We start from the raw sequence: 57,671 nt of genomic DNA, 5'->3' as shown, positions 1-57,671 counted from the left end.
AATAATCATAGGGTGAATCCGGCTCATATGCCACCTGGAATTCCTTGCCGTCCTTTGGTGCCACATCCAGGCTGGTAATGTTCTCCGCAGTGATGGATGGAAGGGTTTCAACCGTAAGCATTTCCGACCTTTTATATCCGAAATAGCTGTGATAGGAGGCACCGACAACATAAACCGCATTATTTCCCTTTACTGTGGCGTAATATTCTCCGCCTAAGGGGGTTTCATTTCCTACGGTTATGGTCACTTCCTTGCCATCGGTCGTAGTAGCAGTGGCAGTAACAGCCGGCTTATCCAGACCAAAGGCGGTCAGGTCATCAATGTCTTTTGTCAGGGTATTGGTAGGGGCTATATCAGTAAAGAGGCTCTGCATATTGCCAGCATAGGTCTGGTTAACCGGGAAGCCAGGGTCTTCCTTGTCTTCCCACACCCCTTTGCTGTTTAAGCTTAAGGTCATTTCATACTCCTGGTTCTTAAAGTAAATTGTCTTAATGGTATCCTTATCCAGAGTTACAATTGCTTTATTAGTTTCTGCTGTGTCATTTTTTGAATCTTTTTTGTCACTATTATACTTAGTCATCCAGAAATATACACCTAGCAAAAGAATCATAACAATGAGCAGCAGCAGTAATCCAATGTTTTTTTTACGCTTACTGCCAGCCATTATTTCTTCCTCCTTCTAAGTACCACATATCCGCCGGAAGCAAGAACAAGCACCGGCAATACAACTACGATGAGTATTGACCACAGGTTTGCTTTTGCTGCCGTTACATTCAGATACTGGGGCTCTGTGCTAACAGTTCTTACAGCCAGCGTATCCTTCTTGTCCGTTACAAAGTTTACGGTATTTAAGAACAAATCCAGGTTTCCGAAGGAATTAACAGAAACCGTGCCTTCATCAATCAATAAGGAAGAGCCGTATACTACCAGCTTGGCTTCCGTATCATTATATTTCTCAGTGATTGCTTCGCCAAGGTTAAAAGGACCGTCAATATCGCCTTTTTCCTTTGAGGCATTACTTGAGCTGACATCTGTCTTTGAGTATGCCTCATCGGAGGTAGTAAGTAGCGGTGTGGTCTCAATGGTGCTTCTTGCCGAATCAAGAGTCTTAAGACCGGAAGACTGGGGTGCTATAATATAAGAACCCGCCGCTTTTAAGGATGAGGTAATGTCATGGGATTCAATGCTTGGTATCAGGTCTGTGACATATTGACCCATATAATGGTCTCTGCTGCCTTCCACAACGAATCCAGGTACCACGCTTACTCCATAGTAATTTAAAAGGCTGCTGAAATTATCCAGGCTGCCTGCCAGATAATTTGTATAAATGATGGCATGACCGCCCTTTGAAAGGTAATTCTTTACCATAGTTACCTCATCGGCTGAGAAATCCTTCTGGGGTGTATTGATCAGCAGAACGGAACAGTCATCCGGCACCTTTTCCGTTGTAAGGGTATTGAGTGACTTAGAGGTTACATTAATCTTGCCAAGAGCTGAGGTTAAGGTGCTGGAAAGCTCTGTTTCTCCATGTCCTGTCACAGTATACATAATAGGCAGGTTATCTGTAGTTACATACTGGAGGGCTGAAGTGACCTGGCCTTCCACATCAATTCCTGTCTGATAGGTCTGGTAGGTCTGGTAATCCATCTGGGTAACCACCATACTGCTGGAATCCACATATTTTACTCTGTTATTGGAATTATTGACTACCAGCACACTGTTATTGGTAACCTTGTCATCTACGTATTTCTTTGCAAAGTTTGGATATAGAACAGGGTCCTTATATTCCACCTTAATATGTTTGGAAATTTCGGGATAATTCTCAATAATCTGCTTTGTGGTCTTATTTTCCTGTCCCGTCTGTACAAGATAGTAGATCGTAATATCATCCTTCATTTTCTTCGCATAATCCTTTGTAACACTGGTCAGGGAATATTTGCTGTCCTTGGTGACATCCACCTTAAGGTCTAATTGTGAGATGATAACATTTAATATGATTACGATTACAATGACAACAGCAGATACTACTGTTGCATAAGCTCCTCCCCTGAATTTTCTGGAAGAGAAGGAGGCCTTGATTTTATCGGCAACCCCCGGTGCTTTGCTGCCTGCCGCTGCATTATTGGTTTCTGCCGCATTATTATCTGCCGCTAATTTCTGCTCTGTAACATTATCTTCAACATTGGTATTGTTTTCTTTTTGCTCACTCATTTACTCCATCTCCCTTCCTTAGTTCCATCTATGTTTCTTAATTGCCTGGACAGTCAAGAACAGGAAAATAAACACGATGCTTATATAGTAAACAATAGAGGTTAAATCCAATAATCCGCTTGAAAAATTATCATACCTTGCAATGACAGAGAACCATCCTAAGACCTTGGTAAGAAGTCCATCATACAAAGCAGGCTTCATAACATAAATAATGGTCAGGGCTGCCTCTCCGATTACACCTGCCGTCAGTGCAACGGTTATGTTGTGCATCATACTGTATAAAAGCCAGCATATCAGCAGAACTACGATAAAGAATACAATATAGCAGGAACGGTTATCCGTAGGCAGGAAATTCACAAGACTGTCCATAAGAACTGTAATCAGCATAACCACAAAGGTTACAACCGCGGATACCATCTGGCTTTCTGTCAGGGAAGATATGAACAGCCCGATTGAAATATAAGCCGCACCCAGAAGAGTAAAGCCTAAAATGGCACTGTATGCACTCTTTAAGGGTACGCTGCCGAACTGCATTAAAATCAGCGGATAAAAACAAATTATTAACATGGAAATTAAAAATACAGTAAGTACTGCAAAATATTTTCCGGATATTATTTTTCCGATGGAGACCGGTGAGGTAAATAATAACTGGTCGGTCTTTTGCTTCTTGTCCTCTGCCATTAATCTCATGGTTAAAATCGGCACTAACAGAACAAAGATAAATGATAAACCTGATAGTGCATTTTCAAAATTAGCTGAGCGGTTAATTAAATTGAACACCGCATAGTAAATACCTACGATAACCAGGAAAAATGCTATAAATACATATCCTGTCATAGATGTAAAATAGGACTTTAGTTCTTTTTTGAAAATAGCCAGCATCCTAATTCTCCTCCTTCTGTTCCGGTTCCTGATTCATTGCTTCCGCCGTTTCTGCAGGAATACCATCCTCATCCTTTTTTTTGTTCTTGCGTAAAAGCCTGTTGGAGTTTTTGGAAGCATGAGGTTTTGGGCTGTCCTGTGTTAATTCAAGGAAGATATTCTCCAAGGACATCTTTGTAGAATGCATATCATAGATAGGACATTTTGCATCGCTTAAAGCATAGAATACAGCCTCTCTGATATCATTTTCCTCGTTGCTGTAAGCGGAAAGCTTTACAATGCCGCCCTTTGCATTTTTATCAAATTCAAGTTTTGTAATCTCAGGTATGGTCTCAAGAGCCTTTTTGATGGCTTCCTGCTCACCCTTTACTTCCAGATGAAGCCCCTTGGAGCCTCCGATATGCTGGGAGAGGTTATCCGGTGTATCGGATACAATCAGTCTTCCCTTATTGATAATCATAACCTGGTCACAGATTGCACTGACCTCGGACAGGATGTGGGAGCTCAGGATAATGGTATGGTTCTTGCTGAGTTCCTTTATCAGGTCTCTGATTTCAATAATCTGCATGGGATCAAGGCCTACTGTGGGCTCATCCAGGATAATGACCTCCGGAAAACCAACAATTGCCTGGGCCAGACCCACTCTTTGCTTATATCCCTTTGACAGCTGCTTGATCAGACGCTCGGAAACTTCCGTAATCTTTGTCATCCTCATAATTCTGTCAATCATTTTTCTCTTTTCGTTCTTCTTCACAAATTTAATATCTGCTACGAAGTTTAAGTACTCCCTTACTGTCATGTCCTGATATAAGGGCGGAAGCTCCGGGAGATAACCGATACATTTCTTGGCTTCCTCCGGTTCATCGAAAATATCATGGCCGTTTATCATAACGGTTCCTTCCGTAGCTGATATATACCCTGTGAGAATATTCATTGTAGTAGATTTTCCTGCACCGTTAGGTCCAAGGAATCCCAGTATCTGCCCTTTTTCCAGGGTAAAGCTTAAGTCATCTACCGCAAGATGTTCCCCATACTTTTTCACCAGATGTTTGACTTCAATCAACCTTTTCTCCTCCTTATTATATAAATACATATTTTCTTTCCATACCTTGCCTGCATTACTGCTTTTCCCAATACAGACCAACAAGGATATGTTACTATTAGTTTGCGAAAAATTTGTGAACTTTTTCATATTTTCATGGAAAATTTTTAATATTAACCGTACATCACGGTTTTCACCATAAAAAACTATTGTAGACTATGTGATTTATAATAAAAAAAGAAAAAAGACTGTGCACCTCCTACAATTTACAGTCTCTTTTCTTTATACAAGTTACAGCCTCTTTTTTGTGCTTCTCAATAATTCACACAAGACACCTTTTCTTTACTGCCAGGCTTACCAGTTAGTATAATAATCTCCAAAATTATTATCAATATATGTATTTCCATTTACACTATATAAAACTTCATATTTAACATCTGTACCGGTAGGAATATTTTGGGGAATATTCCATTCATCAATATTTTCATTCTCCGCTTTATAGAATTTAGCATCAACATCCTGATAGGAATTCCAATTATTTGTTGTATAACGAATCTTTACCGTTTTTTGATAAGCTAAATTCTTTACATAAATGATGGTAGGATTATTGTTAATTGTTACTGTCTTTACGAAACTCTTTCCAAGTACAACAAGATTAGGATTTTCCATATGATAATTATTTCCATCATTATTATCCCAATAGGTTTGTCCATTTACTTGGTATTTTATTGCAAATGTAATAGGTGATGTCAGAATATTAAAACTGTAAATATCATATTCTGGGTCATTGGGATCTGCCTTTACATATACTGCAGCAAGATCATTCCAAGTCTGTCCATCTTTTGTATAATGTATTACTACATTTTTATCAGAACCCAGATTTTTAACTGCAACATACCCAAAATATGATTCATAAGAAGCTCTTGAAGGTCCACTAAATTGCGCATAGTATAATTGCACATTCGGCTCTGCTTGAATATTTGCAGCTGCATTGGCATGTGTACTAAAGATATTAGCCATCAATAAACAGCATAACATCATAGCAGAAACTAGTTGTATCATTTTTTTAACGTTTTTCAAAAAGAACACCTCCATGATTTAATTTTATAATTAGTTAAAGGAAGGCACCGGTCGCTTTAAATAATTTCATATAATTTACATTTTTAATATTAGCATCTATAATATTAAAAAACAATCTACAATATTAATATTTTTTTCGAATTTTTTCGAAAAATTTTGTTAAATATTAAAAAGTAACTGAACCAGCTTAATTATCAGCGAACAGTTTCTTATACTATAATCTGATTTTAGGAATTTCCTATAATTTAAAAAGAGAGCATCCATTGAGTAAAAACCGGATACTCTCTAAAAATTATGTGCGGGATTTGTCAGCTTCATAGGCCTCCTGTTATATTCTTGTAGTTATTCTCTAGTGTTTTTTACGATTACTTTTGTTTTGCATCAAGCCAAACACAGCTATCAGCAGCATGCCAAACTGAATCATCAGGAACAGGGAATCGTAGGTGACCATTTACTCACCCCCCTTCTTTCTGTCTTGTCTTTACCGTCTGCGTGTCGTCAAAAACTTGTTTCATGCTTTTCATGAAACTCCCCCTTTCAAAAGAATACCTCAAAGATAGTATTTATTGTTACAGTAACATTATAACATCTTGGATATTTTTTACAATAGCTGATGCCTATTCTACATGTTTTTTGTCTAATCTACCATTAACCTGCTTTAAGCGGGTATATCAAAGTACTTGCCCTTTGATATCCCGCTTATAAGAATAAGATTATATGCTTCCATTAATTTATACAATAACATCCTGCATCGTGTACAGGCCCGGTCCCTTGCCCTGAAGGAACTTAGCCGCCGTTATGGCCCCTTTGGCAAAAATTGCCCTGGAGTACGCAACATGCTTTATCTCAATTACTTCATCAAGGCCGGCAAATATTACTTCATGGTCGCCCACTATGCTGCCGCCTCTGACCGCAGCGATGCCGAATTCCTTCTCGCCCCGTTTCTCTCTTACGTCTGTGCGGTCATATACATAATCATATTCTCCGCCCAATACTTCATTCATGGAATCTGCTAATAGGAGTGCCGTCCCGGAGGGGGCATCCAGCTTCTGGTTATGATGCTTTTCTACTATCTCAATATCAAAGCCGCCTTCACTGAGCACCTTGGCAGCCTCTTTAATCAGCTTAATCATAGTATTGATTCCTAAGGACATATTTGCCGAACGAAGAATGGGGACATTTTCAGCCGCTTTCTTTACCAGCCCCAGGTCCTCTTCTGAAAGGCCTGTGGAACACAATATAACAGGTGTACCGGAATTTGCGCTGTAGTCCAGCATTTCCTTTAATCCATTAGGGGAAGAGAAGTCTATGATTACATCTCCCTTTTCTTTTATCTTAAAAAAAGAATCATAAACGGGATAGGAATTCTCAAAGCGATTGCTTAAGTCTACCCCGGCAATAATTTCCGTTTCTCCATCACTCTTACACAGCTTGGTGATTTCCTGACCCATCCGGCCATTACAGCCGCGCAATATTATACGAACCATTTTAACCTAACTCCTTTTCTTTTACGTACCTTCGGTATTTTTCTCCTGTTCCTATCCAATAAATCTGACACAGCTATTCAGCCTGACAGGATAACAAGATACGTATACTATAATTATATAATAGTTTACCGCTATTTGCCATCCTTAATATCAGATTTTCAGACCAGGCTGATTCCGCAATCCTTCATAGCCTTCCGTAATCTTTCCGTACCGGCTTCTTCCATTTCTGTCAAAGGACTTCTCAGACCGCCGACTTCAAGACCCATCAGATTCAGGGCTTTCTTAACCGGTATGGGATTCACCTCACAAAAGAGCGCTTCAATCAGCGGTACCAGCCTTAGCTGCTCCTCCCGGCTTGCCTTCACATCTCCCTTTAAGAAGTTCGCAACAATGTCATGGGTTTCCCTGGGAAGAATATTGGACAGGACAGAGATTACCCCAATTCCTCCTAAGGAAAGCAAGGGCACTACCTGATCGTCATTTCCGGAATAGAGGTCAATGTCTCCCTGAGTGCGATGCATCAATTCAACCACCTGCGAGATATTTCCACTGGCTTCTTTAATTCCGACCACGTTATCCACATCCTTAAAAATCTGAGCCACAGTTGCAGGCAATAGGTTGCAGCCGGTCCTGCTGGGTACATTATAGAGAATAACAGGCAGGTCCACCGCCTTTGCTATCATGGTAAAATGCTGTATCAGGCCCTTTTGCGTCGCCTTGTTATAATAGGGTGTTACCAGGAGAAGCCCGTCCGCTCCTGCCTTTAAGGCATCCTCCGAGAGCTCAATGGCAGTCTGGGTGCAATTAGAGCCGGTACCTGCTATTACAGGAACTCTTTTTGCTACCTTATCCACCGTATAACGGATACATTCCATATGCTCTTTTTCAGTCAGAGTAGAGGATTCACCTGTAGTACCGCAGATGATGATGCTGTCCGTACCATTTTCAATCTGGTAATCAATCAGTTCGCCTAACTTCCTGTAATTCACGTTCAAATTCTCATCAAAGGGGGTTACGATTGCAACTCCCGCTCCTTTAAATATTGCCATAAAGGCACCTCCTGTTTTTTCGTCCTTTTAGGACCCTTAAGCTAACGCATTTTTCTTTTGGCAAAGAAAAGGGTAAGTGAAATAAAAAAAGCCGGCCCGTGAGCCGACACCAAAGAATCCCGAAAAATTTCTCCCTGTACGGAGAAATAAAGCTATCATTCTTCAGGCAGCACTCCATCAATTTCTTGATGACAGTCACACAGCTCTTAACTGCATGCCCAACAAAGAAAAAGCAAAATTTTTCTTTATTTCGGCATCTTTTCCTTTCCACAGCAATCCTTTATGTTCTGCCATATCCTGCTATGTACTCTTAAAAAATGCGCCTCTACCAAAATCACGTTATTTTTTTGTTTATCAATACCTCTTTATATTAACATTATGCTTTTTTATTGTCAATTACAATTTCATATAGAACGGCAAATGCATAAGGGAAGTTTATGGGAGCGGACGATGACCAAGGGTGTTGTTTTGGAGGTTTGTTACGCGAGAACCCTTATTCCACTAAAACGGCAGAAAACGTGACTGGCAGGTAAATCAGCGCCAAACTCGCTGTGACAGATTTGGCTGTGTCAGGTATCAAGCTCAAACAGTGGCACTGTTTTACCTAGTCACGTTTCCTGCCGCTTAAGTGTCATAAGGAACCTCTTGAGACAAACCTCCAAAACAACCCCCTTGGTCATCTGTTCATATCCATTATTTGGTCTGATGCGTATGCATTGCATTTAATGGAACTGCTTTTCAAATTCATATAACGGAACTACAAATAGCGGAATTGCAAATACATAAAACCAGTTACTGGAAAGAGTTATATTAAACCTTACACCTCTATTCACATAAATGTTATGCTAAAGTACAGATGGTTTCTGGTTCCGTTCATTCATTTTCTATTGAAGGGTTCCATATGACACTTAAATGGCAGCCGTTATGACTAGGTTAAATCGCACCAGTGTCTGAGCGCATAGTATTGATATAACCAGTAAATGTGAAGCGAGTTTGGTGCAATTTAATCTTCCAGGAATAACGGCTGGCATTTTAGTGGAATTGGAACCGTGAACTAGAAAATGAATGAACGGAACCAGAAACCATCGTCCGTTTCCAAAGACTTAAATGCAACAAAGACTAACCTATAACTGTAAAGGTACTTTAGATTTTCTTTAACCTTGACATTGCTTTCATAATTTCGTATTATAATACCAGGTAAAATAAATAGTATAAGTTTTATAGGGTTCCGCAATACAAACCGTATTGGTCAGGTCCGAGATAAAACGCGCAGTTAACTGCGTTCACGGAAGGATAAAAGCCTGGGAGATTGAAAAACATCTCCCAGGCTTTTCTTTTTTGCTCATTTACCTGGTAACCCCTAAACCTGATAAAAGGAGGAGAATTTTTATGAAATGGTTATACTTAATTATTGCCGGTATCTGTGAAGTATGGTGGGCTGTAGGCTTAAAGTACTCCCATGGATTTACAAGGCTTGTACCAAGTGCCCTTACAATAGCCGGAATGGCAGCAAGCTTTTATTTCCTGTCCCTTGCCTTAAAGACCCTGCCTTTGGGAACTGCTTATGCCATATGGACCGGTATCGGCACAATTGGTACCGCAATTCTGGGTATCCTGTTATTTAAGGAACCGGTGGATGTCTTAAGAATAGTGTGCATGGGCTTTATATTGACCGGAATTATAGGCCTGAAGCTGGCCTCCTCCCACTAATTGAATAAGCCATGGACTTTTAGGCTGGATTAACTGATACCTGCCCCCCTTAAAGGTATTTATCAATTAACAGCTCCATAAGTCCATGGCTTTTTTAATTTTATGTTCCAATAACGATTCGGTATCATAAGGTAATTTCAGCTTTCGCCTGTGTATATTCTTAAACTCCAGGTATGCCTTCAATGAACATGACCTTCTGCCACACGAATCCAATTAATCTTCTTAATATTCTTCCAAATATTCCAGCTTGCTTACGGATACCTCATAAGCAATCCGCTTTTCAAAGTCACTTTCATTTAACTTTTTCTGATATTCCCTGCTCTGGATTCTGCCCCATACCTGAATATGGCCTCCAACAGTGAAATTCTCAGCAAATCTGGCATTTCTTCCCCAACAGATGCAGGGTATGTAATCGGATTTTCCGTAAGGTCTGTTTACTGCAAGTAAAATATCGGCAATTTCTCGTCCCAGGGGAGTCTTTCGGTATATAGGCTGCTTGCAGACGAAACCGTCCAGAAAAATGAAATTAGGGCGGATACCTTCCGTATCCTCATCGCTTACTTTGATTTCCCGGGCAAATACGGACAGCACCAACCTGTTCTTGTTGTCCTCATGTCGGTTATAGGAACGGAACTGCCCGTTAACCTCCACATACTTGCCTTTTAAATCTGCCTTTACATCGACTAACCGCTCCGATATCATAATAGGAATAATATCCGCAGAACTACTTAGCCGGCTTACCTGCACCTCCAGCACGTAAAAGCCTTCCCCAAATACATCGTGACTGAATTCAAAATCAGTCATTACCTCGCCTGCAATACTTACTTGATTGTTATCAAATACTTTATCTGTCATTTCGTATGACTCCCTTCTCTTTACTCGTGTTCTGTACAATTTTAAATTGGTATCCCAATTGTATTGTCCTGACCTTCAAGATAAAATTATTCTCCATTACTATATGTATGCAGATTTTATTTCCTTTAGAACAAAAACATTAAAAAATTTCCAAGTTTTTATCTGAATTTTTTTTACAGATAAGCAAAATGCTGAAATTAAAGCCCTCCAAAGAAAGACCTTGTAAATTTTCCGTAGTATGATACAATATTCAAGTTAGAGTGTCCCGTGGGTTTCTTAGAATTTATTGCAGTTTATATAAATCTATATCATTTTATTGAATTCATATTTTAATTATGACAATAAAATGAAAGCCGGCCGCATCAGCCGCTTCTAATATTAAAATATATAGAAACAAATCAGCTATAGTATAGAAATATCCAGTCGCAGCCTGGACATTTAGGAAAGAGGATAATATGCGTATCAAAAGAGAAGATATCAGAAACATTGCAATCATCGCTCACGTAGACCACGGTAAAACAACCCTTGTAGATGAGCTTTTAAAACAAAGCGGCGTATTCCGTTCCAACCAAACGGTACAGGAAAGAGTCATGGACTCCAATGATATTGAAAGAGAACGCGGTATCACTATTCTTTCCAAGAATACTGCAGTATATTATGAAGGTGTTAAAATCAATATTATAGATACCCCCGGACATGCGGATTTCGGCGGTGAGGTAGAACGTGTCCTTAAGATGGTCAACGGCGTAGTCCTGGTAGTGGATGCCTTTGAAGGCCCCATGCCTCAGACAAAGTTCGTATTAAAGAAAGCTCTTGAGCTTGACCTGCCGGTTATCGTCTGCATTAATAAAATTGACCGTCCGGAAGCCAGACCCAAGGAAGTAATTGACGAAGTACTTGAATTATTTATTGAACTGGATGCTTCCGAAGACCAGCTTGACTGTCCTTTCGTTTTTGCATCTGCAAAATCCGGTGTTGCTATATTAGAATTAAATGAATCTCCTGAGAATATGAAACCTCTCTTTGAAACAATAATAGACTATATACCAGCTCCTGAAGGAGACCCGGAGGAAAGCACACAGGTGCTTATCAGTACCATTGATTATAATGAATATGTAGGCCGTATCGGTGTCGGCAAGGTTGACAACGGTGCTATTAAGGTTAATCAGGAGGTAGTCCTGGTCAATGCCCATGATCCCGAAAAGAGCCAAAAGGTTAAGATCAGCAAGCTCTATGAATTCGAAGGCCTTAAAAAGGTTGAAGTAAATGAAGCCTCCATCGGTGCAATTGTTGCCATCTCCGGTATTGCAGACATTCACATCGGTGATACCCTCTGTTCACCTGAAAACCCCAGACCTATTTCCTTTCAGAAGATTTCCGAGCCGACGATTGCCATGCACTTTATCGTAAATGACAGCCCTCTGGCAGGACAGGAAGGTAAATATATAACCTCAAGACATTTAAGGGACCGCTTATTCCGTGAGTTGAATACCGATGTCAGCCTCCGTGTGGAAGAAACAGATACCACAGAGAGCTTTAAGGTATCCGGCAGAGGCGAGCTTCATTTATCCGTCCTGATTGAAAATATGCGAAGAGAAGGCTATGAATTTGCTGTCAGCAAGGCAGAAGTACTTTACCACCATGATGAAAAAGGCCACCAGCTGGAGCCAATGGAACGTGCGATCATTGATGTTCCCGATGAATTTACCGGTACAGTTATTGATAAATTAAGTCAGCGTAAGGGTGAACTGCAGGGAATGTCAAATGGCAACGGCGGTTATGCCCGACTGGAATTTATTATTCCTTCCAGAGGACTTATCGGATACAGAGGCGAATTCTTAACGGACACAAAGGGTAACGGTATTATAAACACCTTATTTGAAGATTACGGTCCCTATAAGGGTGATATCCAGTACAGAAAGCAAGGGTCTTTAATTGCCTATGAATCTGGAGAAGCGATTACTTATGGACTCTTTAACGCCCAGGAACGCGGCACCCTCTTTATCCAACCCGGTGTCAAGGTATATTCCGGTATGGTAATAGGACAGAATGGCAAGGCAGAGGATATTGAAGTAAATGTCTGCAAGAGAAAGCAATTGACCAATACCCGTTCCTCCAGTGCTGATGAATCATTAAAGCTTGTTACGCCTAAGAACTTAAGCCTGGAACAGGCTCTTGAATTTATCGATACGGATGAACTCTTAGAGGTCACTCCACAGAATTTAAGAATACGAAAGAAAATATTAGACCCTACTCTCAGAATGAGGTCAAAACGTAATTCACAAAGTAAATAACCATTGTTACCTGCAAAGGGCAGCCATAACTGACAGGAGAAAAGTTTATGGGAATAGAAATAAAAAAGCTAACGCTTGCCGACTGTCTTAGTCTGGAGTCCTATTCCAACCTAAGACCGGTTTATATTTCGGAACGGCAGCCGGTAAACCAGTTTATATGGGAAGAGTTTTATGATACTCATTATTACCGGAATGATACCTATATGATGTGCGTAATTAAAGCCAAAAGTATGTTGAGTCCAATGATGCCCCTTTGTAAGACAGATGATATTCCTGCCGTTTTTTCAGAAATAAAGGAGCACTGGAACAAGGTTCTGAACCAGCCCCTAAATATGTATTTGATCGACGAGTCCTTTCTTACCATACTTCGTGCCCTGCCGGGCTTTGAAGAAGAATTTACGGTGGAGGACTGCCGGGAGAACTATGATTATGTCTATGATGCCGAAAAATTGAGAACTCTTAGCGGCAAGGCCTATCACAAAAAGAAAAACCACCTGAATTCTTTTCTGAAAAATTATGAAGGCAGATATGAATTCAGAACTCTCGATTGTTCCGATGTGGCTGAAATCGAAAGCTTTCACGACAGATGGCTGGATAACAGAGATTATGAAGATAAGCATAGCAGCATGAGAAGCGAAGAAAACGGCATACACCGCTTATTCAAGTATTGCGGCTTTGTAGACTGTCAGATTGGCGGAGTATATATTGACGGTAAAATGGAGGCCTATTCTATCGGAAGCTACGCTCCCGAAATCAAATGTGCCTTTATTCACATTGAAAAAGCCAATATCAATATTCCCGGCCTGTATAATTATATTAACCAGCAATTTCTTATCCATTCCTTTCCGGAAGCGGAAATTGTCAACAGAGAAGACGACCTGGGTCAGGAAGGTTTAAGAAAAGCCAAATTATCCTATCAGCCCATTCGCCTTGAATCAAAGTATAATATTTACCAGCGCAGTTTATAAAACATTGCCGCCTGGCTTCTTTCGATACATGGAAAACAGGGAACTGCTGCAGATAGCTTTACGGAAAGAGATTAGCCGGCTATCTGCAGCAGCTCCCTGTTTTTTGGCTGTGTCAATAGTTAGGGTGGGATTCTTTGAATCCACCCCAGCTATTAACACAGAGCCGCTTAATTCAGCTTAAATTCCCTTCAAATCAAAAAATCTGCTGTCGGGATACTTATGTATGTCATTAAGTCCCCTGATTCCGTAAAGCGCCAGGATATCCTTGAACTGGCTCTTTATTAAATCCTTTGAAATGATTCTTCTGCCCTCTTTATCCCTGGATACGCGGTAATTGGATTTCTCAAAGGCTGAAAGGGCTTTCAACGTCTTCGGCCCATACCAGCAGAAGGTATCTAAAATCTTATTTATGAGACTTTTTTCATGCTCCGCCAGGCGGTTCAAGGGAACCTCAAATAAATTTACTCCATGCTTTTTCATGCTGTTGTACAAGCTGATATAAGGAGCATTTTCCGTATTTACATAATAATCATCCTCGAATAATTCCCTGTCGAACAGTGCCATGGAAAAACCCTGGGCATAATATAAAAGCCATTGGGTATAACCAGGTGACAGATCTCCTTGGGTGTAATATATCATATACTGGGCTATCAGATTAATTTTTCTCTCTGTCATCTTCTCCAGAACTGCCTGCATAGTCTTACGGTAGGCAACATTGGTCAGGTTATCCTTATTGTCCAGCAGCAGTTCATAATAATATACGGGATCTTCTACTATGTTTTTTAGTTTGTTCGAATACTCCGCAGTTGGGATGTCTCCCTCTATATATCTTATTATTGTGGTCTCGCCCCACCCTAACAATTTTGCCAGAGGTTTCTTGCCTATGCGGAAGTCTTTTAAAATAGTTTGAATTTCCGTAGCAGTTACAATGATATTTTCCTGACTCAGCATTTTGTTCTCACACATAGTTCTATCCCCTTTCGTATAATGATATCCCAAGGTTCCATCTTATCCTTCGTCCTATTAATACTATATATAATGTTGTAATACAGGTCAATAGCTTCTTCCATATTTTTTCCCATTTTACCATATATTTCTACAGTTTTCTGAACTCATTAATGTCATGAATAATGATTTTAAAGCCCTTAATCACTCCGTCAAACATTCCTGCCTTGAATAAATTAATCAGGACCATACCAATGGGAATCCCGATTATCAGGCCAAGCACTCCTGACACCCGGTATCCGATAAACATAAATACCAGTGTGGCAAAGGGGCTGATACCGATACTGTCCCCCACCATCTTAGGCTGAAGCACCTGCTTGACTATGGTGCAGACCAGATAAATAATTACCAGCATTACTGCCTTAAAATAATTTCCCGTTAAAATTTCAATTAAGGCCCACGGCCATATAACAGCTCCGGTACCAAAGAAAGGAAGGAAATCGAGAAACGCGGTCAGCAGGGCTAAAAGGAAGGAATAATTGACCCTTAAAATCTCAAAGCCTGCAAACAGTATTACCGTGAGCACCAGCATTATCTTAAACTGTGCTTTAAAATACCCTCCCACTGCCATTTTAAAGTTGGAAACAATCAAATTATAGCTCTTAATAAAGGAGGCAGGTGTCAAACGGTGCACCGTAGCTGCAAGATTGTCCCTTTCTGCGATAAAGAAATAGGCGGACATAATGGTTACAATGGCATACAGGAGTAAATCCATAAGGTTCTTTGCGTAGTCTCCGGCATCACTGATGTTAAACTTGCTGCTGTCTGCCACGAATTTGGATGCTATGTCCGTTATATTGGTACCAAGCTCATCCAGCTTTACTGTAATGTTATCAGGAAGTATCTCGTATATCTTTGAAAGCTTCTGGGAAATGGTCTGAAACTGTGCCTCCAATCCCTTATAAATATTGGGGAAATCCTGTACCAGGTTGCTGACTTCATTTACCAAAACACTGATTAAGGCATACAATGCTCCCACAACGGCGGCTATTACCAATACAATGATTATGGCAGAGCTGTGCTTTCGCAGTATCTTAACCTTCTTTTCAAGAAATCTGACAAGTGGATTTGCTATGACAGATACGATAAATCCTATTACAAAGGGCATAAAAAAACTTAGCAGCTTCGGTACAATAAAAATAACCGCAAGTACTGCAAGAACGAACAGCAGTACGTTAACAAGAATCTTGATATAAATCAAAAATTTTTTCATTTAGTCAACTCCAATAGTTTAAATATTCTCATTGGCATGAAATTAATAGTTCTATATTGCTATGTACATTTTCTTCTAACACTGATGCATACATATTGCACTTTTCAATTATACTATAGTTTATTATTTATACTATAATTATACCTGTTTTCTTTTATCTGTAAATATTATTTCGCAAATTAAGGCGGTGAATTGGAAAAAACTTCATAACAGGCTCACAGAACAAAGTCCTGATTGAGGAATTTACTCTCTAAAAACTGAGATAAATCGCTAAAGTCCGGCTATTGGGTCAAATGAAATGTTACCGGCTTCCTGGTTACAAAGAACCATGGTTATTATTCCGCATTTTCCCGTAACTATTACTGTTGCAGCAAAAAAGAAGCTTTCTGTCTTCCAACATAAAAAGGAAAACGGAAAGCTTCTTTTATTCATTCATCTTTCAAAGCTATTATTTCTGCTCTTGCTGCTTTAACACCATACTGATATGCTTTTTGTACCGGATAAACTCATCACTTACCAGAAAATCTTCCCCCCTGGGTTTTCTGGCATCCACCGCCAGTTCCTCCGTTATATGCCCGGGCTTTCCCGTCATAATATAAATTCTGTCAGAGAGAAGAATTGCCTCGTCAATGTCATGGGTAATAAAGAGGGTGGACAGCTTAATGTTCTCCATGACCATAAGATACCACTGATGCAGATTGCTTTTTGTTATGGTATCAAGGGCACTGAAGGGTTCATCCAGAAGGGCGACCTGATCGGAAAACAAATAGGTCCTGAGAAGAGCCGCCCTTTGCCTCATTCCTCCTGAAAGCTGCTTCGGATACTTATTTTCAGTGCCGGAAAGCCCAAATTCCTCAAAGTAAGAGGAAGCCGTCTGCCTTGCCTCCTTTTTCTTTTTCCCCTTTATGACCAGGGGCAGGGCTACATTATCAACGATGGTCTTAAAGGGAAGCAGCATATCCTTTTGCAGCATATAGCTAAGCTTGCCTGTCTTACCTGTGATATCCTCATCGTCCATGGCTATGGTGCCGGAATCAGGTACCAGAAGGCCTGAGAGTACATTAAAGAGGGTAGTCTTTCCCACTCCGCTTGCTCCAAGGAGGCTTACGATTTCTCCTTTATGAAGTACGATGGATATATCTTCAATTATCTTATTTCCGCCATAGCTTACACTGATATTATTTGCTGTTAATCTGTCCATGCCTTCCCTTTCCCTTAAGCTTTATTCTGCCAGATAGTCATTGGAAAATCCGGTGCCGGAGGGTATTTCTTTCTCTATCAGCTTATTATCATAAAGCCATTTATAGAAGGAGTCCCATCTGTCCTGATCTATATAGCCCCATCTGGTAACCTCTGCCTTATACTGGTCTGCCAGCCATTTCTGACTTTCCTTTACCATCTTCGGATCCAGCTCCGGTACTGCCTTTACTAAGATATCTGCTGCTTTATCAGGCTCTGCAATGGCATATTCGTAGCCTTTTTTTACTGCATTTAAGAATTTCTTTGCCGTATCGGGATTCTTTTTTAAGAAGCTGTTATTAGCTATGATAACCGGACTGTAATAATCCAGTTCTTTACCGTAATCAGCAAAATTCAAATAATTGGTGTCAAGTCCTGCCACCTTTGTAGCAATGCCGTCCCAGGCATAATATATCCATACCGTGTCAATGTTCGTCTTAAGAGCTGTCACAACATTTGTTACTGTATTGGGTATCAGCTTGATTTTACTAAAATCACCGCCGTCATCTTCCACAATCTTCTTGATAATGGCAAGCTCTATGGGCGAATTCCAGGTAGCGTAGGAATGTCCCTCCATCTTCTTTGGTGAATCAATGCCAAGCTTCTTAAGGGAAACGATACCGGAGGTATTATGCTGGATGATTGCCGCAACAGCCGTTACCGGCATAGGATCATCCGTTGCAAAGGCAGGAGCAAGGGTATCCTGAAAGGATATGCCAAATTCAGCTCCGCCAGCTCCAATAAGTGATGTGGTGCTTCCTTCCGGTGGCTGCATGATTTCAACATCAAGACCCTCGTCCTTAAAATACCCTAAATCCTTTGCAACATAAAGCCCCGTATGATTGGTATTGGGCGTCCAGTCAAGTACGATCCTGACCTTTTCCAGACTTCCGCCCTTATCCTTACTGTCATTTTCCGCTGTTTCTTTACTGCCGTTTCCACAGGCCGTCAGTCCCCCAACTGCCAGTACCAGGCATAAAATAATTGCTATTGCTTTCTTTTTCATGAAACTCCTCCCTATAACTTATCAATATCATCATGCATCCCCCGGCTTGACCAGGATACCGCACTGCAATTTTCAAACTATACCCATGCCTTCCTCGTACACCGCAAGATTGGGCCGAGGATTTCGCAGGCACTAACACCCATGCCTTCCCAACGCGCCGCAAGATTGGGCCGAGGATTTCGCAGGCACATTCTTGTGTGTGAATTATGCTTTTCAATAATTCACACTAACCTCTTATACCCCTCAGTTCTTACCTTTTCTCTTTCCTCTCTGTCCCAGGGTGTTACCCACTTTTGCAGCAGCGTTACACCAAACATCAGTAAGAGGCTGATAAAAGAGATAAAAAATATAACGGCAAACATCTTGTCAAAGGAGTAGGATTTTATAACTCTTGTCATGTACACGCCAAGTCCGCTGAAGCCCCCCAGCCACTCTGCCACCACCGCGCCGATAATGGAGTAGGACACGGATATGCGGAGCCCGGAAAAGAAATGCGGTATGGAGCCCGGAAGCTTAATGTGAATAAAGCTTTGAAGCTTGGTTGCTCCCATGGCCTTTAACAGATTCAAGGCATCCTTGTCCACATTCCGAAAGCCGTCTAAAAGGCCGATGGTTATGGGAAAGAAAGAGGTAATGATAATTAATGTAACTTTAGGTAATATTCCATAACCCAGCCACAAGACCAGAAGCGGCGCTATGGCTACTGTCGGAATGGTCTGAGTTATGACCAGGACCGGATAAATTGCTTTATAAGCAAGCTCAAAACGGTCCATTACCACTGCCACGAAGAATCCAAGCAAGATTCCTGAAAATAATCCGAAAAAGGCTTCTGTCAGCGTCGTCCTGGCATGAAGCATCAAAAGCGGAAAGTCCCCTATAAAGGCCTTTACCACTTCTCCCGGAGATGGCAGCATAAATTTTGGTATTGCTCCGCCGGATGACAATACCTGCCAGATAAGTAAAATAGCAGCTATTGCAAAGACCGGAGAAATTCTATTGATGATGCTTTGTAACTTTTTTATCAATTGTCAATACACCACCCTCCGGTGCAAAGGTTATTTTCACATAGGATGCAACCTTGGGGCAGCCTGCTTTAACAGCGATATACTGGCAGTTCTTTACGATTTCCATAAGTTCCTCATATTCTCCCTCTATCGCTGTCTCACAGGGTCCTACGTAATATTTAAGGCCTGTGCTTTTTATGTAGTCTATTACCTCATCCACTATTCTTATTACTTCCTCATCACTGTCCACATGGGGCAGTACCTGTATTGCTACGCTTGCATTCATAATGCTCCTCCTTTTGGTATGGTTGATAAAAGAAAACCTCCCCGTCACCGGGAAGGTTGTATACTAGGCAAGGACTGCGCCGCAAAATTCTATACATCCCTACGCCGGCATTATCCGGATCAGGTATGAAGCAGCTCTCACTGCCTCAGGGTTTAAAACATTCTGGTAGTTTTCTCTCAGCCTGATTCATCAGGCACCCCTAGTTCATGGCAAGTGTAACATAGGCAGGTTTAATTTGTCAAGATAAAAGGAAAATTTTATTCGGCTAACACATGAAACCAAATATATGGATGCCCGGAGGACCAGGGGAGTGGTTTGGGCTTTGCTGTTCGAGAACCTTTATTCCACTAAAGCGGCAAAAAACGCAGCTGACAGTCAAAACAATGCCAAACTCACTGCGCTCAAACAATGGCTTTGTTTTTCCTAGCTGTGTTTCTTGCCGCTTAAGTGTCATAAAGAACCTCTCAATGCAAACTCCAAACCACTCCCCTGGTCCTCCGGGCATCCATATATTTGGTTTCATGGGATTGTCTTGATAATTTCATCCCCAACTCGCCCCTCCTGTCTCTATTGCACCGGTAAATTCTCCATGCTATAATAACCCTATCGCAGTTCTATTACTGGATTTACTGCTATAGAAAGGATTATAGATGAAAAAGCACAGTTTATACTTAGAATGTTACTCCGGTATCAGCGGTGATATGATGGTAGCTGCCCTGCTGGACCTTGGGGCTGACAGGGAAGTTTTGCTGAATGGCTTGAAAAGCCTTAAAGTTGATGGATATAGAATCGAAATTACCAGAAAGGCAAAGAACAGCATTGATGCCTGTGATTTTAATGTAATACTGGAAGAGGATAACCACGACCATGACATGAATTACCTTTTCGGACATGAAAAGCCTGTAAAGGAATCCGGGAAATCAACGGCAGGTTCTGTTCTCCCCCTTTCACAGGGAACCCCTTCCCTCCGGTTAAACACCTCCTACAAATTAAAGAGGCTCCATGGCAGCCGAAGCCAGGAAGCTGAACATAATCATGGTCATGCCCATGAAGATTTGCATAGTCATAATCATGCAGACGTGCACAACCACAGCCATAATGACTTGCACAGTCACAGCCATGAAGGCTTGCACAGCCACAGTCATGGTTCCAGCGGCAGCCTTCATTTTGGACATCACGAGCACAGAAATTTGCAGGATATCTACATGATTATCGATGGAGCAGCCATCGCTGAAAATGCCAAGAGCATAGCCAAAAGAATATTTTTTATCATTGCCGAAGCCGAATCAAAGGCTCATGGAAAGCCGGTTGAAGAGGTACATTTCCATGAGGTGGGTGCCACGGATTCCATTGTAGACATTACCGCGGCTGCCATTTGCCTGGATAACCTGGATATTAAAGAAGTCTATGTATCCGAGCTTTATGAGGGCAGAGGACAGATTACCTGCCAGCATGGCGTTCTTCCCATCCCGGTTCCGGCAGTAGTAAATATCTCCGCGAAATACGGCTTAAAGCTGCACCTGACACAGGTTAAGGGTGAGCTGGTGACTCCCACAGGCGCCGCCATTGTTGCTGCCATTAAGACAAAGGAACAGCTTCCCGCTGATTTTACAATCAGAGGAATCGGCCTTGGAACAGGAAAAAGAGAATATGAGCAGACCAGCTTTTTAAGAGCTATGTTAATTGAGGAAGCCCTGCCCGCTCTGCCGGATACCATTCCGGATACTGTCTGGGTCTTAGAAGCAAATGTAGATGACTGCTCCGGCGAAGCCCTCTCTGCCGCTATGGATATTTTATTAAAGAAGGGGGCCAGGGATGTATATTATACCCCCATCTTTATGAAAAAAAACAGGCCAGCGTACCTTTTAGGGGTCATATGCTCAGAAGAGGACATCTCTGCTATGGAGGAATTAATCTTTACCCACACCACCACCATAGGCATACGGAAGCAGGAAATGAAGCGTACCACTCTAAAGAGAAGCTTTAAGACCCTAATGACGCCTTATGGGGAAGCTACGGTAAAGGTATGCTCCTTTCAGGATAAGACCTTTTATTATCCTGAAAGTGACAGTATCCGGAGTCTTGCTGATAAATCAGGTCTTGACTACACCACCCTTTACAGCCTGGTTCAGACACTGGCAGGGGAGGCTTCAGCTGTATAGGAAGCTTTCCTCTTATTCCTTGCAGAGCCTGTTAATCTGAGTAGCCATATAGCCGGCTCCAAAACCGTTATCAATATTAACTACTGCTAACCCTTCCGCACAGGAATTCAGCATCGTTAAAAGTGCCGATACCCCTCCAAAGCTTGTTCCATAGCCGACGGAGGTGGGAACGGCAATTACAGGCTTGTCTACAAGGCCTGCAAGAACACCGCCAAGAGCTCCTTCCATTCCGGCAACTGCTACGATACAGTTTGCTTTCTGTATATCCTCAAGCTTGGAAAACAGCCTGTGAATTCCGGCAACGCCTACATCATAGATACGGATTACATTGCTGCCGAAGAATTCTGCCGTTCTGGCTGCTTCCTCTGCTACGAAAAGGTCGGCCGTACCCCCTGTACAAATGGCTACCAGTCCTTTCTTCTCCTGCTTCTCCTTTTCAATTGACAGTATTCTGGATAAGGGGTCATAGGTCACACAATCTATTACCTTTCTTACTTCCTCATACTGCTCCTGGCTTGCCCTGGTACCAAGTACATTGGTATCGTGCATATAAAATCTGCGGTAGATTTCCGTTAAATGCTCCATGCTTTTTCCCTGGCAGAACACTACTTCTCCAAAACCGCTACGAAAATGCCTGTGATGGTCGAGCTTGGCAAAGTCCAGCTCTTCATAGGGAAGATTCTTTAAAACCTCTGCCGCATCCTCCAGCTGCATCTCGCCTGATTTTACCTGTTCTAAAAATTTGTAAACGTCCATAATACACCTCATTTGCTATTATATTTTTTGATACAAACCTGACACTTCAGTAATGTTCCCGTATTGCTATATACGCATCTTAGCTTGCGGCTGCAGTCAGCCATAAACCTGCCAGGTGAAAGAAACCAGTAAGCAGCTCCTTTCACACTTAACAGCTTTTGTAAAAGCTTTCCGATCAATCTGGCACCGTTAATTAATCCAATACTGGAACTTTCAATCATGCCAACTATGGAATAAAGTAACTAAAAAGATTTACATTAGGAGGCTGGCATGAATAAAAAACTTTTTACCCTGATAATCTCGGCACTAATGGCGGCACTGACCTGCATTGCTACTATGATAATTCATATTCCGACACCTGCTTTGGGCTATATCCACTTTGGAGACGGCATGGTTCTTCTCAGCGGTATCCTTCTGGGTCCGGTTTACGGAAGCCTTGCTGCCGGAATCGGTTCCATGCTTGCGGATGTCTTTTCCGGCTACATGGGTTTTGCACCGGCAACCCTTATTATTAAAGCATTGGCAGCCTTTGCCGGCGGCAGTATCTATCATTTGATTATGAAGCATTCCTTCCGTAAAGGCGAAAGAATACTTGGTTCTATTCTTGGCGGACTTGGGGGAGGAGCCATTGTAGTATCGGGCTATTATATCTTCTCAGCCTTCATTCTGGGTATGGGCCCTCTGGCAGCCTTAGTGGATATTCCTTTTAATCTGGTTCAGACTGCTTTTGGAATAATCGGCGCTACCCTGCTGCTGCCCGTAATGGATAAGGTTCCGACGATAAAAGAACGGCTTAATCCACGATATTAATACTATTTTCAAATTAATATCATATCACAATCACAGTAATCTTACAATCTCAGCAGCTATTCAGTTTCATAGTAAACATTTAGTTAATGAAAAGGGGACGAAGACTAGACGATTAGTTTGGAGTTTGCTGTTCGAGAACCTTTATTCCACTAAAGCTGCAAAAAACACAGCTGACAGTCAAAACAGCGCCAAACTCGCTTTCGCTCAAACAATGGCGCTGTTTTTCCTAGCTGTGTTTCTTGCAGCTTAAGTGTCATAAAGAACCTCTCAATGCAAACTCCAAACTAATCGTCTAGTCTTCTGGGTATTAATAATATGGTTTTATGTGTTTGCCTCGCTATCCATTCGCGTCATTATCTGCCTTCCAGTAATGACAGGTCCTTGATTGCCTTAGAGACTGCATTCCCTTATTGCTTTTCTACTCCAATAAGTTTCCCATTTTTATCATAGACCGTGTGTACGACCATTTCTCCGCCGCCTGCGGATTGAAAGGTGAAAACTCCGCCATCCTGTTCTTTATCCACAAAGGTTTTTACCAGCTGGCCCTTATAGTAAACATTGCCACTACTGCTGCCATCCAATTCCCTGTACTCAATTCCATACTCTTTATACCTGGCAAACTTCTGCGCGAATGTTTCTCCGCCTGATGAGTTTCCTGAAGTACTGGTTACTGCTTCTGAAGTTCTTTCCAAATCAGCCAGATTTCTTTTATTAAATTCATCCTGGCTGTATTTTTCAATTCCTGTCAGTTTACCGAAAGGATCTATGCTTCCGTCACCATTATCAGTACTCATGCGTGTGGTATGGACATCCACCGTACCCTCTTTATTCAGATATTCGTAGCGGACAGCTGCCGTACTATCACCTAAATCAGTACCATCCCAAAAATATCTGACAAGTTCCTTTTTATAATACATTTTGCCCTTCTTATCGAAGGAAATTCCATAGGAGCGGTATTGTGCCAATAATTCCTGATCGGTTTGATTTGATAAAGAATCCGAGCTGGTCGAAGAAACTGCCGTACCGGTTTCCGGCTCAAAGGAACCGGCCATTACAGCCCCATTGGGCAATTCAATTTCCTTTGTGTATTGATACCCCTGTTTCATACGCTCAAGCTGCTTTTGCCATATGGCATACAAATCGTCTACATCCTGCTGCGTCCAGGAGCGCCACTGATTCGATTCAGAATCATAGAACTTCTGTCTGCCATCATTAACTAACTTCTGATAAACCTCTTTTTCCTGCTCCATCCACTTTTCAAATTCATCGATTTTCCAGAATTCAAGCTTCTCTGCAACATCCGGATTTTTTTCTTTGTACTCCGCCTCTGTCATCCAGGAAGCTCCGCCATTATCACTGTAAGTATAATTTTTCCCGTCCAAAGTTCCAGCCATAAACACACTATTCTTTGTAGTGTCCGCATTTTTAGCCAGGGAGCCTGTAGTAAAAATAACCGTTATGCCGAGGACCAAACCACAAGCTAACAGTATTCCCCCAAGGGAAGTTTTTTTCATTTTCATAATTGAGGTAATCCTTTCTTCCATCGCATTTTTGCTGAAATTGTTCACAAATGGGGTATGACAGCTTTTCTTTTCCTCCAATCCAATCAGGATCAGGGCATAGACTGATTTCATAGCTTCCCCCACTGTCTTCACAACCGTTTCGTCACAGGAAAGCTCAATATCCCGGTTTGCCATTACATACATAAGCCATACAAAAGGATTGAACCAATGTAAACATAAAGCTGCTGCCATCAAAAGCTTCAGAAGGGTGTCAAAGTACCGTATATGGGTAAACTCATGAATCAGAATATAGCGAAGCTGAGTTTCATCGGCCCAGTCTGTTTTCTTTGGCAGGAGCACAATGGGCCGGAATATTCCATAGGTAAGAGGGGCAGCTATCTTATCCGACTGCCGAATCTGAACGCTTCGCCTTATCTGATGTTCCAGCTGCCAGTGCTTCACGAACTCATTGTCAACAGGAAGTGCCGTCTTATACTCTCTCCTGCACCGAAGATGGGTTATAAGGAAGAATAACGCGCAGGCTAATAACCCAGCCAGCCATAGAATTAAAAAATACGGTATTCTTATCTCTCCCTTTTCCGATAAAGCTGACACTGTATTTACCGCTGCCGTACCACTATAGGTAACAGGTGTACCGTTTAGTGGTAAATTTGTATCATAGGCCCGGCTTTTAAGTATATCTGCGGCTCCATAGATGCTAAATTGTGACGGAATGGAAAAAGGAAGCAGCAGACGGCACAAGACCACTCCCCACAAAATAAGAAAGGTTCTTTTGGGCAGCTTATGCAGCAGCAGTCCCCGGATTATTGCAATGACCAGAATAAGGACCGCACCCGAAAAGCTCATTTTTAACAAACTCATTGCCGCCTCCTCATTCCAGGGTGTTGACAAGCTGTTTCAGCCTTTCTATTTCTTCCGACGATAAATTTTTTCGCCCTATAATAGAAGCAACAAGCAGGTCGGCAGCACCGTCATACATTTTATTGATAAGTTCCGTTGTTTCAAGTTCTCTGGCCTGTTCAATGGTTACAAGGGGATGGCACAGGAAATTCGGTTCCATGCGCTCAATGGCTCCTTTGTCGATACACCTCTTAATTAAGGTATAGGTAGTGGTCTTATTCCATCCGACCTGCTCTTTCAGGATTTCTGCTATTTTCTTGGCTGTGGTATCTCCGTTTTTCCAAAGAACATCCATTATCTTTAGTTCGGAATCAAATAATTTAATCTGCATCGTAAACCTCCTTTTTGATTTTACTCCAGTAGAATGATTATATTTTACTCCAGTAGAACGAATCTGTCAATAGTTTCCTGGCAATGGGACAAGAATCAGGACTAAAAAACAGGAATAGTCAACTCTTCTGTTATACTCTGTCGTTTAAATACGATTTCCAATTATTGTAATTCAATTTTGTACATGTTATAATTGGAAAGATTTAGAAAGTCAGGAACTACGAGGGAGTATTCCTACATAAATCAGGTAAATGATGCACGTAAGCTTAAACTGTTCCTTCTTTTAAATCAGTATCCTTCTCTCAAATGATAAGACTGGCTGTGTTTAACATCATGAAACCTATCAATATTTTAAGAAAGAGGGATGTAAATGAGAAAAAAAGTCACAGCGGTAGCTACAGCTCTTGTGCTGGCAGTAACCTCCACCCTGGTTAATCCTTTTGCTTATCCGGCTGCTGCAAAAGCGGATATTGCTTCTGGTATTTCCATAAACGGAGGCAGTCTCACAGCGGACAGCACAGACAGAGGCAGTAAAAAACCCTGCACGATACCGGGCGGCCTTAAGGGGTATGACAGCGGTACCGGCAGCACTTCAGCCAGAAATAAGCTTGTAACTGTAATTGTAGAATTAGAGGGAGCTCCTCTTTTGGAACAGTTTATTGACAGCAATACCCTAATGCGTTCCAATACCTATAGCAGCTTCGATGAATTCAGTAAATCGGCCCAGGCGGACATGATTACTTCCGAGCTGAAAAAGCAGCAGGATAGAATTATCAGCCAAATCTCCAATAAAAAAACATTTGGTACCTCTCCGGTGTTAAATGCCGCACCAGAGGTTCTGTACCATTATACCAATGTAATGAACGGCTTTGCCATCAGGATTAATTATGGTGCTATTGCATCCATCCGGAAAATAAAAGGTGTGAAAACCGCCTATGAGGCCCCGGTCTATAATAAGATAGATCCCGTTATGGACTCCAGTACCAATACCATAGGAGCCAGCACCCTCTGGGACCTGGATTACAAGGGCCAGAGCACGGCAGTTGCTATAATTGATACCGGGCTTGATGTTACACATCCGGGCTTTCAGACTATGCCGGCAAGCCCCAAATATTCCAATGCCTCCTCCCTTCAGGCAAGGCTTACTACCTCCAGTCTGGAGTCCGGTATTACAGATGCTTCCAAGACCTTTGTCAACACCAAAGTACCCTATGCCTATGATTATGCGGACAAGGACGAAAATGTCATACCAAGCCCTGAATCTGTATTAAAGAATAAAAATGAACACGGCACCCATGTGGCCGGTACTGTGGCAGCGCCGGAAGGAGATTCTGATAATATCACAGGTGTCGCTCCCGAAGCCCAGTTAATGATAATGAAGGTTTTCAGTGACACTATCGGTAATACCGGTGCTTCTACCGAAAATATTCTGGCTGCTATTGAAGACGCTGTTGTACTGGGCGCAGATGTTATCAATATGAGCCTTGGCTCTTCCAGCGGTTTTACCGATGAGGGGGACGCCTCTATTTCAGATGTATATGCCCGTGTAGAAAATGCCGGAATTACTATGGCAGTATCGGCAGGCAACAGCTACAGCAGCACCTATGGGAATGGTTTAAAGGACTTAACGCCAAATGGCCTTGCCCTGTCCTCCAATCCCGATACCTCTGTGGTCGGCTCTCCTTCCACCTATATCACACCCCTTTCCGTTGCCAGCGTAGTCAATACCAGCTACCATGCCTTTTACTTTGAAACGGAAGGGACCAAAATAACCTATGGCGAATCAGCGGAAGGCGACCAGCCCCTATTCTCCTCCCTGTCAGCGGTTTCCGGCGGAGCCATCGGATATGTAACCGTACCCGGTACCGGAAAGAATGAGGATTATGCAGGAATCGATGTAGCCGGAAAAATAGCTCTGGTAAGCCGCGGCGGTCTTTCCTTTAATGATAAGCTTATTTATGCCAGGAACCACGGGGCCATTGCTATTATCATCAGCAACAATACAACCGGCTCCCTCAATATGGCAATCACCGACTATGATATACCTGCTGTCGCCATTACACAGGAGGACGGTAATTTTCTTCGCAGTGCGGCAAAAAAAATAATTAAGATATCAGGAGATACGGGAGTATTCCCTGACAGCCATGGCAATACCCCTTCTGATTTTTCCTCCTGGGGCATTACCCCTGACTTAAAGCTGAAGCCGGAAATTGCAGCTCCCGGTGAGAATATCTATTCCACCCTTCCGGGCGGTAAATATGGCTCTATGAGCGGTACTTCCATGGCTTCTCCCCATATAGCAGGCGCCTATGCCCTCATGAAACAGTATCTGAATGAGAAAACAGAACATTTCCTGACCTCCCCTGAAAAGGCGGTTATCGCTACCGATTTGCTTATGAGTACGGCAGTCCCTTCCCGCACCAGCCAGAACGTTCCCTTTTCTCCCAGAAAGCAGGGCAGTGGTATTGTAAATGTTTATAATGCCGTAAATGCCGGTGCTTATTTGTACACAGAGAAAGAAGACGGAGCAAACGGAAGGCCCAAGCTGAACTTAGGTGATGACGCTTCAAAAGCGGGAGTTTATACAAAATCCTTCCATATCAGAAGCATCACCGGTTCCGCAATCTCCTATGTTCCGAAAGCTGCCGTATTGTCAGAAGCAATGGAAGAGGCGAACGGACTGAAAGTAATTGATGAAACTGCTGCCGATATCAGTGACTATGCAGATGTTTCCTTTACGGTCAACGGCACCTCTGTCGTATCCGGCAGTGCTATCAAATTAGATTCAGAAGCTGATTTGACCGTTGATGTTACCATCACGCTGAAGGATGAAATCAAACAGCACCTGGATGCAGCCTTTGAAAATGGTGCCTTTATCGACGGATATCTTACCCTGGTATCCGATGGTGTGGATTTATCCATTCCCTTTATGGGCTTTTATGGTGACTGGACAAAGGCACCGCTTTTTGATTCCGGCTCTGCAGCCGACCTTAAGGGCTACCAGCAGGACATCCATGCTCTCTATTCCCAGACCCCGGAGGGCTATGCTTATCTGGGTGTGAATCCCTTTGACAGTAACGCCTATTCTTTAATCGGCAAATATACTCCCTATCTGTACGAAGCTTTATATCAGATGTATGCCCCCTGTGCTGATACCGATAAGATAGCCATCTCACCAAACGGAGACGGATATTTTGACAGTCTTGACACCACCGCTTTGAGCCTTCTTCGCAATGCCAGGACCTTGCATTACCAGCTGACCGATGAAAAGGGAAATACCCTTATGTCAGACCAGCTGAATTACCTCACCAAAACCCAGTACATATCCAGTGAAAAGGCAATTGTTCCTACCTATCTGACATTGCTTTATAAAGGCCTGGATGCTAAGGGAGCTCCCCTGCCTAATAACTCTGTTGTTACCTTAACAGTAAACGGAGAATTGGACTACTCCGCCCATGAACAGAATAACGCCGGAAGCCAGCTGGTATTTCCTATTACCATTGACACTGAAAAGCCAGCCCTGACTGCCGCCAGGTCCACGGAGGATTCCCTTCTCCTGTCCGTAAAGGATAACCAGTATGTAGCAGCTGCTATCTTATACAATAAAGCCAATGAGGAAAACCCTCTCGGAGTATTTTTAGTAGATGAAGATACCAAGGGAAAAGAATCCGATATCCGTCTTGACAAAAAAGCGCTTTCTCTAACCGGAGTTCCTTTATCCGACCTTACGGTTACCCTGTATGATTATGCCATGAACAGCAGGAGCTATGACCTTGGCGCTCACGTGGTAACTCCTACCCCAAGCATTACGGATACGCCTGCTCCGTCAGTGACTGTTTCTCCGACTCCAGGTGGAACCGGCACACCCACTCCCTCTGTGACTGCTTCTCCGTCACCAAGCGTTACGAGCTCACCCACTCCGTCGGTATCCGCTTCTCCTTCTCCAAGCGGAACTGCTGCACCGACTCCTGTCGTGACAACCCCGCCCGGACCAACTGCCACGGCCGCACCAACACCAACTGCTACAGCTGCACCAACTGCCACAGTTACACCAACGCCGACTGTGACACCTGCCCCTGACTACTCCAAAGCTGCCAGGGTAACAATAAGCCATAATAAGCTGTATCCCAAAGAAACGGCTGCCATAAGCGTGAAGCTGCCCGGCAAAGTAACCGATAAGGATACCGTTCGCATCTCCTACAGTTCCTCCGACACAGCAGTAGCATCCGTTACCTCCCTGGGAAATGTAAATGCCATAGCACCCGGCACAGCAGCCATTAAGGTAAAAGTTACCGTTAACAATAATTCCTCGACCTACGGTATCAAGCTTACCGTGAAGAAACCTTATATCAGCTTTACAAAGAAGACTTCTGTCTTAAAAGCAGGAAAATCCTTTACTTTTAAAGCAAAAGCCTATGGCATACAAGAGGCAGTGACCTATTCCCTGTCAGACACCAGTATTGCTGTAATCGATGAAAAAAGCGGAAAGCTAAAAGCCCAAAAGCCCGGCATAGTCTATATTACTGCCAAAGCAGATAACTATAGCAGAAGGTATAAATTGACCATTAGATAAATTAGCCTTTAAATAAATAAAGCTGTAATCAAAAAACAGTAATCGTAATCTATGAAAGGGAAGGTGTCATAAAAGTCTCCTGATTCTATGAACATACCGGATATTGAAATCTGAAATTCTTAATTTCATATCCTGTATCTCATAGCTGGGCAAAATGACTTTTAAGGCACCTTCTAATTTTATTCATCGATTCATGTATCATAAGCTAATCTCAGCCTTTATTTATGTATATTTGGGGTATAAAAATGTAAGGTCGTGACTTTCACGGAGCTGAGTGCTTTTTTATACCCCAAATATACATTCAATAACTAGACCTTCTGACACCCAAATCAACTTTTCCTTTTAAAATCCGTACCGTTAAAATCCATACAAAATTCAAAATCCATGCCCAAACCCTTGACATCGAGTTAACTCTATATCTTATAATAAACCTGCAAGCCATTTAAAACCTCTGCATAATAAAAATGCATAACCATTATAAACTATTATTAACGCTGTAACGAAAGGAGCAAACAGAATGAAGAATCTCACAGATACTTATGTACTGAATAATGGAGTAAAAATCCCCTGCATCGGCTTTGGAACCTGGCAGACACCGGAAGGTGAGGTTGCCTATGAATCCGTAAAAGCCGCCTTGGAATGTGGCTACAGGCATATTGATACGGCAGCCATGTATGGAAATGAAGCCAGTGTAGGCCGTGCCGTAAAGGAATCCGGCATAAAAAGGGAAGATATCTTTATTACCAGCAAGCTTGGCAACACCCAGCACGGATACGAGGATACCAAAGAAGCCTTTTTACAGACTCTTGCTAATCTTGGAACAGACTATCTGGATTTATATCTGATACATTGGCCTAACCCAATTAAATACAGGAACTCCTGGCAAGACGCAAATGCAGGAAGCTGGAAGGCTATGGAGGAGTTCTATGAGCAGGGAAAGGTAAGTGCCTTAGGTATCAGCAATTTCCTGCCCCATCATATTGATGCCTTATTGGAAACTGCCAAAATAAAGCCAGCCATAAATCAGATCCGCTTATGCCCCGGTCTGACCCAGGAGGAGGTATCGGCTTACTGCCTAGAGCATGACATCTTGCTGGAAGCCTACAGCCCCCTTGGTACCGGAAAGCTCTTTACCGTTGAGAAAATGCAGGAGCTGGCAGCAAAATACGGCAAAACCATTGCACAGGTGGGCATACGCTGGAGCCTTCAGATGGGTTACCTTCCCCTTCCCAAGTCCGTTACTCCTTCCCGTATCAAGGAGAACACAGAGATCTTTGATTTTACCCTCACCGAAGAGGATGCAGCCGTAATCGCCGGGCTGACCGAGTGCTGCGGCGGTGTGGCCGATCCGGATCTTACGAACTTCTGAATTCTTTGCCGGAACGATTGACAGGTTATTCCTGTTTTCTTATAATGAATTTATGATAACATGATATTCACTTTGAGCTGTTACAGAGTTAATAATGCTATTCTGTAACAGCTCTTTTATTTGAAAAGCTGAATAAGATTACCAAGAACTACATAGAAAGGAAACTATCATGAAAGTAAAATCAAGTACTTACTTACAACAGGTGAAACCTCTCCTGAAGGAACTTTTAGACAGCCTTCTTAAGAAGTATCGCTATGTATCTATTCTGGCATCCGATTCCAAAGCAATGATCTATAGTGTATCCAAGCGCGGAACTGTGGTCTCGGAAGAACCCTTACTTAGTGGAAGAGGCTTTGTAGCAAAGATCTATGACGGTACCAGCTACGGAGAATATTCATTTAACAATATCACAAAAGAGCTGCTGCCTGAAATTCTTCGCAAAATAGAAGACAGCCTTATCCCTTTAAAAAATACCTTGCCGGCAGGAATCGATATTATCTCCTATGATGAACTGAAGGATGAGGCTCTCACCTTTCACGAGAGCACACAATACCAGGAAAGCCTGACCGATATGGGAAGTGAAAAAATCATCTCCCAGCTAACCTCCCTCAGCGAGGAAGGAAGAGATTACAATTCTTCTATCCTTGACTGCTCCTCCGGACTTCGGTTCCAGGAGTACCATAAGCTCTTTCTCTCAAAGGGCAAGGATCTGGAACAGGATGTCTTATGGACAACAGGTACCCTTATGGTCATGGTGTCAAAGGGGGAAGAAATCAAGTATTATTTTAAGGGCTATTCCAACCTTGGCGGCAGTGAGATATTAAAGGACATGAAGGAAGGTCTTAAGGAAACAGCCGATTGTGCACTTGCCCTGCTGGATTCCGAGCCCATCATCCCCGGAGAATATGACTGCATCTGCCCTCCCGAGGTTACCGGTATGATTGTCCATGAAGCCTTTGGCCATGGTGTGGAAATGGATATGTTTGTTAAGAAGCGCGCTCTTGCTGAAAAATATATCGGAGAATATGTGGCCTCCCCTCTTATAACCATGCATGACGGCGGTATTGCCGCAGAGGAAACCGCTACCTATTTCTTTGATGATGAAGGTATTCCTGCCAAGGATACGGTCATCATCGAAAAAGGTATTCTAAAAAGAGGAATAAGCGACAGCCAGAGTGCCATGTACCTTGGCACGGAGCCTACCGGAAACGGAAGAAGGCAAAGCTATGAAAGAAAGGCCTATACCCGTATGACCAACACCTTTTTTGAGGGCGGCCATGACAAGGTAGAAGATATGATTGCTTCCATTCAATACGGATTTCTTTTAGACAATCCAAGCAGCGGTATGGAGGACCCGAAGAACTGGGGCATCCAGTGCATGGTAAACGTTGCGAGAGAAATAAAGGACGGTAAACTGACCGGTAAAATCTTTTCTCCCATTGTACTCACCGGCTATGTTCCCGACCTGCTAAAGTCAATCACTATGGTTTCCGAAGAAAAGGAGCTGGGCGGCGGAGGCTTCTGCGGCAAGGGCTATAAGGAGTGGGTCAAAGTATCCGACGGCGGCCCTTATATTAAAGCTAAGATCCGTTTAGGCTAAGCTGTAATAAAACCAATTACATATAGAAAGGAAGTAACACTGTGCTTGATAAAATAATAAGTGCCTTACAGAAAAACAACATAGGGCATTATCTGATAAAGGAAGAAATAACGGAAAGCGTAGAGCTGTTTTTTATCCGCAGAAGGCTGGACATAAGAAGAGAAAAGAGTGTTCATGACTATTCCCTGACTGTTTACCGTGACTTTGAAAAAGACGGCAAGAAAATGCGCGGCTCCTCCGCTATCGGCATCTATAACGGCATGACCGCGGAAGAGATTGAAGAAGCCATAAAGGAAGCCAATTATGCCGCCTCCTTTGTATGCAATCCCTATTATGAGCTGCCAAAGGGCAGGAAGGAAGACTTCATACCTTCTGCTTCCAAATTAGCCTCCCTGTCTCTTGCGGAAAGTGCCATGTTAATGACGGAAGCTCTCTTTGCAGAGGATAAAGGAGAGGATGTATACTTAAACTCCGCAGAAATGTTCCTGGAGAAATCCAATGTTCATGTGCTGAATTCGGAAGGGATTGATATCAGCTATGATAAATACACTGCCAAGGGTGAATTCGTAGCCCAGTGCCCCGCACCCCAGGACGTGGAGACCTATCAGAGCTTCCATTACACCGAGCCGGATACGAAAGCCTTAAAAGAAAAGGTGAAATACACCCTGGAAACCACAAAGGCAAGAGCCGCTGCCGAGACAGCACCAAAGAGCGGAGAATACAAGGTCATTATCTCCGGTCCTTTTGTCAGCACAATATTTGACTACTATCTGGAGCGTTCCTCTGCTTCCCTTATCTACCCCGGATATTCCAATTTCACCAAGGGCAGTAAGGTACAGGGAGAAAAAGTGACCGGTGACCTCCTTACCATGGAGCTGATTGCCAATGAGCCTTACAGTGCCGAGGGCATCAAGCTGATAGACCGCCCCCTGGTAACTGCCGGGGAATTAGAGACGATTCACGGAAACAGCCGCTTTTCCTACTATCTGAATACAGAGCCTACGGGTATCTACTCCCAGATAAAGGTCCAGGGCGGAAGCAAAAGCTTTGGAGAAATGAAGAGCGGAAAATACCTGCATGTAGTGAATTTCTCCGATTTCCAGATGGACAGCTTTTCAGGCCACTTCGGCGGTGAAATCCGTCTTGCCTTCCTTTGCGACGGAGAAACGGTTACTCCCGTAACCGGAGGCTCCATTAATGGCAGCATTTTAGATACACAGGGAAATCTGACTTTATCAAAAGAGCTTCAAAAGGAAGAAGGCTATGAAGGCCCTTTCGCTATCGCTTTTGAAAAAGTGAATGTAGCCGGTATATAAATAAACTATAATTAAGAACCTGAAAGAGAGTATATATTTATTTCTTCTCTCAATCAGGTTCTTATTCATTGATATCTTGTTAAATTTCTTCTTTACTATTCATTCAGGGGGATACAGATGGAATCAACAGTTAAAATAGGTATTATCGGTGATTATGATGGGCGGCCGTCCCATTTAGCAACAGAGGAAGCTTTAAAACACAGTGCCAGAAAGTTTAATATAACCATGGAATATGAATGGCTGCCTACAGCCACCTTTGATGACAGCCAGCAGGCCCTGGAGAAATTTAACGGACTATGGTGTTCTCCCGGAAGTCCATACAAAAGTATGAACGGAGCCATTAACGCCATCCGGTTTGCCAGGGAAAATAATTACCCTTTCCTCGGGACCTGCGGCGGCTTCCAGCACGCAGTAATTGAATACGGCAGGAATGTACTGCAAATTGATACTTTAAAAGATATTCATTATAATCCCTATGAAAATACCGATTACATTACGGCACTGTCCTGCTCCCTTATCGGAGAAACAAGGCGCATTACTATCGATGAAACGTCAAAATTATATGGTATATATGGCAGTTCTGAAATTGTAGAAAAATATAATTGCAGCTTTGGACTGAACAAGGACTTTGAATATTTATTGCACAAAAATGGGTTTCGGGTCGTGGGAACTGATGAAAACAGGGAAGCACGCTTAATGACTATAGAAAATAACACCTTTTTTGTTGCTTCCCTGTTCCAGCCCCAATTAAGCTCAACTTATGAAATTCCGCATCCGCTGATAAATGAATACTTAGATTCAGCAAGGAATTTTAATAATTCCCGGAATTAATTCTCAATATTAGTTACAGTATTAGTTTCAGCATTAAAGGAAGAGAGTTCTGATATCTTTCAACTCTCTTCCTTCAATATTCGTCTGCGCAATATACTTTTTTGTGTCAATTCTTATTACATAATATTCTTTTAGAGCTTGATCATACTACATAAGCTCCCATCATATTTCTCACAGCTTCGGAATCTTCTTCACCTTAAGGACCTTTCTGTCATAGGTCATCAGGCCGTTAATTTCCTCCTCCACATCGGACAGCTGTGTAAAGACTGCTGCTGAAAGTCCCATCTCGATAAGAGCGGGCATTTCTTTCTTGTACAGCTTAAACACTGCCTTCTCCAGGTCTTCTCTTTTGCGGTAAATCTTATAGCCATAGATATTCTTAGAAAACATGTGTCCCGTGGCAGGACAGGCAAAGCCTGCAAATTCCGACAGGACGACGGCCCTCTTTTCCGTGACAATGTGCAGCTTTCTGAAATAATTGTGGATACTCTTAAAATCTCCGCCCTTTTGGTCAAACCATCCGCTGGCCTGGTCTATCAGTCTGGTATTGTCCATGGTCTTTATCAGGCGGACGGCTTCTTCCGAATCAAACTGCCCCCAGCCTTCATTAAAGGGGACCCATACAACTATACTTGGAGAATTATACAAATGCTCTATGGTTCCGCTCAGGTCTTCCTTCCACTCCTGCCTGCCCTTCTCATTTCTTCTTGAAAAGAAGGGATACCAGTTGTCCTTTATCCGCTCCGCCACTCTTGGGAAGAAATTCGGCAGATATCCAAGGAACAGCATATTATAGCTGGTACCTCCGTTTACCATATCCTGCCACACCAGCATGCCAAGCCTGTCACAATGGTAATACCACCGTAAGGGTTCCACCTTTATATGCTTTCTCAGCATATTAAAGCCCAGCTTCTTCATTGTCAGGATATCGTATATCATTGCCTCATCACTTGGCGCAGTATAGAGCCCATCCGGCCAGTAGCCCTGATCTAATACCCCGTTATGAAAATATACTTTGCCATTCAGAAAGATTCTTGGAACTCCTTTTTCATCCTTTTTTACTTCGACCTTTCTCATGGCAAAATAGCTCTCTACCCTGTCTTCGCCAACTCCAACCGTAAGCCCGTAAAGGTGGGGATTTTCAGGGCTCCAGGGAATGAAATCAGGCATTGGAATAAGGAGCTTATTTCCGCTGTCTTCGTTACTCAGGATAAGCCGCTCCTGATCTGTAACCTGTATCCAGACGGGCACCTCCGGTCCCTCCTTCTGATTGTTCATGGTTATCTCCAGCTGAACCATGGACTCCTCATACAAGGGAGTAATTCTAATATTTTCAATATAATAATCCGGCACCCATTCCATCCAGACACTCTGCCAAATGCCGCTTTGGGCTGTGTAAAACATGCCCCCTCTTAAAAGCTTTTGCTTTCCCCTGCTATGATAGGAAGTATCGCTGGAATCCCGCACCATAACAAGAATTTCATTCTTCCCCTTTACCAGCAGGTCCGTAATGTCCAATGAAAAAGGCAGATAACCGCCCATATGGCTTCCAGCCTTTTTTCTGTTAACAAAAACTCTTGCATACTGGTCAACTGCTCCAAAGTGAAGAATCAGCCGGCTGTCTGCCTTTATTTCCTTCACTCTGATTCTTCTTTCATACCACAGATAATCCTTTGGCATTACCTGCCTTTCCACACCTGACAAGGCGCTCTCCGGCGAAAAAGGAACCAGTATTCTGCCATCATAATGATTTGGAAGCTTCCGCTCCTTTGTAATTGCATAATTCCATAGGCCGTTTAAAGGAATATAGCTGTCTCTTTTTAACTGAGGCCTGGGATACTCCGTCAGAACCTTATTCTCCTTAAGCTCCTCTCCCCATTTTGTATAAAGCTGGTTCGTGGAAGCCTTTTTGCTCTTAATTAAAAACATCTTAAAATAATCATTTATCATTATTTAACCCTCTCAACAGCAAGCTTAGAACACAGGTTAAGAAATATTATCCATAACTATGTTAAATACAGTATACTACTTAAAAGCCCTCCTGTATATTCCCATGTACCTTTTGTCCTTCATTTTCTGCATCTGTTTTATAGTATACACCTGTTAAAAAGAAATAAACTCCTTTGAGAAAATCACGGCAAATGCATGAGACCAAATAATGGGCAAAATCACGGCAAACGCATGAAGGATAATTATGGAAGCTTCCGATGAGTTTGGCTTACATTTAAAAATTTTCCTGTTCAGGGTTCTAAATTCCACTAAACCGGCAGCGGTTGTTCCTGGCAGCAGAAAGGATACCAAACTCGCTGAAATACGCTCAAACAATGGTATCCTTTCTGCTAGGAACAACTGCTGCCAGTTAAGTGTCATTAAGAACCCTTCAATGGAAAATTCTTAAATGTAAGCCAAACTCATCTGGTTAATTACAATTAATTCCTTCATGTGTTTGCCGTGTTGGCAAAATAGCTTGTTCTTTCCTTTTTCAGCCAACTATGATAATATGTATAAAATAATCTGCCAATGCACAAAAGCGGGAAAGAGGTTAATATGAGAAGAAAAGACAGAGAAATAATTGATATCAATGAGATCCTATCCATTGTAAGAAAATGCGACACCTGCAGAATTGCGCTCTTTGACAAGGAATATCCTTATATTGTGCCCATGAGTTTTGGCTGTAATTATGATACCGGCAAGCTGGAGCTGTATTTTCACTGTGCCCTTGAGGGATTAAAGCTTGACCTTATTAAAAATAATAATCATGCTGCTTTTGAAATGGACTGCTCCCACAAGCTGGTAACGGGAGAGTCGGCCTGTGAATACACCATGGAGTTTGAGAGCGTCTGCGGACAGGGACTTATCGAAATCTTAAAAGCAGAAGAAAAGAGAGATGCCCTGACATTTTTAATGAAGCAGTATTCGGATGCCGATTCCTTTCAATTTCAGGACAGGATTCTGGATAAAATAACTATATTTAAATTAAACGTCCAAAGCATTACCGGAAAAAGATTAATAAAAAAATAATGAAAAAGCATATCAGCTCCATGTCTTTCCTATCATCAACAGCTTCAGGAAAGGCACGGGGCTGATTCAACGTTTCTGTAAATAATACAAAGGCAGCAAGCCTTAGTAAGAAAATGTCCCTTTCAGTATTCATTTGCAGGTGAATACCTTTAGCAAAGCATAAAATTAGCAACACCAATGTTCTTTAGCGTAACCTTAGGTTTACAGCAGGTACGCATTTTCGAATTTTCCACCGGGCAAACCTCAAGAACATAGCAGCCATCATAAGGAACTTCAAATTTAAAGCATCCATAACGGCAAATAGTCTCACAGTAAAGAAGATTCTTATAATCATTGCATACTGAGAAAAGTTTAACTTCCCACTCATGAGGCATCTTGCAGTCGCATCCCCATACACAGCCAAATATAATTCCTGGTGTTATAAGGCAGGGTTTTGGGGTCGGGCATTCCGGGCATTCTACAGGCTCTGGTATCGGTACAGGTACCGGAATCGGCACAGGGAACGGAATGATTTCCGGTTCTGCTACCGGGCATTCCGGACAAGTCGGGCATGTGGGACAGGTAGGACAGGTCGGACAAGTCGGGCATGTGGGACAGGTAGGACAGGTCGGGCAAACCGGGCATGTTATAGCAGGCAAGGGCTGAGGCGGTGGTGTCGGTCTTGGTGCCGGCGGTGTCGGCCTGGGAACCGGTACGGGCTGTATCGGCGGTGTTGGTCTGGGCGCCGGCTGTACTGGCGGTGTCGGCCTGGGGGCTGGCTGTACCGGCGGTGTCGGTACCGGCTGTGGTGCTGGCGGGGGAACCGGCTGCGGCACGGGCTGCGGTATTGGCTGTGGTACTGGCTGAGGCTGTACGGCACCACATACCACACCTCCTACAAAAGGACTCAGATGGAATTCAAAACCACTGTTCGCGCTAACAGCAAAGCTTCCCAGAGCAACACTTCCGGTTACGTGGCCTCCGGTCTGATGCCCGTGAAACATTGCCTGAGGTGCTAAAATACTTCCCCATATATCGGAGGGCTGTTCCATATGGATGTGCTGGGCATCCTCAAATAAATACAACGTACGGTTTGCCTTACTTCTTTCACCCATAACACCATATTGCAGATGTGCATGCTCCCCGGATTTAATGCGTACAATAACAAGGCTGCCCTCGGGTACTTCTGCCCTGAGGCCCTTGTTAATAATACCATTAGGTCTTGCGTCAATATCAAATATATTCTGGACAGGATCATTTCCCCTTAATATCCATTCATGGTAATTATCTATAATCGTTCCGTTAGCAGGCAGTCCTTCAATACATCTCTTAAAGTTTTCCACACTTTCCTTTGCATCTCGGAAGAAACCCGCTACATCTGCTTGAATTCTGCTAGCCGGTATAAAACGAGGTACATCATAGCTGGATATAAGATAATGGTCCCCTTTATCAGAAGGCTCCCAATACCTGCTGCCACCATTTGCCTGGTAGAGATAAGCAAGCTCCTGTTTCTGGTTTGCCATACCGTCTTTTCCAATCATGTAAGTACTTCCTTTGGCAACCTGGAAGCCTCCGTTGCCCACAACATGGCCAACAACCACAAGGGGCCCCACAAAAGTAGTATTTCCTCCTACCATAAAACGAACCAAATCCGGAGAATAGCCTATCTCCACCTTACCGTTTTCACTTTCGAATCCAACACTTAAGCCCCTGGGACTGTAAAAATTTCCTCCGACAGCCATGGCACCTTCTACATCCACGATATTATTGGCATCGCCAAAAATAATCGTATTAAAGCCTGATGCCATACCAAAAGGATTACCTTCTATATCGTACCATCTGATATCATCATAGGGTAGACCAATGCCTGATATGGGCCCATTGTAGTAATACTCATTATTCATAAATTCTCCCGTATATTACCTTGCACTGTATACATATTCTCCATTCATTTTATTCTGCTGCAAGATATATGTTCCAGTCAAAGGACTAATTCCAATAATTAATATAACTCTTTTTAATCAAACCCACCGTCTATCCAGTCATTCATATCCTATAAGACCAGACCCCGGTCATTAGCAAATTTGCATAAGTCTGATTGACACACAGTCCCTTTCATGTGTATAATTTAATCAATAAACAATATTATCTCAATTAATTTTTATAACAAATCCATAATTTTCCATATATAGAAAGGACCTAAGCAATGAGCATCCAAAGCAGATTATTGCAGGCATTTAGTAAGGTTAAAGTACGAAAACAGCTGTTTTTTATCTACTTCTCCACCCTTTTGATTCCGGTTTTTTTCTTATGCCTTTTTCTATTATTCAATGCAAGGCATTTAATTTACACCCATTATGAAAGTGCGGCAAGCTCCGATAATTTAAGGGTAAAGTCCATTATGTTCGATGTCACCACCAATTTTTATAAAATAGCGGATGATATAAGCTATGATAAACAATTATATAAGCTATTGCAGACAAAATATGAAAATGTGGGAGAATTCCGCGCCGCCTATGATAAATACACCCGGATTACAAGCCTAATCTCAAATGATACTTCCATTGATTCCTTATACATTTACACTACAAATGATACCTTAACCGATTACAATAATATCCGCTATGCCAATCCCAAAGTCCGTAAGACAGAATGGTACAAGACTGCGGAAAGAAAGCCCGGAATCTTTTGGAAAACAGCTAAGAGGACTGATAAATATAACAACGATTATTGGGAATTGACTTTATACCGCAGAATTCCTATTGCTGCCGGTAAAGGTAATGCAGTGCTGGCCATAACCATGAGCAATAATTATTTAAAGAACCGTATTGAAAACAATGATTTGTTCTCCATTCTTATGCTGAATGAGGAACCTGTTTTTTACAGCACCAGCAGGGATTTGTCCGGAAAATACCCTGATCTTTCTTTTGACCGTACCTCACGTTATTATAAGTATACAGGTAAAATCAAGTACCAGAAGAAAGACACTATGAGTGCGGTGTCAACTTTAAAGCCTTACATGTCAGAAGATATCCTTTATATTGTCAGTCTGAACTTTCAGGCAATGCCCTATTTAAGAAGCCTCACCGAAACCTATATCATCATCATTGCTTCCGTAATACTCATTCCTTTCATCATACTCTTTGTCTATACCAGGTATTTCAGTGCCAGAGTAGAAATATTAAGAGGAGCAATGCATAAAGCCAGCAATGGAGATTACAATATTATAGATTCCTTCCATGGGGATGATGAAATTTCCGAAACCTTTTCTGATTTGAAGATTATGATAAAAAAAATTCAGGAAAAGGAGGCAGCAATTTATGTATCCCAGCTGACAGAACAAAAAGTTATCAACCGGCAGCAGGAAATGGAGTTTAAAATGCTGGCAAGCCAGATTAATCCCCATTTTTTGTACAATACCTTAGAAAGTATCCGCATGATGGCATTTACTTCCGGCAATAAGGAGGTGGCTACCGCCATTAAACTCCTTGGCAAATCCATGCGTTATGTATTAGAAAATACAGGAACTTCCTCTACAACCTTAAAAAAAGAACTGGATTATATTGAAATTTATTTAGCAATCCAAAAACTCAGATTCAATGACCGGATTCATTATACTTTGAAGGTACAGGAGGGCTTTGATCTGGATAAATATCAGATACTGCCCCTGCTGCTCCAGCCCATTGTAGAGAATGCCTTTATCCACGGTCTGAAAGATATGGAGGAAATGGGTGAGATCACCATTGAAATTCAGGAAAAAGAAAAGGAATTCCTGTTAATTAATATCTCCGATAACGGAATCGGAATGGCGGAAGAAGAGTTGAAGGAATTAAATTACAACATATATAATAAAAAAAATGAAGCTTCAAATATCGGCTTTTATAATATTAATCAAAGGATTAAACTTTGTTATGGAACTTCTTACGGAATGGTAATACACAGCAAAAAAAACGAAGGCACTCTGGTAAGTCTTAAGCTGCCTTTGCAAAATATACTGGAAGAATAAAAAGTGAAAAATAACATTTTAAATGGCATCGAAGGGAAGGAAATAATCACATGAATGTTTTTATAGCTGATGACGAATCCTATGTTTTAGAAGGTTTAAAAATGATCGTTGACTGGAAGGGGTTAGGCTTTACCATCTGCGGTGAAGCCCAGAACGGAGAGGAAGCGTTAAATAAAATTCTGAAATTGCAGCCTGACTTAATCTTACTGGATATCCGTATGCCCAAATTGACCGGTATAGAAATTGTAAAGCTTGCCCGCGAAAAACAGTTTGCCGGTAAGTTTATTATCATCAGCGGTGTATCGGATTTTAAGTATGCCCAGACAGCCATGCGCTATGGTGTTGATTACTATCTGACCAAGCCTATCGATGAGGATGAGCTTACCAATGCGGTTATTTCCGTAAGGGATGATTTAAGAAAAGAAAGAAAAAATACAAATACGATGCTCCATTACAGGGAAAAGGCAAGGGATACTATTATTCAGGACCTTTTGACCGATAATGCGGATTTTTTAAGCTTTAATCCCGCAGATTTTCATTTGAATGCCCCTGTCTATCAGGTAGTGGTCTATGAGAAATATAAGCAGGATGACTTTCATGCCATATGGAGCTTTGCAGAACTTTTACGTGTTACCAATAAGGATAATAATTCCTTTGATAATATCCATTTTCAGGAAAGGGATATTATCTTATTAAAAGGAGAGTTCGCCATCGAGCACTTTAAGTTATTCCTTCGCCACTATGACAAGGGCCCTCAGAAATACTCTCCTCTGGATTCCCTCTTTCTTACATATGGGAAAAAAGTTTATAGTTTGGAAAATGTGCACTCTTCTTATGAGGATGCCTGCAATCTGCTGAACCGCCGTTTTTTCTGCGAGCAGAATCAGCACTTTTTGAGTTATGAGGACTTGCCTGATAATAAAGAATTTACCTACTCTGTTAATTCAGAGGAGTGTAAATTCTATTACCAGCTGTTTACGGATTACATCCAGTCCTTTAACCGCAGAAAAATGGCGGAAGCCTTAAAGGAACTGGAGAAAAAGCTTTATTATTCCAACGATAATATCATGGATATAAAATACTTTTTAGCGGACATTTATCTTCAGGTGAAGCAGATTATCTCCCATGTTTATAATACGGTGGATATCCCCTTTCCCTCCAATTCCGCAGTCATCAACCTGATTGAGAGCAAGTATTATTTATACGAGATAATTTTGTTCTTCTCCGAGCAGTTTGAAATTTTTATGAAGGCCATTGGAAATTCCTCCAGTGAAGGTGTTTTAAATGACATCCTCCACTACATTAACCATAATTACAGAGAGAACTTAAAGCTGGAAGTTATTGCTCCCTTATTCGGCTACAACAGCTCCTATCTTGGAAAAATCTTCACCAAAAAAACAGGGGAAAGCTTTAATTGCTACCTGGATAAGGTACGTATTGAAAAATCCTGCAAGCTGCTCATGGAGGATAAATTAAAGGTCTATGAGATTGCAGAGCAGGTCGGCTATAAAAATGTAGACTATTTCCATAAGAAGTTCAAAAAAATAGTAGGTGTAAGTCCTGCAGAATACCGCAAAAAACAGAATTAAATTCTATTTCACCTGTATTTTTACCACCACCGGATTAGGGCTGTGAACTGTATTTGTCTTTAAATGCAGCCCTTCATAGTCAACCTTCCATTCCGGCACTTCATCACTTCCAAGGACGGATACTTTTTCAATCATGCCATGGAATTCCGGAACATTCTGGTCCTTGGATTCCGCCAGGGATCTAATGGTAACCTCTCCGTTCTCCGGGTAATTTAATACGAAAGCATAAATACTGTCCTTGTTAACGGTAAAGCGTATATCCTCAGCGGTATATTCTTTTGCCTGGTTATCCGTAAACTGTCCTTCTGTTTCTTTGGTTGGACCTTCTCCTGCTTTCCGAAAGACCTTGCTGTCATAGACTGCTTCTCCGTTAATCTTAAGCCACGAACCGATTTCCTTTAAGATTCTGATATCTTCCTCTGCAAAGGTGCCGTCTGCCTTCGGTCCGACATTTAAGAGCATATTACCGTTCTTACTGATGATATCGACCAAATTTAAAATAATATCTTTTGCTGTTTTATACTCCAGGGTGTCTGTATAGCACCAGGAATTTTTTGCAATGGCAGTATCCGTCTGCCAGGGATAAGGTTTTACATCCGCAAACTTTCCTCTTTCTACTTCCAGTATTCCGGTACCAAACATAAACGCATCATGTTTATAGCAAATAGCAACCTTTTCTCCCCATTCTGCTCCTCTGTTGTAGTAATATGCCGCCACTTTTTTCAGATAGGGCTTAAAAGCTTCATGCTGTATCCACCAGTCAAAGTAAAGAATCTTAGGCTTGTATTCATCAATAATCTCACAGGTCCTGATAAGCCAGTCTTCCAAATACTCCGTTGTCGGATAGGGTTTACTGGTAAGGTCCTGGTGATTTCCCTCTTCCCTGGAGGGCCAATAAAAGTCCCCTCTGACTAAAGGTTCCTTAATATCGCTGTCAAATTCCTTACCGTGGCCCAGAAAGAACCAGTGTTCAGCTCTGTGGGAAGAAGTGCAAAAGTGTATCCCTGACTCCTCAAAGGCTTCCTTCAATTCCCCCAGAAGATCTCTCTTCGGCCCCATTTCATAGGCATTGAAGTGGGATATACGGCTTTTATACATCTGAAATCCGTCGTGGTGCTCGGCAACCGGAAAGACATATTTTGCTCCTGCCTCTTTTATTATTTCCGCCCATTCCTTTGGATTAAAAGATTCTGCCTGAAACAGAGGGATGAAATCCTTATACCCAAACTCCTTCTGGGGCCCGAAGGTTTTTATATGATGCTCAAATTCCTCCGTCCCCTGAATGTACATATTTCTGGGATACCACTCATTATTAAAAGCAGGAATACTATATAATCCCCAATGCAGAAAGATTCCAAACTTGCTGCCAAGGAACCATTCCGGTGTCTTAAACTGCTGCAGGGAGTCCCATGAGTCCAGGTAAGGGCCCTTCTTTATAACAGCTTCTATGTTCTCCAAATAATCCTTTACTTCCTGATCATCCATTATCTTCACTTCAGGCATCGGCAGCCTCCTTTAATATCATAACGTCCCTGGCCTTTAAACTTAACTCCTCATTCTTATGGTAAAAGGTATCTGTCAGGATATCCTGATAGTCCTTTTCCAGAACCACTTTGTTTTCTTTCTCGCCATGATTTAAATAGAATAAGTAAGTTCCGCTTTCATTCTTACGTTCTGTGGCTTCCACTTCCTTTGGAGTAACACATACCGGTCTTACTCCTTTTTCCATACAGATATCTTTTATAAATTCTTCATAGAATTCTCCGTTTGAGCTGGTGCCAATATAATAGCTGCTTCCTTTTCCAAACTCATTCTTTACGATAACAGGGGTGCCTGCGTAAAATTCCGTCTCATAACTGCTTAAGGCCCTGGCACCTTCCAGGTGCATAATATCACATAAAAGCTTAGCCGGATACTTGATACCCTTATAGGAGAAAGTATTTTCACTGCCTTTCGGAAGAGCATCTGTTTCTTCTACCCATATCCCCATAATATCCCTTAAGGGTCCGGGATATCCTCCTGTAATGACCAGATCATGTTCTTCAGTAATACCGCTGAGGAAGGTAGTAACAAAGGTTCCTCCCTCCTTCACAAATTGACGTATCTTTTCATCATAATTTCCTTTGGTCATATATAACACCGGGGCAATGACAATCTGGTAGCCTGACAGGTCATTCTCGGTCCCGATGATATCGACTGGTATATGATTGGAGTGGAGCGCCGTATAATAGGCAAGCACTTCCTCATAATATTGCAGCTCACAGCTGGGACCGGCAGATAGCTGAACCGCCCACCAGTTATCCCAGTCAAAAACCAGGGCAGCCTTCGCATCGGTCTTAGCACCAAGGGTCATATTGCCGATTTTCTCAAGCTCTGCACCGAGAGCCTCCAATTCCCTGAATACCCTGGTATTCTCATGCCCTGCATGGTCTATGACCGCACCATGGAATTTTTCACAGGCACCGATACTCCTGCGCATCTGAAAGAACATAATGGCATCCGCTCCGTGAGCAACAGCCTGATAGCTCCAAAGACGCATAACTCCCGGCCGCTTTAAGGCATTATATGGCTGCCAGTTTGTAACGCTTGGGGTCTGTTCCATTAAAACAAAGGGCTCTCCCTTTTTTATTCCTCTTATTAAATCGTGGCTCATTGCCATCTTAGCCATGGAATCACCATTTGAGGGATAGCTGTCCCAGGAAGCAAAGTCCATATGGTTTGCCCACTTCTGGTAATCCAGAACAGGATAAAAGCCCATAAGATTGGTAGTAATCGGGATATCCGGTGTAATTTTTTTAATGGTATCATATTCTTCCTGAAAGCAATTTAACATGCTGTCGGAATTAAATCTCTTATAATCCAGCGATATTCCCTGAAACATGGTACGCTCAGGAGCAAAGTGCTCTGACAGCAGGTTGGGCAGTACGATTTCATCCCAATCATAAAAGGTATGTCCCCAAAAAGCCGTATTCCATACCCGGTTCAATTCTTCTATTGTTTTGTATTTATCCTTTAACCAGACCCGGAATGCCCTTTCACAGTTTTCACAGTAACATTCCCCGCCGAATTCATTGGAGATATGCCAGGCAACGATATTGTCATAGCTCTTGTAGCGGTCCGCTAATTTTTCAGCCAGACGTACGGAATATTTATGGTAGGCAGGACTGTTGGGACAGGAATTATGCCTTCCACCGAACTTTCGTTTTAAGCCGTTTATCTCTGTCCTTAAGATATCGGGATACTTTTTCGCCATCCAGGCAGGATGGGCTCCCGTTGATGTTGCCAGGCATACCTTCAGCCCATTTTCTCTTACCAGGTCCATGATTTTATCAAGCTTCGTAAAATCATAGGTGTTTTCATCAGGCTGAAGGCTGGCCCAGCTAAATACATTTAGCGTTACTATGTCAATATGGGCCAGTTTGAACATTCTCATATCCTCTTCCCATATATCCTCGCTCCATTGTTCCGGGTTATAGTCGCCGCCGTATACAATCTTTGATACTTTATTACTATAAGTCATGACGCTTTAATCCTTTCTCACCTTTTGTATAATAATATGACAACAGCAGGAACCCCTGCTGCTGTCATTTTCTAATTCCATATATTATTATATCATATATTGTTTATTAAATAAATTATAATAAATTATTTACTTGCTGCTAATGCTGCTTTTCTTGCTGCATCCTGATCTTTTGCATTCTTCATATCAAGCTTTAATACTTCCGCATAGCCAAGACCGTCAACTGTGTCCTGCATTTCCTTCAATAAGCTGTCAAACTTTGCTTTGTCTTTTGCAAAGATCATCTGCCAGGAATACTGAACGATAGCAGCTTTACACTGATTTCTTAAGGTAGTAATGTCGGAAGTTTCCAGAGGTGTTGAATAACCGCTGCCCGGTGCAACTAAAATCTTGTCATTATTCTGTAAATATTCAAGAGTAGTCTTAGCCTTCATCTTATCCTGCCAGTCAGTATCCAGTTTTGTCTTGTTCATCTCAAGGAAAGAATCCCACACGGTATGAGTATAAGCACTTCCTGTTTCAGGGTTTATATCCAGAAGATTAACTGCCTGGAAGTTCAACTGGGAAATACCGTCTTTCCAGGAACCGCCGCCCCAGGAGTCAGGCATTGTTGCATCACCATTTACTAAAGCTGTCTTACCAAAATCTGTTAATACAGGTTTTCCATCCTTTAATTCCCAGGTCAAGTCTTTCGGACCACTGGAACCGGAAGTCTGGGAAGATGACATGCAGATACCTTCCGGTGAGAACAACCAATCAATGAAATCTGCAAGTCTTTGAGGGTCTTCCGCCTTGCTGCCGATAGATACTGTAAACTTCGGATTTCCGGTAGACTGGCAGCCATAGGAGAATACCTTCATATCATCAATAGGAGCTATCATAAATCCTTTTCCATCAGCTTTATGTTCATTGGTATTGTAAGCTCCTTTTCCTAACCAGGGCCATGGAGAATATAGTACCTGTCCGTCTTTATATTTATTGTATAAAGTATCATAATTCTGAGTAGTTGATTCCGGATCTACCAATCCCATCTGATTTGCATCAAAGTAAAGCTTTAAAACGCGGGTATACATGGAATCGCTGTCAATGATGCTTTGGTAATCGGAGCCGTCAGCTTTTGCAAGTACAAATCCCAATTCATCATAACCGTAAAGGCAGGTAGGCTGTTTTGCATTATTCATCATATTGCCATCCCAGTCCTTAAAGAAAGAGAAAGCATAGGTTTTCTTTCCTGTGTCACTGGTAGTAACTGTCTGCTGCATCTTCTGAAGTACCGGAAGCAGATCTTCAAGAGTTTTTATTTCCGGATATCCTACAGCACTATAGGCATCCCATCTTACATAAGGGCCGTAATTTAAATCAAGACCTTCACTGGGTGTGTCGGGAGTTTGTGAGGATACAGCAGATGGAATAGCATAAGTTCCATCTTCCTTTACCAGATCATTTGTGGTATCAATAGCCGACTGATACTTTGTTACATTCTTTTCATTCTTTAATAGATCTGTCATATCCATAACAAGTCCTGCTGTTACTAAATCCTGCAATTTTCCCTGATCGGAACCGGCGAAAATCAAGTCACCCAAATCCCCTGCTGCAGAACGTGTCTGGTATAAGGTTTCACCGCCGCCTGCAACATTAGGCGCAATGATATTTAATTCCATATTAAACTTGTCTTTTACAACCTTTGCAAACCAACCGGATTGAATTCCCTGATAGTTTGACTGACTGTCAAATACATCTACAGTGATAAATTTCTTATATTTGCTGCTCCCCGTATCACTGGAATTCCCCGATGAGTCTTCCTTGCTTCCATTGTTTGTTTCTTTTGTTGTGTCAGCTGAACTCGTCTCATTATTTTTACCGCAACCTGATAAAAGAGATGCTGTCATTGCTACACAAAGTAAAACACTAAGTAACTTTTTTTTCATTTTTTTACCTCCCATAAGTTTTATCTAAAATCAGGCATAATGCCAATGATTTTCCCATGAAAATTTACACGGTATGTATCAGCCCTTTACGGAACCGATCATAATACCTTTTACAAAGAACCTCTGGAACAAAGGATATATGAATAATATAGGCAGAACTACCACAACGGATACCGTCATACGGATGGAGGTCGGAGTCTGGGTAGTTGCCAGGGCTGCCATGTTAAGCCCTCCTCCTACGCTGTTTTTAACCAATGTTGCCAAGGAAGCGGCCTGGTTAATATAAGTATATAATAAGTACTGCAAGGACCATAGTTTCTGGTCCGTAACATAAATCAAGGTATCCTGGAAAGAGTTCCATTGTGCGACCGCTGCAAATATAGCCACCGTTGCAAGAATGGGTGTACAGGTGGGCAGAACAATCTTATAGAAAATCTTGAAAAATCCGGCACCGTCAATCTCCGCTGCTTCCTGTAAAGACTTCGGAATGGATTCCACATAGGTCTTAACAAGAATGATGTTAAAGGGCTGTACAATAGCCGGAATAACATATACCCAAAAGCTATTTGTCAGATTCAAAGATTTCATAGTAAGAAAGAGCGGAATAATACCTGCATTAAAATACATGGTGATTACTACAAAACGGTACCATAGCTTTCTTCCCCACATTTTTTGCTGGGTAAACATATATCCAAGATAAGCAGATGCAAATACGGTACAAGCCGTACCCAGCACAGTTCTTGCAACAGAAATGCCCGCTGCCACTGGAAGTCCTTTTAGCTTTAAGACCTGTTTGTAATTTTCAAAATGAATTCCTTTTGGTAAAATATTGATATCACCGTTGGCACTCAAAGTATTACTGCTGATGGTATTTATAATCATATAATAGAACGGATAAACGCATATTAATGTTATTATAGCAAATACTGCATAATTTATAATATTAAAAGTAATATCTGACCTTGTTCGTTTTTTCTTAATTTTATTCATGTTATCCTCTTTTCTGAATATCTAATCTGTGGCTGGATAATTGATAATCGGTAGTTGAAAATTTATTTTTCAGTCAAAGTTAAATGATTGATTCACCGCGTGTTTTCTTTGATATCACGTTAACAAGTGCCAATAATGATACACTTACGATACTTTTCAGCATACTGATAGCGGTTGCCAAAGGGATACTGTTTCCGGTCATTCCAATATTATAAACGTATAAATCAAGTACCTGAATATGTTCTTTATTAAATGGATTCTGAAATACAAAATACTGGTCCATGCCGTTATTTAAAAAGTTTGCAACGGAGAGCATTAATAATACTATGTAGGTCGGCATCAGAGAAGGTAAGGTGATATGCCTCATTAACTGGAACCGGTTGGCTCCGTCAACCCTTGCAGCTTCATAAAGCTCCTGGTCTATACCGGATATAGCCGCCAGATACATGATAGCTCCCCAGCCAAGACCCTTCCAGGTATTCCACAACAGCATCTTTATATAGGTATGGGAATCGCTGTCTAAAAATTTAATGGGTTCCGAAATTAATCCCAGGTTATGTAAAATAGAATTAAACATACCGGTATAGGAAAAGAGACTGAATGCAACAGAATAAACCAGCACCCAGCTGATGAAATTCGGCAGGGTAGTTAGTGTCTGTACTACATTTTTATACTTTTTTGCTTTGATTTCATTTAAAAAGATAGCAAATCCCACAGGCAGAACAGAGGTTGCAATGCCTAATAAACTCATGGCAAAGGTATTCTCCATAACCTGAATAAGCTGGGCCACCTGTGTCTTATTGGCAAATAACGTCCTAAACCATTTAATTCCCACAAAATCACACTGGGATAGTTTTAACGGGGATCTATAATCATAAAATGCATATATCCAACCATGTAAGGGATAGTATGAAAATAAAAAACATAATATAAGAAACGGGACAATACTAAGGAACATAATCATTCCCTGCCTGTTAATCTTACCTTTCTTCTTTCCTGCCTTTATAACGTCTTTCTGCATTTTTTCCTCCTGACCTACCTAAGCTGCTGCTTTTTCTAATATTATTTCCGTATTGATTAGTTTAGATTTATGGTAACATTTTTTTATACAATCTAATACCGTTCAAATTGAACATTTTTTATAGAAAAAATCAGAGTTCCAGGTAATCCTTCATCAAAACATCCAATTTGTAGGGTAATTTATATGCTATTTTTCATGTTGATTTTCTAAAACTTTTCTCTTTCTATTATTAACTTTATAAGTTTTTAATTGACATAAACTTAATAATTGATATAATTTAGAAAACAAGGGAGCTGAATTAAGCTCTTGCTTTTTCGTTTTCATAAAAGTTCAAATATGTGACGAAGGGAGATTTTTTACTTATGAGAAAAATAAAGACAATAGCCAGTTTGTACAGCGAATCCAAAAGCATAGCGGACGGGCTTCACCAAATGTCAAAAGGCTATCTGGATGCCCGTATAGACCAGGACGAGAACCTTCTTCTGGTTGATTTAGCCTCAGATTTTAATAATATCACCCAGCTTTTAAACAACTATATCAAAGAAATTACACATGTTATATCCCATCTTTCCGCAGGTGATATGACAATAAGCCCGGACCCTAACATACATTTTAGTGGTGACTTTATCCCCATAAAGAATGCCCTCTCGAAAATCGGAAATTCTCTAAAGGTTACCTTTGGTTCCATATCAGAACTTTCTTATCAGATAGATTCCATGTGCAATCAGCTGCAGCAATCTTCCAATACCATAGCGGAAAATGCCTCCAATGAAGCCAATATGATATCCGATATATCCAGGACCATGACGGATATCACCTATAAAACCGTCCTCAACGCTAAAAATGCAGAAGCCTCCTCCCAGTACACGCTGGAAGCGAAAAGAGAGGCAGAGACCGGTCAGGATTACATGAACCGTATGCTGACCTCAATTGAAGCCGTACAGACCTCCACCAGGGACATCGGATATGTAATTGATATCATACGTAACATAGCCTCCCAAACAAAGCTGCTTGCACTCAATGCATCCATAGAAGCCGCAAGGGCCGGAGAAACAGGTAAGGGCTTTGCCGTAGTTGCAGAGCAGGTAGGAAGTCTCGCCTCCCAAAGCTCGGATGCCGTAAGGCAGACCTCCGAACTGATCAGCAAAAACCATGAAAAGGTTCAGGAAAGTATGGAAATAACCACACTGGCAGCCAAAAGCCTGAATTCAATTCTCACTTCTGTTGATAAAACTGCCGCCTTAAGTTCAGAAATTGCAGAAGCCTCCAAGGAGCAGGAAAATGCCTTGAAGGATATCTCGGAAATTATCGGGAACCTGTCTCTTGCCGAGCAGGATAATGCCGCCTTTGCAATGGAAAGTGCCACGAATACTGTCACCCTTTTGGATGAGTCCAATCGCTTAAAGGAGCTGATCAGCCATTTCCGTATAAGTGAAAACCATACCGCTAAAAGGGATAAGCAGCAGGAAGCCCAGTACGAAAAGAGCATTATGAAGGAATTAACCACTCTGACTGCCTCTGTTTCAGAGACCGGAGACATGGATAGATTACTATCCGATTACATAGAAAACAGAAATGACCTGGAATGCATTTATGTGATGGATGCCAATGGTATCCAGGTAAGCCACACAATACTGCATTCCATGATAGATACCGAAAACAATGTTGAGTTCAGGCCCGGTCTTCCGGGTGACGATTTCACCTCGAAAAAGTATTTCCGCCAGGCAATCCTGTTAAAGGGGGATATCTACAGCTCCTTCGATTATATCTCAAGCGCTACCGGCAAGCTGTGCCGTACAATCTCACAGCTCTATGAGAACAGGGATGGTAAGCAATTCGTAATGTGCGCTGATATCAGCTGTGTATTCTGACAAAGGTTTTAAACATAAATTGAAAAGCTCCCATTTGGTTACTTGGATTAAAAGTATATCAGATGGGAGTATTTATATTCCAATGAATCAAAATATCTAATTTATAGGGTGGTTTATATGGTTTTTTTCATATTGAACAGAATATAGTTAAGCGTATAATGAATCCTTGTAAAAAGTTGGCATTTAAAAAAACTTATTAACTTTAGCTTATTAACTGTTCTTGATGGCGGTTATTAATTTCTGAGGTATTATATTATGAAAAAAAAGCTCTGTGTATTATTAGTTTTCTTATTTATTGTTTGTTTATTTGCAGGAGGTTTTATAGTTAAGCGTAATTACACTTCAACTGTAAAATATGGATTTCAGCCCCTTGTCGATAAATTATACTGGGGAATGCCTTTAACAAAAATCGAAAAAGCACTTTCGATTAAGAATAACGCTGATGGCGTAGTATATAGTTATAATAATCCAGTTACAACTATCAACTTAAATAAGAAAATCAAAGTATTTGGCTATTATGCTGCTGTTTCCTTAGAGGTATATGATAAACCCAGGGAAGAATGGTATCCTTATAAATCAACTTATCTTGCTGGTGTAAAGCTTACCTATGACGATATGGATGGTAAGAAAATCAAAGATAATATAATAAAGGAATATAAAAGTGACGGTAATGATTGGATTGACTTGTTAAAGAATAATTGCACTACCTGGCTTAGCAGTGATAAGGTAAAAGATATTAAACCCGGTATGAAAAAGGAATTACAAAATTATTGGAATATGCTTGATGAGCATTCAAGCTCTGCAGAGAATAATTCTTTATTTTCAATAAAAAAAGACGAAAATGAAAGTATCAATAAACTTTTATTGGTATATTCTGATAAAGGTGCAGTAGTAAGCTTTTCAGGAGAAACAGCTTTACAAATCAATCAAATAGCAACTCATTAGGATAAACCGCTTATTTGGGATAGGCCAACCAAATCATCACATTCAAAAGTACCCGTGTACCTCAGAAATCGAGTATGTATATTCCATTTGGAGTTTAATTATAATAGCACAAAGTCCATGAAACACTGTCAAGGCAAGGGCTTCAGCCTTTAAGTGTTTCATGGATTTTATAAACTGGTTAAGACTTTTTTAGTCAATTACAAATGTATTTATCGTATGCGCTTCGATATTAGCTGAAAAACACTTATCCTCATATTGAAACGTAAATCCCCTGTCCTCCTGCATACTGTTTAATACCTCCAGGATTAACTGACCGTCGGGATTTTCAAATACCAGAGAATTGGATGTCCAGTGTCCCTTTGTCTCCAATAGCCTTGCTCCTGGTTTTATAAAGTGTGAAAAATGCTTCATCAGATAAAATTCAGGCTGCAGTGTAAGCAAACCACTTTCTTCGTTTACGGTAGCCAATGAATTCTGTGTCCAGCCCCAGCTTGATATACCGCCTTCCGGCAATACCATATTCCAATAGGTATACCTCTCTGCACCATGACGAAAGAAATACCACATAAGGGTAAAGATATATTCCGCCTGTTCCCATTCATTTTTTCCGTCTCCGCATTCACTTTCTGTCTGCATGACTCTCATTTCCGGATAACTGGCAGTAATCTGCTCTAATTGGTGCTTTCCGCCCCATTGTACCCCTACACCTGCCAGATATTTTCTTGCTTCCTTATCACCCAGAATTGTATTGGCAAACTGGTCATAAAATTCTTCATAAGGAGCACCATATCCAGGCCATCTGAAATCCACAAAGGGCCCGTTGATGGTTCCCAGCCATATTTCCGTACCAAGGCCGCTTTTTTCAAAGGCCGGCCCCAAATATCCCTTTATAAAATCCCGCATATCACATCCATGCCATAAACAGGAAGGGAACTTCTGGTCTGCCATAGGCTCATTCTGAACATGGACCATACTTACCGGAATGCCCTCCGTCCTATAAGTATCCACGAATTTCACAAAATATCTGGCATAAGCATCCAGTACCTTTTCTTCCATACGAATTCTGCCATAGTTATACACCTTCTTTGTTTTCATCCATACAGGCGGACTCCAGGGAGAGGCAAACAGTGTCAGCTCAGGGCAGTACTTTTGAGCTTCCTTAATATATGGAATCGTATACTGCTTATCCCGTTCTATGGTAAAATCCTTTAATTCATAATCTCCCTCCGTATCGTCACAGCTATACCAGTTTAAGCTGAAATCATTTGCTCCAATGGGAACACGTCCCATATTAAATCCGCAGCCTTCCTTCCCAAACAGCTCCTCCAAAAACTCATCCTGTACAGCTTTATCCGTCTTTTTAAGAGCCTCCCAGCCAAGCTCATTAAAACAGCCTCCAAATCCAAGTACAGCCTGTTTTTTCCCGCCAGTAAGCTCTAAGGTATCTTCAAAGATTTTCTGTTCATTGATTTGCTGTGTCTGCCAATAACCAGAATCTTTGCTTACAATGTGCAATATTTTTTTCATATTCATCCAATCCAGTACCACGGCCTTTCTGTGGTACTGCCGCAAATAAAATTGCTGAAAGAAGCAATATGCGGCCTTCCTTTCTCTGCTCCTATTTTCTTTCAGCCTTCCCAGCTTCCTTTTGTATTTTTATCAAATACGTTGATTTGTTTTTTTATATTATTCTCATACCAATTTTCAAACGCTATTGTACATTTCAAGTCCTATCTATTGTGCTTATCAAAGTCCTATCTATTTGCTTATCAAAGTCCTATCTATTTGCTTATCAAAGTTCTATCTCTTATATTTATATTTCTGTTCTTTCAATGGAACTCTTTCACAAATAAATTATCTTTCCTGCAGGGCAGCCACTTTTCCTTTTGTCCGCTGTCCGGATTCCCGGCTTTCATAAAATTCGTCCATGCTTCTATCATATCATTGCTTAATTTATAATCATGGGCTTCCTTGGGTCTCCAGCTTTTGTCCAAAGTTCCGAACATGTACCAGAGCTCCGCTGAATGAAATGCCCCGGCGTCATCTCCCGGCAGATCACGGGTAAAAAAATATACATAGGCCGGTTTTCTTCCCAGTTCTTCCAATAACAGGCTCCATTTGACACAGCTTCTGTACAGGGAGCTATGCTCTCCTTTTTCAATCTGTTCAGGGGTACACAGAATGTCATTTTTCGTGGAACCAATCATATAAGGTATATCCTGTATGGCACCCTTCCTGGCAAGCTCATTATGACCGGCTTCTAATACATCCCTGTCTATAACAGGAATAAACCGCAGTCCCAGCCCTTCCCTTTCAAAATATTCATGGATCTTACCGGTGGCCAGCTGAATTTTCTCCTTAGATAAGTCTCTTAGTTCCTGCAGGGATTCCGCTCCGCATAATTCCACGAACCTCTCACCCACCTTTATTGCTTCTTCCATCGACAGGTCATAGCTTAACTCACATTCATACCCGCCTCCGCTTTGCAGAATCGCCTTTGCTATCATTCCCTTTGTCAGCTCCGAAGAAATTAATGTCTGTACGCTCATACAGCCTGCTGATTGTCCCATCACAGTTATATTCTCACGGTTTCCTCCAAAAGCTTCTATATTTTCATAGACCCATTTTAAAGCCGCTATTTGATCCCGTATGCCGTAATTGCCAGCCAGTCCTTTTTCATTTTCTGCAATCAGCCACGGATGAACCAGAAATCCAAAGGCACCCAGCCGGTAATTAATCGTTACAAGTATAACACCTTTTTTACAATAGTTTTCACCGTCAAATTCCTTTTCATGTCCAAAGCCATTGATAAAGGCCCCGCCATGAATCCAGAAAGCAACCGGCAATTTTTCATCTTCGGCATTAGCCGGTGTCCAAATATTCAGATACAAGGAGTCCTCGTCCATTGGTGTCATTGATTCTTGCGTATCATAAAATTCCTTCTTATAAAATCCACTCTGCTGAAACTGCATGCTTCGATTGCTGAAATGCTCTGCCTGTAAAACCCCAGCCCACGGTTCCGTCTCCACCGGCGGCTTAAACCGAAGCTCCCCAACGGGAGGCTTTGCATAAGGAACTCCTTTATATATGGTATATCCCTCCATTTCAACTCCACTGACATATCCTTTCGTGGTTTTCACAAGTTTTAATGCCATAGCTTATCCTCCTTCCAAAATCCGTTCCATAATGAAACAATTTCCATTTACTACTCTTATGATAAGCTGTTTTCCTGCCTCTTTCAAGCCTTTCTATTGTTTGGCCTGCTTTTAAGAATGAAAGGCCGAACATCCATGTCCAGCC

General features: G+C 41.7%; 43 protein-coding genes and 2 riboswitches (1 of these 45 only partly in view). Of the genes, 15 read left to right on the top strand and 28 right to left on the bottom strand.

Annotated elements, in window-relative coordinates:
- The 8 genes from BUB77_RS10405 to dapA form a co-directional block, all read right to left on the bottom strand.
- Positions 1-664, bottom strand: partial view of a DUF4340 domain-containing protein gene (locus tag BUB77_RS10405; protein WP_073275537.1) — the start only. Its footprint begins 845 nt before the window's first position; 664 of the gene's 1,509 nt are visible here — the first part of the coding sequence; its start codon is at positions 662-664; the stop codon falls past the left edge of the window.
- Positions 664-2,211: a GldG family protein gene (locus BUB77_RS10400; protein ID WP_073275536.1), complete on the bottom strand. Its 1,548-nt coding sequence runs from the start codon at positions 2,209-2,211 to the stop codon at positions 664-666. Before BUB77_RS10400 ends, BUB77_RS10405 begins: the two co-directional genes overlap by 1 nt.
- An 18-nt stretch (positions 2,212-2,229) precedes the next feature.
- Positions 2,230-3,093 carry an ABC transporter permease gene (locus tag BUB77_RS10395; protein ID WP_073275534.1) on the bottom strand — a complete coding sequence of 288 codons (864 nt, stop codon included), beginning with the start codon at positions 3,091-3,093 and terminating at the stop codon, positions 2,230-2,232.
- Position 3,094: 1 nt separating this feature from the next.
- Positions 3,095-4,156 (bottom strand): ABC transporter ATP-binding protein, encoded by a 1,062-nt coding sequence (locus tag BUB77_RS10390; RefSeq protein ID WP_084124124.1) that lies wholly within the window; start codon positions 4,154-4,156, stop codon positions 3,095-3,097.
- A 333-nt stretch (positions 4,157-4,489) separates the two neighbouring features.
- Complete coding sequence (locus tag BUB77_RS10385; protein ID WP_073275530.1) at positions 4,490-5,215, bottom strand: carbohydrate-binding protein; 726 nt, start codon at positions 5,213-5,215, stop codon at positions 4,490-4,492.
- A gap of 349 nt (positions 5,216-5,564) precedes the next feature.
- Complete coding sequence (locus BUB77_RS30435; RefSeq protein WP_242962453.1) at positions 5,565-5,666, bottom strand: putative holin-like toxin; 102 nt, start codon at positions 5,664-5,666, stop codon at positions 5,565-5,567.
- A gap of 280 nt (positions 5,667-5,946) precedes the next feature.
- Positions 5,947-6,702 carry a 4-hydroxy-tetrahydrodipicolinate reductase gene (gene dapB, locus BUB77_RS10380; protein WP_073275528.1) on the bottom strand — a complete coding sequence of 252 codons (756 nt, stop codon included), beginning with the start codon at positions 6,700-6,702 and terminating at the stop codon, positions 5,947-5,949.
- Positions 6,703-6,860: 158 nt separating this feature from the next.
- Positions 6,861-7,751 carry a 4-hydroxy-tetrahydrodipicolinate synthase gene (gene dapA / locus BUB77_RS10375; protein ID WP_073275526.1) on the bottom strand — a complete coding sequence of 297 codons (891 nt, stop codon included), beginning with the start codon at positions 7,749-7,751 and terminating at the stop codon, positions 6,861-6,863.
- Between the two features lie 159 nt (positions 7,752-7,910).
- Positions 7,911-8,087, bottom strand: a riboswitch (Lysine riboswitch).
- An 873-nt stretch (positions 8,088-8,960) separates the two neighbouring features.
- Positions 8,961-9,061: riboswitch (guanidine-I (ykkC/yxkD leader) on the top strand.
- 79 nt (positions 9,062-9,140) lie between these two features.
- On the opposite strand from dapA, the gene sugE reads away from it, so the two are divergent.
- On the top strand, positions 9,141-9,461 hold the full coding sequence (sugE, locus tag BUB77_RS10370; RefSeq protein ID WP_073275524.1) for a quaternary ammonium compound efflux SMR transporter SugE: 321 nt from the start codon (positions 9,141-9,143) through the stop codon (positions 9,459-9,461).
- A 222-nt stretch (positions 9,462-9,683) separates the two neighbouring features.
- Here sugE and BUB77_RS10365 read toward each other — a convergent pair whose 3' ends face one another.
- Positions 9,684-10,316 (bottom strand): single-stranded DNA-binding protein, encoded by a 633-nt coding sequence (locus BUB77_RS10365; RefSeq protein ID WP_073275521.1) that lies wholly within the window; start codon positions 10,314-10,316, stop codon positions 9,684-9,686.
- Between the two features lie 455 nt (positions 10,317-10,771).
- Here BUB77_RS10365 and typA point away from each other — a divergent pair, with 455 nt between their 5' ends.
- Positions 10,772-12,610: a translational GTPase TypA gene (gene typA / locus BUB77_RS10360; protein WP_073275519.1), complete on the top strand. Its 1,839-nt coding sequence runs from the start codon at positions 10,772-10,774 to the stop codon at positions 12,608-12,610.
- A 47-nt stretch (positions 12,611-12,657) separates the two neighbouring features.
- Entirely contained in the window at positions 12,658-13,578 is a 921-nt protein-coding gene (locus BUB77_RS10355; RefSeq protein ID WP_073275517.1) for a DUF2156 domain-containing protein, read from the top strand.
- A gap of 177 nt (positions 13,579-13,755) precedes the next feature.
- Here BUB77_RS10355 and BUB77_RS10350 read toward each other — a convergent pair whose 3' ends face one another.
- From BUB77_RS10350 to BUB77_RS10325, 6 genes are all read right to left on the bottom strand, one after another.
- The gene (locus BUB77_RS10350) at positions 13,756-14,544 is read right to left on the bottom strand and encodes a Panacea domain-containing protein (RefSeq protein WP_073275515.1); all 789 of its coding nucleotides are present in this window, start codon (positions 14,542-14,544) and stop codon (positions 13,756-13,758) included.
- Positions 14,545-14,674: 130 nt separating this feature from the next.
- Positions 14,675-15,796: a sporulation integral membrane protein YtvI gene (ytvI, locus tag BUB77_RS10345; RefSeq protein WP_073275512.1), complete on the bottom strand. Its 1,122-nt coding sequence runs from the start codon at positions 15,794-15,796 to the stop codon at positions 14,675-14,677.
- Between the two features lie 448 nt (positions 15,797-16,244).
- The gene (locus BUB77_RS10340; RefSeq protein ID WP_073275510.1) at positions 16,245-16,997 is read right to left on the bottom strand and encodes an ABC transporter ATP-binding protein; all 753 of its coding nucleotides are present in this window, start codon (positions 16,995-16,997) and stop codon (positions 16,245-16,247) included.
- Between the two features lie 21 nt (positions 16,998-17,018).
- Positions 17,019-18,041, bottom strand: coding sequence for an ABC transporter substrate-binding protein (locus tag BUB77_RS10335; protein WP_073275508.1), 1,023 nt, complete (start codon positions 18,039-18,041; stop codon positions 17,019-17,021).
- A 221-nt stretch (positions 18,042-18,262) separates the two neighbouring features.
- Positions 18,263-19,066, bottom strand: coding sequence for an ABC transporter permease (locus BUB77_RS10330; RefSeq protein ID WP_073275506.1), 804 nt, complete (start codon positions 19,064-19,066; stop codon positions 18,263-18,265).
- Positions 19,035-19,331 carry a thiamine-binding protein gene (locus BUB77_RS10325; protein ID WP_073275504.1) on the bottom strand — a complete coding sequence of 99 codons (297 nt, stop codon included), beginning with the start codon at positions 19,329-19,331 and terminating at the stop codon, positions 19,035-19,037. Before BUB77_RS10325 ends, BUB77_RS10330 begins: the two co-directional genes overlap by 32 nt.
- Positions 19,332-19,981: 650 nt before the next feature.
- On the opposite strand from BUB77_RS10325, the gene larC reads away from it, so the two are divergent.
- Positions 19,982-21,493 carry a nickel pincer cofactor biosynthesis protein LarC gene (gene larC / locus BUB77_RS10315; protein WP_073275500.1) on the top strand — a complete coding sequence of 504 codons (1,512 nt, stop codon included), beginning with the start codon at positions 19,982-19,984 and terminating at the stop codon, positions 21,491-21,493.
- A gap of 12 nt (positions 21,494-21,505) precedes the next feature.
- Here the strand turns inward: larC and larB are convergent, their stop codons facing one another.
- On the bottom strand, positions 21,506-22,249 hold the full coding sequence (gene larB / locus BUB77_RS10310; protein ID WP_073275498.1) for a nickel pincer cofactor biosynthesis protein LarB: 744 nt from the start codon (positions 22,247-22,249) through the stop codon (positions 21,506-21,508).
- Positions 22,250-22,519: 270 nt separating this feature from the next.
- On the opposite strand from larB, the gene BUB77_RS10305 reads away from it, so the two are divergent.
- A complete protein-coding gene (locus BUB77_RS10305) occupies positions 22,520-23,059 on the top strand; it encodes an ECF transporter S component (protein WP_073275496.1) in 540 nt (179 codons plus the stop codon).
- 407 nt (positions 23,060-23,466) lie between these two features.
- Here BUB77_RS10305 and BUB77_RS10300 read toward each other — a convergent pair whose 3' ends face one another.
- Both BUB77_RS10300 and BUB77_RS10295 read right to left on the bottom strand, forming a co-directional pair.
- On the bottom strand, positions 23,467-25,443 hold the full coding sequence (locus tag BUB77_RS10300; RefSeq protein WP_073275494.1) for a M56 family metallopeptidase: 1,977 nt from the start codon (positions 25,441-25,443) through the stop codon (positions 23,467-23,469).
- A 10-nt stretch (positions 25,444-25,453) separates the two neighbouring features.
- Complete coding sequence (locus BUB77_RS10295; RefSeq protein WP_073275492.1) at positions 25,454-25,813, bottom strand: BlaI/MecI/CopY family transcriptional regulator; 360 nt, start codon at positions 25,811-25,813, stop codon at positions 25,454-25,456.
- A gap of 369 nt (positions 25,814-26,182) precedes the next feature.
- On the opposite strand from BUB77_RS10295, the gene BUB77_RS30675 reads away from it, so the two are divergent.
- The 5 genes from BUB77_RS30675 (at position 26,183) to BUB77_RS10260 (ending at position 35,501) form a co-directional block, all read left to right on the top strand.
- Complete coding sequence (locus BUB77_RS30675) at positions 26,183-30,385, top strand: S8 family serine peptidase (protein ID WP_084124090.1); 4,203 nt, start codon at positions 26,183-26,185, stop codon at positions 30,383-30,385.
- Between the two features lie 517 nt (positions 30,386-30,902).
- Positions 30,903-31,754: an aldo/keto reductase gene (locus BUB77_RS10275; RefSeq protein ID WP_073275490.1), complete on the top strand. Its 852-nt coding sequence runs from the start codon at positions 30,903-30,905 to the stop codon at positions 31,752-31,754.
- Positions 31,755-31,923: 169 nt separating this feature from the next.
- Complete coding sequence (locus tag BUB77_RS10270) at positions 31,924-33,354, top strand: TldD/PmbA family protein (protein ID WP_073275488.1); 1,431 nt, start codon at positions 31,924-31,926, stop codon at positions 33,352-33,354.
- A 41-nt stretch (positions 33,355-33,395) separates the two neighbouring features.
- On the top strand, positions 33,396-34,670 hold the full coding sequence (locus BUB77_RS10265; RefSeq protein ID WP_073275486.1) for a metallopeptidase TldD-related protein: 1,275 nt from the start codon (positions 33,396-33,398) through the stop codon (positions 34,668-34,670).
- A gap of 117 nt (positions 34,671-34,787) precedes the next feature.
- On the top strand, positions 34,788-35,501 hold the full coding sequence (locus tag BUB77_RS10260) for a CTP synthase C-terminal region-related (seleno)protein (protein WP_073275484.1): 714 nt from the start codon (positions 34,788-34,790) through the stop codon (positions 35,499-35,501).
- 171 nt (positions 35,502-35,672) lie between these two features.
- On the opposite strand, the gene BUB77_RS10255 is transcribed toward BUB77_RS10260, so the two are convergent.
- Both BUB77_RS10255 and BUB77_RS29405 read right to left on the bottom strand, forming a co-directional pair.
- Entirely contained in the window at positions 35,673-37,451 is a 1,779-nt protein-coding gene (locus tag BUB77_RS10255) for a glycoside hydrolase family 2 protein (protein WP_073275483.1), read from the bottom strand.
- Between the two features lie 153 nt (positions 37,452-37,604).
- Positions 37,605-37,871, bottom strand: a complete 267-nt coding sequence (locus tag BUB77_RS29405; RefSeq protein ID WP_139241150.1) for a hypothetical protein — start codon at positions 37,869-37,871, stop codon at positions 37,605-37,607.
- 177 nt (positions 37,872-38,048) lie between these two features.
- Here BUB77_RS29405 and BUB77_RS10245 point away from each other — a divergent pair, with 177 nt between their 5' ends.
- On the top strand, positions 38,049-38,522 hold the full coding sequence (locus tag BUB77_RS10245; protein WP_073275479.1) for a pyridoxamine 5'-phosphate oxidase family protein: 474 nt from the start codon (positions 38,049-38,051) through the stop codon (positions 38,520-38,522).
- Positions 38,523-38,671: 149 nt separating this feature from the next.
- On the opposite strand, the gene BUB77_RS10240 is transcribed toward BUB77_RS10245, so the two are convergent.
- On the bottom strand, positions 38,672-40,405 hold the full coding sequence (locus tag BUB77_RS10240; RefSeq protein ID WP_073275477.1) for a collagen-binding domain-containing protein: 1,734 nt from the start codon (positions 40,403-40,405) through the stop codon (positions 38,672-38,674).
- Between the two features lie 302 nt (positions 40,406-40,707).
- On the opposite strand from BUB77_RS10240, the gene BUB77_RS10235 reads away from it, so the two are divergent.
- Together BUB77_RS10235 and BUB77_RS10230 are read left to right on the top strand one after the other, a co-directional pair.
- Positions 40,708-42,507 (top strand): sensor histidine kinase, encoded by a 1,800-nt coding sequence (locus BUB77_RS10235; protein ID WP_073275475.1) that lies wholly within the window; start codon positions 40,708-40,710, stop codon positions 42,505-42,507.
- 50 nt (positions 42,508-42,557) lie between these two features.
- Positions 42,558-44,096, top strand: coding sequence for a response regulator transcription factor (locus BUB77_RS10230; protein WP_073275473.1), 1,539 nt, complete (start codon positions 42,558-42,560; stop codon positions 44,094-44,096).
- 3 nt (positions 44,097-44,099) lie between these two features.
- Here BUB77_RS10230 and BUB77_RS10225 read toward each other — a convergent pair whose 3' ends face one another.
- From BUB77_RS10225 to BUB77_RS10205, 5 genes are all read right to left on the bottom strand, one after another.
- A complete protein-coding gene (locus tag BUB77_RS10225) occupies positions 44,100-45,599 on the bottom strand; it encodes an alpha-L-fucosidase (RefSeq protein WP_242962451.1) in 1,500 nt (499 codons plus the stop codon).
- Positions 45,592-47,616 (bottom strand): beta-galactosidase, encoded by a 2,025-nt coding sequence (locus tag BUB77_RS10220; protein WP_073275471.1) that lies wholly within the window; start codon positions 47,614-47,616, stop codon positions 45,592-45,594. The genes BUB77_RS10225 and BUB77_RS10220 overlap by 8 nt, the downstream gene beginning before the upstream one ends.
- 125 nt (positions 47,617-47,741) lie before the next feature.
- The gene (locus BUB77_RS10215; protein WP_170866629.1) at positions 47,742-49,544 is read right to left on the bottom strand and encodes a type 2 periplasmic-binding domain-containing protein; all 1,803 of its coding nucleotides are present in this window, start codon (positions 49,542-49,544) and stop codon (positions 47,742-47,744) included.
- 78 nt (positions 49,545-49,622) lie between these two features.
- On the bottom strand, positions 49,623-50,534 hold the full coding sequence (locus BUB77_RS10210) for a carbohydrate ABC transporter permease (RefSeq protein ID WP_073275467.1): 912 nt from the start codon (positions 50,532-50,534) through the stop codon (positions 49,623-49,625).
- A 79-nt stretch (positions 50,535-50,613) separates the two neighbouring features.
- Positions 50,614-51,555, bottom strand: a complete 942-nt coding sequence (locus tag BUB77_RS10205) for an ABC transporter permease (protein ID WP_073275465.1) — start codon at positions 51,553-51,555, stop codon at positions 50,614-50,616.
- Between the two features lie 362 nt (positions 51,556-51,917).
- On the opposite strand from BUB77_RS10205, the gene BUB77_RS10200 reads away from it, so the two are divergent.
- Complete coding sequence (locus BUB77_RS10200; protein ID WP_073275463.1) at positions 51,918-53,426, top strand: methyl-accepting chemotaxis protein; 1,509 nt, start codon at positions 51,918-51,920, stop codon at positions 53,424-53,426.
- A gap of 255 nt (positions 53,427-53,681) precedes the next feature.
- A complete protein-coding gene (locus tag BUB77_RS10195; RefSeq protein ID WP_073275461.1) occupies positions 53,682-54,371 on the top strand; it encodes a hypothetical protein in 690 nt (229 codons plus the stop codon).
- A 189-nt stretch (positions 54,372-54,560) separates the two neighbouring features.
- Here the strand turns inward: BUB77_RS10195 and BUB77_RS10190 are convergent, their stop codons facing one another.
- On the bottom strand, positions 54,561-55,898 hold the full coding sequence (locus tag BUB77_RS10190) for a glycoside hydrolase family 30 protein (protein WP_073275790.1): 1,338 nt from the start codon (positions 55,896-55,898) through the stop codon (positions 54,561-54,563).
- Between the two features lie 302 nt (positions 55,899-56,200).
- Positions 56,201-57,526 (bottom strand): carboxylesterase/lipase family protein, encoded by a 1,326-nt coding sequence (locus BUB77_RS10185; RefSeq protein WP_073275459.1) that lies wholly within the window; start codon positions 57,524-57,526, stop codon positions 56,201-56,203.
- Positions 57,527-57,671: the final 145 nt, after the last annotated feature.

The organism is Anaerocolumna jejuensis DSM 15929 (assembly GCF_900142215.1).
GTDB classification, from domain to species: domain Bacteria; phylum Bacillota; class Clostridia; order Lachnospirales; family Lachnospiraceae; genus Anaerocolumna; species Anaerocolumna jejuensis.
This window is presented reverse-complemented; position numbering and strand designations above follow the sequence as displayed.

Bases quoted from the DNA above. Each gene is read 5' to 3' on its own strand.
- BUB77_RS10235 (WP_073275475.1), top strand. From the start codon at position 40,708: ATGAGCATCCAAAGCAGATTATTGCAGGCATTTAGTAAGGTTAAAGTA.
- BUB77_RS29405 (WP_139241150.1), bottom strand. From the start codon at position 37,871: ATGACACTTAACTGGCAGCAGTTGTTCCTAGCAGAAAGGATACCATTG.
- BUB77_RS10225 (WP_242962451.1), bottom strand. From the start codon at position 45,599: ATGCCTGAAGTGAAGATAATGGATGATCAGGAAGTAAAGGATTATTTG.
- BUB77_RS10240 (WP_073275477.1), bottom strand. From the start codon at position 40,405: ATGAATAATGAGTATTACTACAATGGGCCCATATCAGGCATTGGTCTA.
- BUB77_RS10355 (WP_073275517.1), top strand. From the start codon at position 12,658: ATGGGAATAGAAATAAAAAAGCTAACGCTTGCCGACTGTCTTAGTCTG.
- BUB77_RS10195 (WP_073275461.1), top strand. From the start codon at position 53,682: ATGAAAAAAAAGCTCTGTGTATTATTAGTTTTCTTATTTATTGTTTGT.
- larC (WP_073275500.1), top strand. From the start codon at position 19,982: ATGAAAAAGCACAGTTTATACTTAGAATGTTACTCCGGTATCAGCGGT.
- BUB77_RS10205 (WP_073275465.1), bottom strand. From the start codon at position 51,555: ATGCAGAAAGACGTTATAAAGGCAGGAAAGAAGAAAGGTAAGATTAAC.
- BUB77_RS10305 (WP_073275496.1), top strand. From the start codon at position 22,520: ATGAATAAAAAACTTTTTACCCTGATAATCTCGGCACTAATGGCGGCA.
- BUB77_RS10395 (WP_073275534.1), bottom strand. From the start codon at position 3,093: ATGCTGGCTATTTTCAAAAAAGAACTAAAGTCCTATTTTACATCTATG.
- BUB77_RS10400 (WP_073275536.1), bottom strand. From the start codon at position 2,211: ATGAGTGAGCAAAAAGAAAACAATACCAATGTTGAAGATAATGTTACA.
- ytvI (WP_073275512.1), bottom strand. From the start codon at position 15,796: ATGAAAAAATTTTTGATTTATATCAAGATTCTTGTTAACGTACTGCTG.
- BUB77_RS10275 (WP_073275490.1), top strand. From the start codon at position 30,903: ATGAAGAATCTCACAGATACTTATGTACTGAATAATGGAGTAAAAATC.
- BUB77_RS10200 (WP_073275463.1), top strand. From the start codon at position 51,918: ATGAGAAAAATAAAGACAATAGCCAGTTTGTACAGCGAATCCAAAAGC.
- BUB77_RS30435 (WP_242962453.1), bottom strand. From the start codon at position 5,666: ATGGTCACCTACGATTCCCTGTTCCTGATGATTCAGTTTGGCATGCTG.
- dapA (WP_073275526.1), bottom strand. From the start codon at position 7,751: ATGGCAATATTTAAAGGAGCGGGAGTTGCAATCGTAACCCCCTTTGAT.
- BUB77_RS10270 (WP_073275488.1), top strand. From the start codon at position 31,924: ATGAAAGTAAAATCAAGTACTTACTTACAACAGGTGAAACCTCTCCTG.
- BUB77_RS10335 (WP_073275508.1), bottom strand. From the start codon at position 18,041: ATGAAAAAGAAAGCAATAGCAATTATTTTATGCCTGGTACTGGCAGTT.
- BUB77_RS10230 (WP_073275473.1), top strand. From the start codon at position 42,558: ATGAATGTTTTTATAGCTGATGACGAATCCTATGTTTTAGAAGGTTTA.
- sugE (WP_073275524.1), top strand. From the start codon at position 9,141: ATGAAATGGTTATACTTAATTATTGCCGGTATCTGTGAAGTATGGTGG.
- larB (WP_073275498.1), bottom strand. From the start codon at position 22,249: ATGGACGTTTACAAATTTTTAGAACAGGTAAAATCAGGCGAGATGCAG.
- BUB77_RS10260 (WP_073275484.1), top strand. From the start codon at position 34,788: ATGGAATCAACAGTTAAAATAGGTATTATCGGTGATTATGATGGGCGG.
- BUB77_RS10220 (WP_073275471.1), bottom strand. From the start codon at position 47,616: ATGACTTATAGTAATAAAGTATCAAAGATTGTATACGGCGGCGACTAT.
- BUB77_RS10255 (WP_073275483.1), bottom strand. From the start codon at position 37,451: ATGATAAATGATTATTTTAAGATGTTTTTAATTAAGAGCAAAAAGGCT.
- BUB77_RS10350 (WP_073275515.1), bottom strand. From the start codon at position 14,544: ATGTGTGAGAACAAAATGCTGAGTCAGGAAAATATCATTGTAACTGCT.
- BUB77_RS10210 (WP_073275467.1), bottom strand. From the start codon at position 50,534: ATGAATAAAATTAAGAAAAAACGAACAAGGTCAGATATTACTTTTAAT.
- BUB77_RS10185 (WP_073275459.1), bottom strand. From the start codon at position 57,526: ATGGCATTAAAACTTGTGAAAACCACGAAAGGATATGTCAGTGGAGTT.
- BUB77_RS10245 (WP_073275479.1), top strand. From the start codon at position 38,049: ATGAGAAGAAAAGACAGAGAAATAATTGATATCAATGAGATCCTATCC.
- BUB77_RS10295 (WP_073275492.1), bottom strand. From the start codon at position 25,813: ATGCAGATTAAATTATTTGATTCCGAACTAAAGATAATGGATGTTCTT.
- dapB (WP_073275528.1), bottom strand. From the start codon at position 6,702: ATGGTTCGTATAATATTGCGCGGCTGTAATGGCCGGATGGGTCAGGAA.
- BUB77_RS10365 (WP_073275521.1), bottom strand. From the start codon at position 10,316: ATGACAGATAAAGTATTTGATAACAATCAAGTAAGTATTGCAGGCGAG.
- typA (WP_073275519.1), top strand. From the start codon at position 10,772: ATGCGTATCAAAAGAGAAGATATCAGAAACATTGCAATCATCGCTCAC.
- BUB77_RS10325 (WP_073275504.1), bottom strand. From the start codon at position 19,331: ATGAATGCAAGCGTAGCAATACAGGTACTGCCCCATGTGGACAGTGAT.
- BUB77_RS10300 (WP_073275494.1), bottom strand. From the start codon at position 25,443: ATGAGTTTGTTAAAAATGAGCTTTTCGGGTGCGGTCCTTATTCTGGTC.
- BUB77_RS10340 (WP_073275510.1), bottom strand. From the start codon at position 16,997: ATGGACAGATTAACAGCAAATAATATCAGTGTAAGCTATGGCGGAAAT.
- BUB77_RS10190 (WP_073275790.1), bottom strand. From the start codon at position 55,898: ATGAAAAAAATATTGCACATTGTAAGCAAAGATTCTGGTTATTGGCAG.
- BUB77_RS10215 (WP_170866629.1), bottom strand. From the start codon at position 49,544: ATGAAAAAAAAGTTACTTAGTGTTTTACTTTGTGTAGCAATGACAGCA.
- BUB77_RS30675 (WP_084124090.1), top strand. From the start codon at position 26,183: ATGAGAAAAAAAGTCACAGCGGTAGCTACAGCTCTTGTGCTGGCAGTA.